Annotated in this window: 52 protein-coding genes (1 of these 52 running past the window's edge); 23 read left to right on the plus strand and 29 right to left on the minus strand. The window is 40.9% G+C overall.

Annotation, left to right across the window (positions count from 1 at the left end; all coding sequences use genetic code 11):
- Window positions 1-130 precede the first annotated feature (130 nt).
- From HWQ39_RS20445 to HWQ39_RS20465, 5 genes are all read left to right on the plus strand, one after another.
- Window positions 131-535 carry a type II toxin-antitoxin system RelE/ParE family toxin gene (locus HWQ39_RS20445; RefSeq protein ID WP_292849014.1) on the plus strand — a complete coding sequence of 135 codons (405 nt, stop codon included), beginning with the start codon at window positions 131-133 and terminating at the stop codon, window positions 533-535.
- On the plus strand, window positions 535-1,254 hold the full coding sequence (locus HWQ39_RS20450) for a helix-turn-helix domain-containing protein (RefSeq protein ID WP_292849016.1): 720 nt from the start codon (window positions 535-537) through the stop codon (window positions 1,252-1,254). Before HWQ39_RS20445 ends, HWQ39_RS20450 begins: the two co-directional genes overlap by 1 nt.
- Window positions 1,255-1,428: 174 nt before the next feature.
- The gene (locus HWQ39_RS20455) at window positions 1,429-2,778 is read left to right on the plus strand and encodes a tetratricopeptide repeat protein (protein ID WP_292849018.1); all 1,350 of its coding nucleotides are present in this window, start codon (window positions 1,429-1,431) and stop codon (window positions 2,776-2,778) included.
- Between the two features lie 81 nt (window positions 2,779-2,859).
- Window positions 2,860-3,387 carry a CHAT domain-containing protein gene (locus HWQ39_RS20460; RefSeq protein WP_292849020.1) on the plus strand — a complete coding sequence of 176 codons (528 nt, stop codon included), beginning with the start codon at window positions 2,860-2,862 and terminating at the stop codon, window positions 3,385-3,387.
- A 9-nt stretch (window positions 3,388-3,396) separates the two neighbouring features.
- Entirely contained in the window at window positions 3,397-4,080 is a 684-nt protein-coding gene (locus HWQ39_RS20465; RefSeq protein WP_292849022.1) for a CHAT domain-containing protein, read from the plus strand.
- A gap of 199 nt (window positions 4,081-4,279) precedes the next feature.
- Here HWQ39_RS20465 and HWQ39_RS20470 read toward each other — a convergent pair whose 3' ends face one another.
- The gene (locus HWQ39_RS20470; protein WP_292849024.1) at window positions 4,280-4,876 is read right to left on the minus strand and encodes a glyoxalase-like domain protein; all 597 of its coding nucleotides are present in this window, start codon (window positions 4,874-4,876) and stop codon (window positions 4,280-4,282) included.
- 196 nt (window positions 4,877-5,072) lie between these two features.
- Between HWQ39_RS20470 and HWQ39_RS20475 the strand changes: the two genes are divergently transcribed.
- Together HWQ39_RS20475 and HWQ39_RS20480 are read left to right on the plus strand one after the other, a co-directional pair.
- Window positions 5,073-5,702, plus strand: coding sequence for a sigma-70 family RNA polymerase sigma factor (locus HWQ39_RS20475; protein ID WP_292849026.1), 630 nt, complete (start codon window positions 5,073-5,075; stop codon window positions 5,700-5,702).
- Window positions 5,703-5,800: 98 nt separating this feature from the next.
- Window positions 5,801-6,883, plus strand: coding sequence for a tetratricopeptide repeat protein (locus tag HWQ39_RS20480; RefSeq protein ID WP_292849028.1), 1,083 nt, complete (start codon window positions 5,801-5,803; stop codon window positions 6,881-6,883).
- A 658-nt stretch (window positions 6,884-7,541) separates the two neighbouring features.
- Here HWQ39_RS20480 and HWQ39_RS20485 read toward each other — a convergent pair.
- From HWQ39_RS20485 to HWQ39_RS20495, 3 genes are all read right to left on the minus strand, one after another.
- Window positions 7,542-8,264 (minus strand): hypothetical protein, encoded by a 723-nt coding sequence (locus HWQ39_RS20485; protein ID WP_292849249.1) that lies wholly within the window; start codon window positions 8,262-8,264, stop codon window positions 7,542-7,544.
- A gap of 310 nt (window positions 8,265-8,574) precedes the next feature.
- On the minus strand, window positions 8,575-9,063 hold the full coding sequence (locus tag HWQ39_RS20490) for a DUF2267 domain-containing protein (protein WP_292849030.1): 489 nt from the start codon (window positions 9,061-9,063) through the stop codon (window positions 8,575-8,577).
- 206 nt (window positions 9,064-9,269) lie between these two features.
- Window positions 9,270-10,754 (minus strand): HAMP domain-containing sensor histidine kinase, encoded by a 1,485-nt coding sequence (locus HWQ39_RS20495; protein ID WP_292849032.1) that lies wholly within the window; start codon window positions 10,752-10,754, stop codon window positions 9,270-9,272.
- A gap of 388 nt (window positions 10,755-11,142) precedes the next feature.
- Between HWQ39_RS20495 and HWQ39_RS20500 the strand changes: the two genes are divergently transcribed.
- Entirely contained in the window at window positions 11,143-14,865 is a 3,723-nt protein-coding gene (locus HWQ39_RS20500) for a hypothetical protein (protein ID WP_292849034.1), read from the plus strand.
- Between the two features lie 123 nt (window positions 14,866-14,988).
- Here HWQ39_RS20500 and HWQ39_RS20505 read toward each other — a convergent pair whose 3' ends face one another.
- A complete protein-coding gene (locus tag HWQ39_RS20505; protein WP_292849036.1) occupies window positions 14,989-15,420 on the minus strand; it encodes a hypothetical protein in 432 nt (143 codons plus the stop codon).
- A 451-nt stretch (window positions 15,421-15,871) separates the two neighbouring features.
- The gene (gene hisG / locus HWQ39_RS20510) at window positions 15,872-16,516 is read right to left on the minus strand and encodes an ATP phosphoribosyltransferase (RefSeq protein WP_179067730.1); all 645 of its coding nucleotides are present in this window, start codon (window positions 16,514-16,516) and stop codon (window positions 15,872-15,874) included.
- Between the two features lie 76 nt (window positions 16,517-16,592).
- Here hisG and rppA point away from each other — a divergent pair, with 76 nt between their 5' ends.
- On the plus strand, window positions 16,593-17,288 hold the full coding sequence (gene rppA / locus HWQ39_RS20515) for a two-component system response regulator RppA (protein WP_292849251.1): 696 nt from the start codon (window positions 16,593-16,595) through the stop codon (window positions 17,286-17,288).
- A 109-nt stretch (window positions 17,289-17,397) separates the two neighbouring features.
- Window positions 17,398-18,030 carry a Uma2 family endonuclease gene (locus HWQ39_RS20520; protein WP_292849039.1) on the plus strand — a complete coding sequence of 211 codons (633 nt, stop codon included), beginning with the start codon at window positions 17,398-17,400 and terminating at the stop codon, window positions 18,028-18,030.
- Window positions 18,031-18,195: 165 nt separating this feature from the next.
- Here the strand turns inward: HWQ39_RS20520 and HWQ39_RS20525 are convergent, their stop codons facing one another.
- The 6 genes from HWQ39_RS20525 to HWQ39_RS20550 form a co-directional block, all read right to left on the minus strand.
- A complete protein-coding gene (locus tag HWQ39_RS20525; RefSeq protein ID WP_292849041.1) occupies window positions 18,196-18,513 on the minus strand; it encodes a hypothetical protein in 318 nt (105 codons plus the stop codon).
- 114 nt (window positions 18,514-18,627) lie between these two features.
- A complete protein-coding gene (locus tag HWQ39_RS20530; protein WP_292849043.1) occupies window positions 18,628-20,517 on the minus strand; it encodes a HEAT repeat domain-containing protein in 1,890 nt (629 codons plus the stop codon).
- A gap of 128 nt (window positions 20,518-20,645) precedes the next feature.
- A complete protein-coding gene (locus HWQ39_RS20535; RefSeq protein ID WP_292849045.1) occupies window positions 20,646-21,677 on the minus strand; it encodes a 1-acyl-sn-glycerol-3-phosphate acyltransferase in 1,032 nt (343 codons plus the stop codon).
- A gap of 591 nt (window positions 21,678-22,268) precedes the next feature.
- Window positions 22,269-23,093, minus strand: a complete 825-nt coding sequence (locus HWQ39_RS20540) for an SIMPL domain-containing protein (protein WP_292849047.1) — start codon at window positions 23,091-23,093, stop codon at window positions 22,269-22,271.
- 499 nt (window positions 23,094-23,592) lie between these two features.
- Complete coding sequence (locus tag HWQ39_RS20545; RefSeq protein WP_292849049.1) at window positions 23,593-23,970, minus strand: hypothetical protein; 378 nt, start codon at window positions 23,968-23,970, stop codon at window positions 23,593-23,595.
- Window positions 23,971-24,477: 507 nt separating this feature from the next.
- On the minus strand, window positions 24,478-25,566 hold the full coding sequence (locus tag HWQ39_RS20550) for an NAD(P)/FAD-dependent oxidoreductase (RefSeq protein ID WP_292849050.1): 1,089 nt from the start codon (window positions 25,564-25,566) through the stop codon (window positions 24,478-24,480).
- Window positions 25,567-25,710: 144 nt separating this feature from the next.
- On the opposite strand from HWQ39_RS20550, the gene HWQ39_RS20555 reads away from it, so the two are divergent.
- From HWQ39_RS20555 to HWQ39_RS20575, 5 genes are all read left to right on the plus strand, one after another.
- Complete coding sequence (locus HWQ39_RS20555; RefSeq protein WP_292849052.1) at window positions 25,711-26,553, plus strand: YaaW family protein; 843 nt, start codon at window positions 25,711-25,713, stop codon at window positions 26,551-26,553.
- The gene (locus HWQ39_RS20560) at window positions 26,535-27,926 is read left to right on the plus strand and encodes an O-antigen ligase family protein (protein ID WP_292849054.1); all 1,392 of its coding nucleotides are present in this window, start codon (window positions 26,535-26,537) and stop codon (window positions 27,924-27,926) included. Before HWQ39_RS20555 ends, HWQ39_RS20560 begins: the two co-directional genes overlap by 19 nt.
- A gap of 576 nt (window positions 27,927-28,502) precedes the next feature.
- On the plus strand, window positions 28,503-28,733 hold the full coding sequence (locus HWQ39_RS34445; RefSeq protein ID WP_366932288.1) for a hypothetical protein: 231 nt from the start codon (window positions 28,503-28,505) through the stop codon (window positions 28,731-28,733).
- 216 nt (window positions 28,734-28,949) lie between these two features.
- On the plus strand, window positions 28,950-29,195 hold the full coding sequence (locus HWQ39_RS20570) for a ChaB family protein (RefSeq protein ID WP_292849056.1): 246 nt from the start codon (window positions 28,950-28,952) through the stop codon (window positions 29,193-29,195).
- A 535-nt stretch (window positions 29,196-29,730) separates the two neighbouring features.
- A complete protein-coding gene (locus HWQ39_RS20575) occupies window positions 29,731-30,255 on the plus strand; it encodes a Ycf51 family protein (protein WP_292849058.1) in 525 nt (174 codons plus the stop codon).
- Window positions 30,256-30,418: 163 nt separating this feature from the next.
- Here the strand turns inward: HWQ39_RS20575 and HWQ39_RS20580 are convergent, their stop codons facing one another.
- The gene (locus tag HWQ39_RS20580; protein ID WP_292849060.1) at window positions 30,419-30,559 is read right to left on the minus strand and encodes a hypothetical protein; all 141 of its coding nucleotides are present in this window, start codon (window positions 30,557-30,559) and stop codon (window positions 30,419-30,421) included.
- Window positions 30,560-30,928: 369 nt separating this feature from the next.
- On the opposite strand from HWQ39_RS20580, the gene HWQ39_RS20585 reads away from it, so the two are divergent.
- Both HWQ39_RS20585 and HWQ39_RS20590 read left to right on the plus strand, forming a co-directional pair.
- Window positions 30,929-32,122, plus strand: a complete 1,194-nt coding sequence (locus HWQ39_RS20585) for an iron-containing alcohol dehydrogenase family protein (RefSeq protein ID WP_292849062.1) — start codon at window positions 30,929-30,931, stop codon at window positions 32,120-32,122.
- Window positions 32,119-33,330: an aspartate aminotransferase gene (locus tag HWQ39_RS20590; protein ID WP_292849064.1), complete on the plus strand. Its 1,212-nt coding sequence runs from the start codon at window positions 32,119-32,121 to the stop codon at window positions 33,328-33,330. The genes HWQ39_RS20585 and HWQ39_RS20590 overlap by 4 nt, the downstream gene beginning before the upstream one ends.
- Window positions 33,331-33,403: 73 nt before the next feature.
- Here the strand turns inward: HWQ39_RS20590 and HWQ39_RS20595 are convergent, their stop codons facing one another.
- Window positions 33,404-34,333: a hypothetical protein gene (locus HWQ39_RS20595; RefSeq protein ID WP_292849066.1), complete on the minus strand. Its 930-nt coding sequence runs from the start codon at window positions 34,331-34,333 to the stop codon at window positions 33,404-33,406.
- A gap of 61 nt (window positions 34,334-34,394) precedes the next feature.
- Window positions 34,395-35,879 carry a galactose oxidase-like domain-containing protein gene (locus tag HWQ39_RS20600; RefSeq protein ID WP_292849068.1) on the minus strand — a complete coding sequence of 495 codons (1,485 nt, stop codon included), beginning with the start codon at window positions 35,877-35,879 and terminating at the stop codon, window positions 34,395-34,397.
- A 509-nt stretch (window positions 35,880-36,388) separates the two neighbouring features.
- Between HWQ39_RS20600 and HWQ39_RS20605 the strand changes: the two genes are divergently transcribed.
- Window positions 36,389-36,760, plus strand: a complete 372-nt coding sequence (locus HWQ39_RS20605) for a DUF2237 domain-containing protein (RefSeq protein WP_179068665.1) — start codon at window positions 36,389-36,391, stop codon at window positions 36,758-36,760.
- Window positions 36,761-36,893: 133 nt separating this feature from the next.
- Here the strand turns inward: HWQ39_RS20605 and HWQ39_RS20610 are convergent, their stop codons facing one another.
- From HWQ39_RS20610 to HWQ39_RS20625, 4 genes are all read right to left on the minus strand, one after another.
- A complete protein-coding gene (locus HWQ39_RS20610; RefSeq protein ID WP_292849070.1) occupies window positions 36,894-39,014 on the minus strand; it encodes a response regulator in 2,121 nt (706 codons plus the stop codon).
- A 4-nt stretch (window positions 39,015-39,018) separates the two neighbouring features.
- Window positions 39,019-39,591 carry a chemotaxis protein CheB gene (locus HWQ39_RS20615; protein ID WP_292849072.1) on the minus strand — a complete coding sequence of 191 codons (573 nt, stop codon included), beginning with the start codon at window positions 39,589-39,591 and terminating at the stop codon, window positions 39,019-39,021.
- A 93-nt stretch (window positions 39,592-39,684) separates the two neighbouring features.
- The gene (locus HWQ39_RS20620) at window positions 39,685-39,843 is read right to left on the minus strand and encodes a metal ABC transporter permease (RefSeq protein WP_292849074.1); all 159 of its coding nucleotides are present in this window, start codon (window positions 39,841-39,843) and stop codon (window positions 39,685-39,687) included.
- A gap of 78 nt (window positions 39,844-39,921) precedes the next feature.
- Window positions 39,922-41,439 (minus strand): ABC transporter permease subunit, encoded by a 1,518-nt coding sequence (locus HWQ39_RS20625; RefSeq protein ID WP_292849076.1) that lies wholly within the window; start codon window positions 41,437-41,439, stop codon window positions 39,922-39,924.
- 79 nt (window positions 41,440-41,518) lie between these two features.
- Between HWQ39_RS20625 and HWQ39_RS20630 the strand changes: the two genes are divergently transcribed.
- Window positions 41,519-42,277, plus strand: coding sequence for an amino acid ABC transporter ATP-binding protein (locus HWQ39_RS20630; protein ID WP_292849078.1), 759 nt, complete (start codon window positions 41,519-41,521; stop codon window positions 42,275-42,277).
- Between the two features lie 80 nt (window positions 42,278-42,357).
- Here HWQ39_RS20630 and HWQ39_RS20635 read toward each other — a convergent pair whose 3' ends face one another.
- Both HWQ39_RS20635 and lipB read right to left on the minus strand, forming a co-directional pair.
- Window positions 42,358-42,558 carry a hypothetical protein gene (locus HWQ39_RS20635; protein ID WP_179068660.1) on the minus strand — a complete coding sequence of 67 codons (201 nt, stop codon included), beginning with the start codon at window positions 42,556-42,558 and terminating at the stop codon, window positions 42,358-42,360.
- 329 nt (window positions 42,559-42,887) lie between these two features.
- Window positions 42,888-43,568, minus strand: a complete 681-nt coding sequence (gene lipB / locus HWQ39_RS20640) for a lipoyl(octanoyl) transferase LipB (RefSeq protein WP_292849081.1) — start codon at window positions 43,566-43,568, stop codon at window positions 42,888-42,890.
- A gap of 640 nt (window positions 43,569-44,208) precedes the next feature.
- Between lipB and raiA the strand changes: the two genes are divergently transcribed.
- A complete protein-coding gene (raiA, locus tag HWQ39_RS20645) occupies window positions 44,209-44,853 on the plus strand; it encodes a ribosome-associated translation inhibitor RaiA (protein ID WP_292849083.1) in 645 nt (214 codons plus the stop codon).
- A gap of 85 nt (window positions 44,854-44,938) precedes the next feature.
- Here the strand turns inward: raiA and HWQ39_RS20650 are convergent, their stop codons facing one another.
- Window positions 44,939-45,397, minus strand: coding sequence for a peroxiredoxin (locus HWQ39_RS20650; protein ID WP_292849085.1), 459 nt, complete (start codon window positions 45,395-45,397; stop codon window positions 44,939-44,941).
- Between the two features lie 118 nt (window positions 45,398-45,515).
- On the opposite strand from HWQ39_RS20650, the gene HWQ39_RS20655 reads away from it, so the two are divergent.
- From HWQ39_RS20655 to HWQ39_RS20665, 3 genes are all read left to right on the plus strand, one after another.
- Window positions 45,516-46,643 carry an acyltransferase family protein gene (locus tag HWQ39_RS20655; protein WP_292849087.1) on the plus strand — a complete coding sequence of 376 codons (1,128 nt, stop codon included), beginning with the start codon at window positions 45,516-45,518 and terminating at the stop codon, window positions 46,641-46,643.
- A gap of 291 nt (window positions 46,644-46,934) precedes the next feature.
- On the plus strand, window positions 46,935-47,633 hold the full coding sequence (locus HWQ39_RS20660; protein WP_292849089.1) for a CAP domain-containing protein: 699 nt from the start codon (window positions 46,935-46,937) through the stop codon (window positions 47,631-47,633).
- Window positions 47,634-47,733: 100 nt separating this feature from the next.
- The gene (locus HWQ39_RS20665) at window positions 47,734-48,441 is read left to right on the plus strand and encodes a hypothetical protein (RefSeq protein WP_292849091.1); all 708 of its coding nucleotides are present in this window, start codon (window positions 47,734-47,736) and stop codon (window positions 48,439-48,441) included.
- A gap of 285 nt (window positions 48,442-48,726) precedes the next feature.
- On the opposite strand, the gene HWQ39_RS20670 is transcribed toward HWQ39_RS20665, so the two are convergent.
- The 7 genes from HWQ39_RS20670 to HWQ39_RS20700 all read right to left on the minus strand — a co-directional run.
- Complete coding sequence (locus HWQ39_RS20670; RefSeq protein WP_292849093.1) at window positions 48,727-48,984, minus strand: hypothetical protein; 258 nt, start codon at window positions 48,982-48,984, stop codon at window positions 48,727-48,729.
- A 99-nt stretch (window positions 48,985-49,083) separates the two neighbouring features.
- Entirely contained in the window at window positions 49,084-50,466 is a 1,383-nt protein-coding gene (locus HWQ39_RS20675) for a carotenoid oxygenase family protein (RefSeq protein ID WP_292849095.1), read from the minus strand.
- A 71-nt stretch (window positions 50,467-50,537) separates the two neighbouring features.
- Entirely contained in the window at window positions 50,538-50,987 is a 450-nt protein-coding gene (locus HWQ39_RS20680; RefSeq protein WP_179068652.1) for an RpiB/LacA/LacB family sugar-phosphate isomerase, read from the minus strand.
- A 297-nt stretch (window positions 50,988-51,284) separates the two neighbouring features.
- Window positions 51,285-52,871 (minus strand): efflux RND transporter periplasmic adaptor subunit, encoded by a 1,587-nt coding sequence (locus HWQ39_RS20685; protein ID WP_292849097.1) that lies wholly within the window; start codon window positions 52,869-52,871, stop codon window positions 51,285-51,287.
- Between the two features lie 795 nt (window positions 52,872-53,666).
- Complete coding sequence (locus tag HWQ39_RS20690; RefSeq protein WP_292849099.1) at window positions 53,667-53,870, minus strand: hypothetical protein; 204 nt, start codon at window positions 53,868-53,870, stop codon at window positions 53,667-53,669.
- Between the two features lie 451 nt (window positions 53,871-54,321).
- Window positions 54,322-55,611 carry a glycosyltransferase family 4 protein gene (locus HWQ39_RS20695; protein WP_292849101.1) on the minus strand — a complete coding sequence of 430 codons (1,290 nt, stop codon included), beginning with the start codon at window positions 55,609-55,611 and terminating at the stop codon, window positions 54,322-54,324.
- A gap of 854 nt (window positions 55,612-56,465) precedes the next feature.
- A protein-coding gene (locus tag HWQ39_RS20700; protein WP_292849103.1) for an EAL domain-containing protein crosses the window boundary here: on the minus strand, window positions 56,466-57,671 show its 3' portion. The gene runs 1,431 nt beyond the window's last position; only the last 1,206 of its 2,637 coding nucleotides appear in the window; the start codon falls outside the window, past its right edge — the gene reads right to left on this strand; the stop codon is at window positions 56,466-56,468.

Genomic DNA, 57,671 nt, shown 5'->3' on the forward strand with positions numbered 1-57,671 from the left:
TTGAAAAAACCTGTCTCTTGTTTTTCTTGGAATAATTTATTCTTTGGAAGTCCCTAATCTATGCGATATTCCTTATAAAGAATAATATATTGACATTCTTTATAAGGAATACTATAGTTTGAGGTAGGAAGTGAATTGGACTTGGGAACTTTATCAAGATGTCAATGGAGAAATCCCCAAAGATTTGCTTGCTTTTTTCATTAGGATGATTCCTGAACAGGAGCAACCAGAAAATCCACCAAAGCCATTACTGAGTCTTTCCGAAACTAGACGTTTACAAGTTAACCTTGGCTACCTGTGTAACAAAGGACTCGCATCACTCACCAGTGGCATCTTTGAGAAACTCGAAGATGACCTGTATGAGTTACGTATGACCAAGAGCGAACATAATCCAAGGTTTATTTTAACGGCTGCAACACCTCAGCGATTTGTTGTGCTGAACGCCTTTATGAAGAAATACGACAACGCTATTAAAGATAGAGACAAAGAGCCTGCAAGAGTAAGATTACGTGAATTGCAGCAGAGGGAAAATTGATGAAAAAACCTAATTTTCAAGCTTGGTTGCAGCAGAAGGTAAGCGATGAGCCAGAAGTGATTTTGGCGGGAAAGTTAGAGTATCTGCGTCTATATCTTACTGATGCCATGCGGAAAATACGTAATAAAGCAGGATTGACTCAGGCACAGTTAGCCCAAAAGCTGGGAGTAAAGCAGGCGGCTGTGTCCAAATTGGAGTCGGCGTTAAAGGAACATGAGTTGGAATCGGTGTTGCATTATTTACATACATTGGGTGCAGATTTGCTGGTAGCCGTCAAACAAGGTGATGACTTATATCAAGCTAGTGATAACGAAGGTGTGTTGCTGGTAGATGTACCAGATGTAGTTTTCCAAAAAGCATTGGCGGCAAACATGAGCGTCCGAGAATATGTGCGTGTCGCTGTTGAGAAGTTTTCTGGTGAGGATGATGGACTGAAAACAGCTTTGGTAAAACTACTTGAAAGTGACGATTTGGTGGCGGTGAAAGTAAGAGCGCGTTTAGGTTCAAGGACAATCGGAGAAATTTCTGTAGAGTTGGAAAAATGTTTGAGTCTATCTGAAGAAGATAAGATTTTTGCTGTAAAAAATGTTTTGGCTGCTAATATGGCGTGTGGAGAAAGTAATCGTGGAAGTAGTGATGAAGTTGATGAAATTGAGTTATTGGATTTAGCTGAAGAATTGCTAGAAAAGTTGGCAGAAGTTTTTGGGAAAAATAACTAGATATTAACTAAATCAATATGGTAAAAGGATTTGGATTTAAAACGCAAACCATAAGTATTAAAGAACGTGAAGTATACAGACATTTTTTAGATAAGATTTTGCAAATAACTGAACAGGGACTTCAGAAAGGCCAATTAGTTTACTCACTTTTAGAAACAAACCTGGAAAAGTTAAATGATGTATTTGCCGAAGTATTGCGCCCTTCTTGCTCAAGCTTTACAAGTCTATACTCAACAATCTTTTCCTAAAGAATGGGGTTTACTTCAAATATTTCTTGGGGAAATATACTTGAGTAAAATTAGAGGAGAAAAGGCTGAAAATTTGGAACAAGTGCTTACTTGTTGTCAAAATGCTTTACAAGTTTATACTCCCGAAGTATCTTGCGACCTTTGGGCTGCCATACAAAATTGTTTAGGAAGGGCTTACTTTCATCGGATACATGGAGATCACGAAGATAATCTAGAAAAATCCATCGTATTTTTTGAAAGAGCTTTGCAAATTTTTACCCATGAAGCTGCTCCAGAAAGCTGGGCAGAGACGCAAAATAATTTAGGAAATGTTTACTGTAAGCGTATCAGAGGAAAAGCATCTGAGAATCAGAAGCAATCGATTCTTTGTCTAGAAAATTCCCTTGAGGTATATAACCGCGAAACTTATCCTGAAACTTGGGCTATAATTCAGGGTAATCTCGCTGTTGCCTACCAAAAGCTGATTGAGGGAAAACCTAGTGAGAATATAGAACGAGCAATCGTTTACCATCAAAAAGCTTTGCTGATACATACCCAACAGGCATTTCCTGAAGAGTGGGCGAAGATTCAACACAATTTAGGAAATGCCTATAATGCTCGTGTTAAAGGAAAGGAAGAAAATAATCTTGAATTAGCTATAAATGCATATCAAGCTGCTTTACAGATTCGTAATTTTGAAAGCTTCCCACAAACATGGGCAAATACTCAAAATAGCTTAGGGACTACCTATTTTAAACGTATAAAAGGCGATAAATCAGAGAATTTGGTCTTAGGTATAGCAGCTTTAAAAGCAGCTTTAAAAATTAACTCTCCAGATGCTTTTCCCAATAGCTGCTGGGTAAACGCTTGTAATCTTGGTTATGCAGCATTTACTGCTAAACTTTGGTCTGAAGCTATTTATGGCTATGAACAAGCAATTAATGCTATTGAAAAAATCCGTACTTGGGTAACTTCTGAATTCCGTCGTCAAGAAATTTTAGAGGAATCTATCGGCATTTACGAAAGCATGGTGCAAGCCTGCATCAACGCTGGACAAATAGAAAAAGCTTTTGAATATTCAGAGCGATCGCGTTCCAAACGCCTGGTAGACTTAATGGCAAGTAACGATATCTACCAAAGCGGCGAAATTCCTCCAGCAGTTGAGAAGTTATTGCAGCAGTATGAAGAACTGCAACGACAAATTGACCAAGAACGCCAAAGCCAGAAATCTGAAAATAATCGCAGTGAAACACGCGCTGCATTCCAAGCTTATAATGAAGTGATCGCATCTTTATAAACCCAAAAACAACAAGTTTGGGAAAATCTCAGACGCGAAGATCCCGTATTAGCTGGCGAAATTCAAGTTAACCCTCTCAGCTTGTCAGAAATTCAAAAACTAATTGACCAATCCAATACAGCTATCCTCAGTTTCTACACTACCAACAGCGACACTCATATTTTTGCCGTGCAGCAAGACAAAATTACTCTCCACACCTGCACAGGACAAGGCTTAAATACGTTGCAAGGCTGGATTAGCCAGAATTGGTTATTGCCTTATATGAATGATTCCCAAAAATGGGAAACTCAAATTAATAGTATTCTCCGCGAATTAGCTGAACGCCTGCAAATATCTGAACTCATTTACCAACATCTTCAAGGAATAGAAGAGTTAATTTTAGTACCTCACATATTACTACATCAGATTCCGTTTGCCGCTTTGCCTACAGGAGAATATCAGGAATATTTAGGAGATAAATTTATCATTCGTTATACCCCAAGCTGCCAAATTTTGGAATTTTGTCAACAACGCGACAATGTAGGGAAATTTAATGAAATATCTCTACAATATGGAACTGTGGAAGATGCTGAAGATAACCTTCCCTGTGCCAGATTTGAAGGCGAATAACTCGCCAAAATGTACAACATCCCACTAGAAAACAGATTAATTGGCAGCAGTCAAGCCACTTCCAAGAACTATCGACAATTAGCACAACAAGTTCAAGTACTTCATTCCTGCCACCATGCCCTATCTCGCCTCGATAATCCGTTAGAATCACAGTTAAAATTAGCTGATGGTAGCATCACCTTGGGGCAATTGATGACACCAAGCTGGCGTTTACCTCAACTTGTAGAAGTATTTCTGTCTTGCTGCGAAACTAATTTGGGTACTCCTTCCTTAACTGACGATATTCTTACTCTCTCCACAGGCTTTTTGTGTGCTGGTGCTAAAAGCGTTGTTAGTACTTTGTGGTCAGTCAATGATTTAGCTACAGCATTATTTTCCATTTTTTATTATCAGCAGCGACAAGAAGGTAGAAACCGTCCTCAAGCATTACAGAAAGCGCAAATTCAGCTACGAAAATTTACAAGATTAGACCTAAATAAAATATTTCAGGAAGTAGAAGTAAGGGAAAAAGCACTGATAGTAAATAGAAAAAAATATCCTTCAGATTCTATCGAATATCAACAATGGAAGCTTGAATATAATATGTATACTAAATTGAACAGACGAATTAAAGAAATTGAAAACTCTACTCAGCAATTTCCTTTTTCAGAGCCTCATTACTGGGCTGCTTTTATTTGCCACAGTTTACGGTAATAAAAATGTTATAGGTGATCGTGAGAGTACTACTAGTTTTGCTCATCAACCTGATTTAGATTTGGTAAGAATTCAGAATTTAAGTCCAATCTAAAATCTAAAATTGATTGACCTATTATATAAAAAAAGATTGGGTGGTACGATGCCTACGACGACGAGCTACGCCAAACCCAATCTCAAATAATCTAAAATCTCAGAACTAATTCGCTACCTCAGCCACCTCAATAACTCGCCCTTCATAGTCCTTGACTAAAAAATTCAGGGGTTTTTGGTTACGAATCTTCAATTTCAAACCGCGTGTTTCGACTCGCATTAAAATCATTTCTAGGCAGTCGTGGTCAAAACAGACGTGGCGTTGCTGATTTTTGCTACCTAAGCTCGCGCCAGTAATAATGTGTAGCTGGGTGTTTTTCTTCAATTGATACCACAGCCCATCGTTGGCATTATTCATCATTTTACCAGACAAGCTTGGCCCAGTAGACATATATAACGGATCAATGCCAGTTGCGCCTATAGTTTGTTCGTAGTTGTAGTAGTAGTGCAATGGCACTTCAGCTGCCGGCAAATCTAGCAGCCCTTCATACAACTGTCGGGCAATTTCCAAATCTGACACCATTACAGTGTGTACTTTTGGCGCACTGGTGAGAAACATCCACATGGCACCAGCGTAAGCTGCTAGCAGCATTACCATAATGCCTTGGGTGGAAAATAGGCTATCCAAGGGCAGGGAAGGCAGAAAGGAGCCTAAAGTAAGGGGACTGACCAGGAATGATATCACACTAGCTGCTATAACCATGAACAAATAAGGATTCTATAAGGTAGTTGATTTTATGACTGTCGATTAAGACTAAAATTAAGTCCTTGTTTCTAGTTTATCAATACTCAAGTAGTCTGAGTCTCATCTACAAACTGAACAACACCAAGATATTATGCGATTAACTAGGGGAGTGCAATTCCCAAAACTATTTTAACAATTATCAATCGCAAGGCTCATGCAAATTCCTCATTTTACGGAAGCTAATCACCCGCTAGTGAAGTCGCTATTCCATCACAGTGACCATGAACTACTAACCTTGTTCCAGCGCTATCCAGATGCCGGAAAGTACTTTACGGTAATTTTTTGCCGCTATAGTCCCATAGTCTATACCTTAATTCGGCATTCGGCGCGATCGCCTGTACAGGCAGATTATCTGTTTGCCCTTACCTGGCGACATATCTATTACGAACTCGGTGGACTCAAATTAACTGACTCTGAATCTGGCGAGGAAGCCTTAACCATGCAAAATTGGTTAATTAATATGACAGCTTTCTGTATTAACGAGATTAAATTACCACCCACAGAAGCAATTCATTATTCTCTGCAAGCGACTTCGCCACCGCTATGGTGCTATGTGGAACAGGCGTTAGACCAACTACCACCAGTTTTACGATTGATCGTGTTAATGTCTCAAACTTTCCACTGGAGTGAAACTAGAATCGCTGCCTATCTCCAAGCCGAAGGAGAAGCGATCGCTCCAAGTGTTGTAGCCAATTTTCTTCAGGAAGGCTATCGTATGCTAGAGGACAAATTACCCGCAGATATCCGCGCTATCTACTTTGGGGAAGATTTAGCTCAATCATAGATTAAGTATAAATGCGTATACTAAATGTCTTCAATTTAAAAACTTAAAACTTCTTCTTAGACCTTTTACTTAAACCCGCAACTTTACGGGCAATTTTTATGAAACAACAGCTTGTATTTTCCTGGCAAAAGGTAGGCTTAATTTGTGTAGGTACAATTTCTCGTCCCCAGGTACTTTTACACAGCTTTTTACTGGTTACTTTTTTGCTGAGTCCTGTAGCTGCGAGTGTGGTTGATATTACGCAACAACTCCATCGACCTTTAAATAGTTCTGTTGGGCGACAATCAAGAGATGAAGCAGATAGTTTGCTGCGTATCGGTGAACAACAATACACTTCAGGATATGCCGACAAAACAGTTGCGTCTTGCTTGCGGGCACTAGAACTATATCACTCAATTGGCGACCTGAAAGCACAAGGTCTAGCGTACAATTTGCTTGCTAAGGCTTATATCCAGCTTGGTAGTTCAAAAGAGGCAGAAGATGCTTTAAGAAGAGGATTAGCGATCGCTCGTGATACTAAAGACTTCCAAGCTCAAATTTTTGCGCTGAATAATATCGGTACATTTCTGCTGCAACAAGGCGAATCTGCTATTGCTGGTAAAACAGTTGAAGATGCGCTCGCAATTGCTCATGGTGTGAACAATATTGAAGGTGAAGGACTATCTTTGAGTAATTTGGGTTTGGTAACTGCCAGGTTGGGAGATTACAACAAGGCGATTAAGCTTTACGAAAATGCTTTAACTTTCCGCCGTCAGACTGGTGATGCCATTGGTGAAGCAAATACCCTGAATAATTTAGGTGATGCCTATTTAGCATCTGGAAATTATCAAGATACTATTGCTACTTATGGTGAAGCAATGCGGATAGCTAAAACTAACCATGATCGCACTAATGAATTAAGAGCAATTGACGGTTTAGTTACGGCTCACACTGCTGTCGGACGTTACGAACGCGCCTTTGACTTACTAGAGCAACGTTTAGCACTTGCTAAAGAATTGCAAAATTTGCGAGAAGAATTAAAATCTTTTGAATCTTACGCTCAGTTGTATAAGCAACAAGGTAATTACTTAACTGCCCGTAATTTTTATGAAAGGGCGATTACACTAGCGCGGACATTGGAAGATAGCAAGCAAGAAGTGCAATTGCAGGATCAGCTAACTAAAATGCTTCAGCGGAAGTGAGCAGTCAATTTAATGTTAAAAGGGCAGTTAGAAACCGCGTCTCCACAGTCAAAACCCACTTGCGTGGGTTATAAAAATAGATTTTTTCTTAGGGAACTCCAAGAAATAAATTATCCAATATTGTGGGGTGGGCATCTTGCCATAGGTGTCAACTTAAGCTGGAAATATCTTATCTGTTGGCTTCCATGCCCGCCCGGAAATAAATTTTTTTTGGCTTTTAGCTTAAGTCTACTGAAGTAAACTGGAGATTTTTGGCGATATTTAGTCATCTTCAGATGACTTTAGCTATTAGACGGGAATTGAAATTCCCGGCGGACAAGCGGTTTCGCGTTAAGTTGACACCAATGGCATCTTGCCCGCCCCACAAGAGCTAATTGGATATTTTTTATTTTGTCAGTCCCTTAGCCCAGGTTGGTGTAGCTCTTATTTGTGTAGCCGCGAATGACTTGAGACTGTTGGTCAATTCACGGTTGGTTTGACCCCTCACCCCTAAAACATTGGTTTGGCGTTGCTTTCCCGCCCGGAAATAAATTTCGGGCTAATAGCTCAAGTCCGTTTCAACGGACTGAAAGCAGAGTAATGAGGAATGATGGTTAGACCTCAGACTCCCTATTAATTCGCCAACAGTCTCATGACTTTCGCCCTAGCTCTAAGTTGATTAATTCAAAAGTACTGAACCATTTCGTTCAATTCTCATCGCACTTCTACCCTGTGTGGCATTGGTGGCTTCCTTAAATGTCACTTGCAAGCTTCCTGGTTCAGAAGAGCCTTGTGGAGTCACTATTAACTGTCCGCCATCTTGTCGTTCAAATGTCACTGTTACTGGTGCTTTGAGATTTTGCAGTATTACATCTGACTTACCTTGTAGCGATCGTGGTGCAGTATCGCCAATCACTTGGAAAGTTACATTAGCCGCAGTCTCATTTACCAACCTGACATTAACCATACCATTCGTTAGTGCGATCGTCGCACTAGGAGTTTGTCGCGGTTCTAGTTGTGGTTGTTGATCAGTAGAAACCGCGCCTGGTGAAGGCTGTTGAGTTTGATTGCCAGGGTTTGGGCGTGGTAGCCTGACACCTGGTTCTGGGGCTTCCCCACCACCGACACCCAATCTTGTTTGCTCTTGTGACGGAGTAGCAGGTACAGGAAGAAGCCCTTGAGCGGCTAGTCTTTCTGTTAGCGCGTTGGGAGGACATCCCTGTGGTACTACAACCTGATTATTGTGTGGTTCTTCGTAAAAAATACGAGGACAAGGGTTAATTTTGGGGATAGATTCTTGGGCTAATACTTGAGGAATTGCAGACAGGCTAATCAGCAATCCTCCACAAATAGTGCCAAATAACTTAACGGACTTGCGAAATTTTTGAGACTTCATATTCATCATTGACTCCTAGAAAAACATCCAAGTTATCTTTTTTTAATATTTTTCAAACAGCCTACTTAAATTATTACTATTTAAGCTGTTAGTGTGTTTATGCTCAATAGAATCTTAATAAGTAGTTCTGTTTTTCGTATCTAACTGTAGACATGAAAATTATCTAAGCTTCGATATAAACTTTTGATTCATAAGAGTGAAAATTCTCAATCATTAGTGAGAAATTATGCAAAGTAATCAAAAAATTAATGAGTTATGAATTTAAAACAATTCATAACTCATACCTAAGAATTTTAGCTATAATAGTTTAATAGCTTTAAGCTTCTTCCCAAAGCTGGCGAACTTTATCAGGCAGCCAGCTAGCAACTTCCTGAATTCGTTCTGACGATAATTCGTCTTTAGTAGCAGAAAACACCGCCTTAACTACCTGCTCGCGTTCTACATTGGGTGGCATTCCCCCTTCATTTGCGACTCTAAATAAGAAGCGATCGCTATCAATTTTAAAGATGCCAGGGCCTTGCCAAGGTGGACGTACCCGACTTAAAAACCCCACAATTGGATTTGTATCGTGCCACAGGTCTGCAATATCAATTTGCAGCGATTTATCATCGGTTATTTCGGCCGGTTTTTGCAGTTCCCCTTCAACTCGATCAGCTGCTTCTGTAGTCATCAGATCGCGCATCACCCGAAATACTACTTCGGTGATGTCCCTAGCATCGTAAATGTCTGGCAAACCACTTTCAGCCTTGACTTTTTCCAAAAATGGTATATCTTTTTCTTTTATATCGCTGGAAGAAGTTGCCATTTAAACCCCCAAAGTATTATTCATAGATGCATATCTGCCAAAATAAAATAGCAGTATGTATAACTACGCCAGCAAATAAAGAGGAGCAGAAATATCAAACTGTAGCAATTAAATAAATGGCTAAATCTTGCAACTGTTGTTATGTACAGTAGTAAATTTATTTACTACTGTACATCTATCACAGGAAACAGAAATTTCTGATCAAATTAAGACTCAAGAGTTATTGGTAAAGTGATAGTAAAGGTAGTGCCAATGCCTTGGGTACTTTCAACTTGAATATGACCCTGGTGATGTTCGACAATAGCTTGAGCGATCGCTAATCCCAATCCTGAACCAGTAGCGCTAGCTGTAGCTGTATTCCCAGTCCGATGAGTACGTGCCGGATCTACTCGATAAAAACGGTCAAACAAGTGTGGTAGTGATTCTGCTGGAATTCCAACTCCGGTATCACTCACCTTAACTTGCAACTGGGCACTAGTGTTACGTAATCCAGAAACGCGATTTATTCCCTCAATCCGCGCCAATTCCACTTTCACCTGTCCACCTGCTGGAGTATAATGCAAGGCGTTAGCAATTAAATTTGTGAACAGCCGCACCAATTGATCCCAATTGCCCACAAAGGTAAACCAATTTTCCAGTAATTCTGGGCTAGTTTCAGAGGCAGGAGGATCAACTAAGTCCAGAGAAAGGGCGATTTCTTTTTCAGGGACTAACAATTGTTGTTCTTCAACCACCTCCATCAGCAAAGCATCCAGTGGACAAGGTGAAAAAGTATCTTTGCTAATACCACTATCCTGCCGTGCAAGGAAAAGTAAGTCATTGACTAGCTTACCTAAACGCTGCGTTAACCGTTCCACCACCTTTAACTGTTGCCGATACTGCAAAGAAGTAGTTGTTTCTGTCTCTGCTAAATCCAAGTCAGCAAGAGCAACTTGCACATTAGTTTGAATCAAAGTAATAGGACTTCTAAGTTCGTGAGAAGCATCAGCAGTAAATTGTTTGAGGCGTTGATAAGACTCGCCGACAGGTTCCATTGCTTTACCCGAAAGAAACCAACCACTTGCACCTACCGAAAGCACCATTAACCCTATACCTAGCGCCAAATCAAAAATTAACTGGCGACTGGGTTTAGTGACTTCAAACCAGGGATGACTAACACGCAGATATCCTAATACTTGCCGTCTCACTTCCACCCGTTGTGTGACTTGTCGTAATAAGAGTGGGGAAGGTGGTGCCCCCTCTGGGGATAAGGGGTAATGGGAAGTTAGCAATTTGGAATTTTCATTCCCTCCCTTGACTACACGCACAGTTTCACCAGTACGGTTAGCACGAATGGGAATATTTAGAGGTTCCGATAGCGTTGACCAAAGTAATTTTCCAGTCGGACTAAACCATTCTAGGTCGATGTGGTCATCTTCTACAGTATCGGTATTGTCACGAAGACTGGCTTCTACATTAATGCGAAATTTATCTGCATCAGCATCAATTGGCTCAAATATCAGCGTAGACGCACAGCGGCTAGTTGTAAGACAACGCTCCACTATTTCTACTACATGATTAAGGGTGTCATCAATCCGCTCAATCAATGTACTGCGGACGTATAAATAAACGCCACTGGCAAATAGTAATAGTAATACAGCAGTAACAGCAGTGTACCAAATTGCAAGACGGCGGCGAGTAGCCTGAAACATATTTGTTACCTAAATTTTTGACTGAATATCTACATTACGTGTTTGTACGGCTAAAAAGTAGCTCAATTTTCTTGCTCTGGTAATTTTGCTGAGGTTTAATTTTTACTGAAGAATTACACTCTTGTTGCAGTAAATCTGCTTAATCCTCTTTTATTCTTTACAGACAAGATAAAAAATCGGTTTTCTTAGGCTATTTATAGCGAATTAACCAAAACGATTGTTGAATAAATTTAAATAAATCAACAAAAACCTAAGTTTTAAAAATTAAATTGTTGCAAGTTTCTGATAATTACAAATTTATTTTTGTTGCCAAGGTAACGAGGGTCAATGTCCAGCAATTTAAATTCATTCTAATTTTTATTATTGATCTACCAAGCAGTATACTTATATGGTGGAAACTCGTAAAATTTTAAGCTCAAGAATTTTAAGAATCTCGTTAAAGAGATTAAATAAACATCTAAGAATAATTACAACTTACTTTTTATCTTCAACACTTCTGTTCAAAATAATATTAGTACAATTTTCTGCAATCGCCTTAGAGTTTGATGGCAAAGATAAGATTACTTTAACTACAAAAAATAATCCAAACACTATTGATGGTAATTCGCTAAAATTTGAAAGTTTAGATAAATCCCCAAGTCAAGCTCTATTAAGACAAACTTTAAAAACTGCTAATCCTAACTTATATATAACTAAAAAGTTATCCAAATTTAACAAAATTAATTTAATTAGAGAAAATAATGTAAATGCTACTAATAAGAGTTTCCTTAAATCGGTTGAAGGAGGCATGAGGAGCAAATCATCTGGGGATTCAAACCCGGATGATTTGGCAGCCCTAAAAGAGATTCCAGTGGAGGTCTTAAACCCTTGCCCTCTCTGGTCGGAGCAGAAGAAAGATAGCACAGAATTAGCGAGTTACACTACCTCCTGCACAACGATCGCGGACTCAGACTTATTAAAGCAAACTTTAAAAGATCCCAATTCTAACTTAGATAAAACTAAACAATTATCCAAGCTTATTGAAATCGATTTAATTGAAGAAAATCATCCAAGTCATAGTAATAAGAGTTTGCTCAACTCGGATAAATTAGATAGTTTGCAAAGTCAAACTCCATTAAAACAAACTTTAAAAGATCCCAATTCTAACTTAGATAAAACTAAACAATTATCCAGACTTACTGAAATCGATTTAATTGGACAAAATCATCCAAGTCATAGTAATAAGAGTTTGCTCAACTCGGATAAACTAGATAGTTTGCAAAGTCAAACTCCATTAAAACAAACTTTAAAATATCCCAATTCTAACTTAGACAAAACCAAACAATTATCCAAACTTGCTGAAATCGATTTAATTGGACAAAATCATCCAACCCATAGTAGTAAAAGTTTGCTCAACCCGGATAAATTAGATAGTTTGCAAAGTCAAATTTCATTAAAACAAACTTTAAAAACTCCTAACTCTAACTTAGATGAAACTAAAGAGTCATCCCAATTTACCATAGCCGATGTTATTCCAATTGAACAATATAAAGTAGAGCCTCCTAAACCATCTGATGAAGGTGAAGAAGAAACTAAACCAAATACAACTAAACCATACACACCAACACAAGAAATCCTAATAGAAAAACTACGTAGTTCAAAAAAGCAACAACAAGTAAAACAAAAACAAATAATTATTGATGCTCTCACATTTAGTGCGAATAAATATCCTTGGATTGTTAACCCAACAGATAACCTTACCTTCTCCACAGAATTATTTAAGCCAAATGAAGATGAAAATTATATAGATACGGATATAAGTGTAAGATTTTCTGGGGATAATCAGATTATTAATAAATTTACTTATGCTAAATTCCCTAAAGCTGACCAATTTTATTGGGTTCTCGATAATAATAGAATTGTAGTTGAAACTAAAGGCTCCCAAGTAGGCATTCTCTCTCAAGGAAGACAAACCAATACTTATATCACCCAAAATGTGACCTCCCAGCAGGCATTTTGGGGATTGCAAACCCTGTTCGCTATACCTACAGATTTTCAAAATTTAGGTGGAGATGTTGGTACTGATAATTTTTCTATAATTTCAATAGCAGGAGAATTGGTAAATCCTGAAGGTATACCTGCTGGCAGAGTTATTATTAATAGTGGGATTGACACAAACAACCCTAATGTCACGGTTCTCAAAAATCCTATTCCAAATATTGGTAGTGCCTCTACTTTAAGTGTGAGTGGTGGGCAAGCTTTATTTCAAGCTTTAGATGCTATTAATGCTCCCAAAATTCTCCAAGGCTTTCCAACAACGAATATACAACCTTTACTGGATAATGGAAATGTCCAACTTCAAGTAGGTGAAGTTATTCCTAATAGCGCCCTCGAAGCTGCTGGTATCTTCTGGGGAAATATCCTGACGGGAGAAGGTTTTGGTTTTACTGCTCCTGTGTCTTCTTTTCCAGGTATTAAGATTGCCCAACTTGGAAAATTTGATAACTTTGATTTGTTAAATGTAGCAGTCAATCCTTTTCTCTCTCAATCCGAGAAAGACTTTCATTATCTTAACTCTTTACAATGGCTATCTTTAGGAAGAAGACAACCTGTATTTGAGACACTATCTCAAACTCAAGAAATTTCTGATTGGCACAGACTTTATGTTAGCCATCCTCATAATCGTAGCTTAATTCAATATGATCCAGTTGCAATTAAAGCTACTTATACAAATATTTTTTCTGCTCCAGGATTATCTCTAACAGCTAAATTCAGCGATACTAGTATTGATGCTATTCAATCAGTGAATTCTACATTAGGCTTGCTATTAGGTGGAGTTTTTGAAGCTATTAAAATCGATAATATTCAACATGGTCTAGAAGAAGCTAGACAAAAATTTAAGAATGGAGAAGGTTTTACTCCTCTAAATACACCTGCTACAGCTGACCAAAGAAGACAAATTAATAATAGGCTGAATCGTACTTTATCTTATGCCAATGCATCCAGTGGACTAGAGCAAGTATCTGGAACTTATACACTTCCCAGTCAAGTTACTCCTAATAACTCCAGCATTTTGCAAATAAGAACGGGAAACTACAAACGAGCCGTTCAGTTTCTTGAAAGAAATATCACTATTTTAAATGAAGGTGATACGTTTTTTTCCGATCTCAGGCTTTCTAATAAAACATTCGGCCCTCTAACTTACATTGGTATCCCAATTCCTTTAAATGATACTTCCATTAATCCTATTAACGAATCTTCTGCCGCAGAAGTAATTTTGACAAACCCCCAAGGGCAACAATTTGTACAAAAATTTAATTCAGCAGATACAACATTAGTACCGCTCCAGGTGCGAGCAGCTGATTTAGCATTTGATTATATGGAACTCACTAGAGTTGACAAAATAGGTGTTAGTTTTAATAACTTTAATGGTTATCTATCTTTACCCACAGTTGAATTATTAGCAGCAGGTTCTTCTGGAAATTTTAACTATAGTGCCAATTTAGGAACGTGGTTTAATGTAGATGCCAACTCAGCACCAGGCATTTCCAATAATAATTTGGGAATAGAAGAACCAACTTTTGGTATTTATACTAATATACTCCTCAACTATATTAAAACTGATGTCCGGTTAAATTCAGCTAAAAAGCCTGTAGCTATTAATACTCACGTACCATATTTGAGATTTAATTGGAATAGTGCCTCTAATAAAAATAATCCTTTCTCTACTTTTTTAAGTTATCTATATCAGCATCAAGAAAGAAATTTCGGTTTCTCTTTAGCTCCTGGTGTAGCTTTTATTGAGAATAATAGCAATGGGGAATTTTTAGGTCTTTTTAATGGTGAATTTAGTACTAGTTATGGTTTAAATCTAAAGACAGACCTAGAGATGGGCAAAGAATATTTCTTTGAATTTCAAGGGTTACAAAGAGTTAGCAAAAATATTTCAGCTGGTGCTTATCTAAAAAATTATAGTGTTAACAATATTGGTTTGAACAGTCGAGTTTCTGGCTTCAACTATGGAATTATTTTGAGGCACAGTTTCCCAGATAATAGTGTATTTATAGAAACTCAAATTGGTACAGGTGAAAATGGTTTTGACCTTAAGCTTCAAGGTGGTTATCGATTTTAATAGTATTAATGTAACGCACCAAAATAGAGACGTTGCAATCCAACGTCTCTAAAACATTAAATAAAAATATTACTGACTTATTTAATCAGTAAGGAATCTAAGCCTTTTAATTGTAAATCCTGTCTAATCTAAAGCACCCAAAGGATTATTACCAGCGCCGGCTCGGATTATAGTTGTCATATCTTCAATCGAAGCACCATTATTTAATAAATTAGCCGTCGTATCAATAAACGAGTTTGGGCTAGAGACTGTGGTAGTTTTTACTACTCCTGGAGTTATAGTTAGACTAGTTATGGTTTCGTCATTTCCGCCTATTATCCCTCCGTAAGTAGGTGTAATTTTTACACCTCCGTCAAAGTAAGAGCCAGAAGGTAAAGTTACCTCGCCACTGACACTGAGAAATGCACCAGAAGGTTTAATAATACTAACAGCACCACGAGCAGTAGCTTGTTGTGCATTTACTGGCGCTGCTAAAAAATTTCCTACACTCACTAACCCGAATAGGCAGATACTTCCCCTAAGTATTATGGATAAATTGTTAGAGAAACTATTCATGTTTTATAAACCCCTCATGCTTTTCGCTTTAAGCTCGTTCCCAGATTTTGCTTGGGAATGCAGATTCCACCTGAACTAGCAAAAGTAGAGGCGTAATCTTTTTTTAATTTCTTTTTACAGATAAAAATATATGACCCTGGCTGTGAGCATTTTGTTAAGAATGGACATTTTTCGGGTGCGTATTCTTACGCAACGGCTCTAACTATTCTTCGGTGAGTGTTTCAGGGTTTATATGGATATCACAAAGCTGTGTGAAGGGATGATGAGGAGTTGCGGTAATTCACCAACGCTTTGATTCCATTTGCTAAGGGGTTAAAGAAAAAATTGTAGGTTGGGTGGAGGCTTTGCGTAACCCAACCTACGTATAATGCACTATTTTAAGCTTGCCACGCTAGTAGTGTTAGCGATCGCAAAGGTTTGTAGAAGCTTCATTACGAATTACAAATTGGTGTTAAACCTCCACCAAAACTACTTCCCGTAGTTTGGCAATCACATCATTTAGATTACCCGTGTTCAGGCGATAACTCAAAGGATGGGCGATCAATCGCGCTGTGCTTTCATACAGAGTAGCGATTTCAATTAAACCATTTTCGCGCAAAGTTCGCCCTGTCGAAACTAAATCCACGATCGCTTCTGACATACCAGTAATTGGGCCTAGTTCTACTGAACCATACAATGGCACTATTTCCACAGGCAAATCGAGACTGTGGAAATATTCACGAGCGCAATTCACATATTTTGAAGCAACTCTACCATGTGGTGGTAAATCTAAAGGCGATGTATAAGAACTGGATGCTTTTACCGCCACTGACATCCGACAATGACCAAACTGCAAATCTACCAAGTGGGCAACTTGCGGCTGTTTCTCTCGCAGCACATCGTAACCGACAATCCCCAGTTGTGCCTGACCATATTCCACATAGACAGGTACATCCTGCGCGCGCACCAGTAAAGCTTTGGCAATTCCTTTTGTGTCAGGAATTTGAAGTTGGCGAGTTCCTGAATCTAAAAAAGCACTAAAATCTAATCCCACACCTTGTAGCAGGCGGATGCTATTTTTAAGTAGTTCCCCTTTTGGCAATGCAACAGTCAGCATTCTTTTTCTTAGTATCCTTGGCGTTCCGGCAATTGAATAATATTGAGAATATCTCTATATGCTTACCACAAGCAGCATGATAATTTTATTAGTTGATGATGAAATTGAATTAACTCAACCCTTGAGTCGCTTGTTAACTCGTGAGGGTTACGCTGTAGATGCCGCTTATGATGGGACATCTGGCAGCGAACTGGCACAAGCAGGCAGTTATGACCTACTGATTTTAGATTGGATGCTGCCAGGAAAAACGGGGTTAGAGATTTGTCAGGAATTGCGACGCCAAAGCAAAACCACTCCCGTGCTGTTTCTCACAGCTAAAGATACTCTCGATGACCGCGTTGAAGGTTTAGATGCTGGTGCGGACGATTACTTAGTTAAACCTTTTGAACTGCGAGAGTTACTAGCCAGAGTCCGCGCTTTATTGCGTCGTTCCGGTTCTCAAATCTATGAAACTACCACCGGACGACTTACTGTCGCTGATTTAGAACTCGATTGTGACAATCAAGTTGCCTATCGTCAGGGACGGATAATTGAACTATCGCAAAAAGAAAGCCAGTTATTGCAATACTTTATGGAACACACTGGACAGTTGTTAACTCATGCCCAGATTATGCAAAATTTGTGGCAAGAGGAAGAACCCAGTAGCAATGTGATTGCGGCATTAATTCGTTTGCTGCGGCGTAAGATTGAGGTGGGTAAGGAAACTACGCTGATTCACACAGTTTATGGTAAAGGCTATCGTTTTGGTGCTTCATCAGTAGAGTCAATTTAGCGAAGAAATTTTTGTGGGCACTGCTTAGTATTTGCTTAAACCCTAATTTTTATGTTGTGGGCATTATCCACCCTACGGTAATTTGATTTTTACTAGGAGAGAAAAAATAATGGTCATCAGCCTGAAAGAACTTTTAGACGACCCAAAGCTTGCAGATATTGATGATCCAGAGGAAAAGTTTATCACTAGTGGGGTAAGCTGGCAAATGTATGAAGCTTTACTAGCCAAACTAGAAGATAATTCTCATTACCGTGTCACCTATTTGGATGAAATCTTAGAAATTGTGTCGCCGTCTATAAGACATGAAAATATCAAAAAACGTTTGGCTATTTTGATAGAACGCTATCTCTACTTAAAGCGAATTCGATTCAACCCAATGGGAAGTTCCACAATTAAAAAACAACTCAAGCAAGCCGGGGTTGAACCAGATGAATGTTACTCGCTTTACGAGCCGAAAAATATCCCAGATTTAGCTATTGAGGTGAACATCACTAGTGGAAGCATTGATAAATTAGAAATTTATCGCCGTTTAGGAGTTGCGGAAGTTTGGATTTGGCAATTCAATCGGCTCAGACTTTACCACTTACGGGAAGAAACACCGTCTGAGTTTTTAGAGACTTACGGCTACGAACAAATTACGTCAAGTGAATTATTGCTAGAACTGAATATTGATTTATTAGAACAATGTATTCAGATTTCAGACGAGATTCAAGCCATTGACGAATTTGAACGAGGTGCGTAAGTTTAGTAAAATTGCGCGTAGGCGTAGCACATCGCTATTTGCGATCGCTTTACAATAGCCTCATTATTTCATTTTTGAAGGGAAAGGCATAACTCTCGAAGTTCGCGCACAAGTAGGCATCAAAACGAGAATGGCTATATTTTGCTGTTGATTGATAAGTTTTGTTTAAGCGTTGTGAACGAAGACATAAGTTTTGTCACAAAAACACAAGCATTCTGGACGAAACAAGTTGTGTTGTGGACGAACGGACAAGTTTTCTGTAACAACGGACAAGCATTCTGGACGAAACAAGTTGTGTTGTGGACGAACGGACAAGTTTTCTGAACCAAACAAGTTGTGTTGTGGACGAACGGACAAGTTTTCTGAACCAAACAAGTTGTGTTGTGGACGAACGGACAAGTTTTCTGAACCAAACAAGTTGTGTTGTGGACGAACGGACAAGTTTTCTGAACCAAACAAGTTGTGTTGTGAACGAACAGACAAGCTGTGGTAACGAAAACAACTTTATTTTTAACGTCCACTTCTGTTTTGGTAATAAATTGACAAGCTGTTGCGATCACGGCAACTTTATTGGTAACGTAGCTACTGCAAAAATACTCAAATTATTCGTGTGAGGAGGATTTTCTTTAAGCTTCGCATTGCACGAGTAACAACATTAGACTGATGCCAAGCTTGGTAGAAATCGGGGTAAGGCATATTCTGGGCGCATTTCCACAAGACACTGTAGCAGTCATCATCAAATAGTTGATAACCACTTAAAGTTTTAACTACCGCAAACTGATGGTTATTATCTAGAATTTGCTCTAAGCTTTGTTCTGCCAGGATACGAATGAGGTCATCCACATCTGTTGATTCAAGCAGTTGTACCAAGGCGGTGATCGCTTGTGGATTACCTCTACCGATTTTCCCTAAATTTTTTGCTGCCAGCCTACGGATGTAGTCATCGACTTTTGTTGATTCCAGCAGTTGCACCAAAGTAGCAATCGCCAAGTCGTTGCCAGGATTGATTTGCCCTAAGTTTTCTGCCGCGTATATACGAGTGTATTCATCTATATCTGTTAATTCCAGCAGTTGCACCAAGGCAGCTATCACTTGTGGATTATCAGAGTCGATTTGCACTAAATTTTTTAGTACCAGAGTACGGCTGTTCTGATCCGTATCTTTTAATTCTAGTAGTTGTACCAAAGCAGCGATCTGATTTTCATTGCTAGTACTGATTTTTGCTAGGCTATATGCCGCCATCCAACGGGTTTCCTCATCCAAATCTGTTGATTGCAGCAGATGGGTCAAGGCGACGATTACATTTTCATTGCCAGTACCGATTTTTTGTAAGCTATATGCCACCAGCCAACGCGTGTCCTTATTTAAATCTGTTGATTGCAGTAGATGGGTCAAGGCGGCAATTACATTTTCATTACCAGTACCGATTTCTTGTAAGCTATATGCTGCCCGCATACGTGTGTCCTTATCCAAATCTGTTGATTGCAGCAGATGGGTCAAGGCGACGATTACATTTTTATTGCCAGTGCTGATTTCTTGTAAGCTATGCGCTGCCTCCATACGTGTGTCTTTGTGCAGATTTTTTGATTGCAGGAGTTCTACCAAAACTGCAATTGCATTTTTATTGCCAGGATCTATTTGCCCTAAACTTTTTGCCGCCTGTATACGTATATCCTGATGGACATCTATTGATTGCAGCAGTTTTACCAAAGCGGCAATTGCCTTTTCGTTGCCAGTGCCGATTTTGCCTAAGCTTTTTGCTGCTTGCCAACGGGTAATTTCATAATACTTATCAGTTGAATGAAGCTGTTGCACCAAAGTGGCGATCGCATTTTTATTGCCGGGGTCGATTTCTCCTAAGGTTTCTGCCACTTGGCAACGGGTAATCTCAAACACATCTGTTGAATGTAATAGTTGCATCAAGGCATCAATTACTTTTGTGTGGTCTGTTTGTTGCAGTGCTGATCTAGCTTGCTCTTTAATTGAACATAGACCATCAATTGTCCACTTGACAATTTGGGCTACTATTTCATCCGCTCTGGAATAATCCCTAAACTCGGCAATTCCTACTGCGGCTAGAAAATACGCTCGATACTCATAAAAACCTTTGTCTACTTGATCTTGAAAAAACCATACTCCACATTCATCCCTAAAATTGATTAAAGCCGTAATAAACGCTTGCTTGTGTTTTTTGGCTAGATCCTCACGCCCAAGCCAGAGTAAAAACGGTTGCTTCCATTGCGGCTTAAAGATGCGATAAGTTCCTTGACTGGGATTTTTGGGAACATGGTTAAGAAAGAAATGCCAGTCATCAATTGCCTTAGCAGCAAAGTACTCTTGAAATGAGGCATGAAAGAAAGCGTAAACAGGTTTTCTATTTGTATCTATCCCTACACAGTTCACCCAGCCGCGATTTAGTGCCAATTTCAGCAGTGAATTTTCATCATCAACATCTCCCAAAAACTGACTAACAAAATCCTGCCGCAAGCGAAAACGGGTTGCTTCTTTATCTATGGCTTCTCTAGCTAATTCCCCTAATTTGACATTGAGTTGCTGACGCTGCTCAGGTGTTGTAGTAAATTCCTCTTATAATCAACAAATTTCAGCTTGTAGTATTAAGATTTACCCAAAAACTGATTAATTTGAAGTTGCAGTTTTTCTCGTAATTGTTGCGCCTGTTGATAGGCTACTGCACGCCCTTTGTTTGACTGGGTGTCTAATCCTGCTGGTTCTAAAGGCTGAATAACGCAACGCAAACGAGTTCTCATCGCCCAAACTCCCATTGAGGGAAACAGAAGTAAGACAAACATCAAAGGCGACAAAGGCAAGAATGGTAATTTGACCAACCGTTGCAATTTGGTGAAATTAACAGCCCAAGGATGCAGAAATTCACTGCCGATGCAAACCACTGGGAGAATGGGAATATGATAGCGATCGCTCAACTGAATAAAGCTGACATCAAACTTTTGTAGTTGATAGCGTCTTCTCCAACCTTTTGCAAGTCCGCGTGTACCTTCGGGTGCATATAAGAGAATTTTACCTTCAGCCATTGCCGCCTCAAAATCATCTAATTCGGCTCGCACACCACCTAAAACCTGTGACCATTTAGGCGGTAGCCACCAAATCACCCAAGGATGCTCAAATAATACTGTACTTGCTATAGGTTGTAATACCCATCCTTTGGCTTCACTTAATAAATAACCCAAGGTCAAAAAGTCCCAAGGAAAAGACATCCCGGCATGATTCATTGCTACAATCAAAGGCCCTGTTGGCGGTAAGTTTTCGACTTGTTGTAATTCTCCCCGAAAATAGTATTTAACGATGGGGGCAAGAATTTCTGAGCGAAAAGCTTGTTGATATTTGGGATCGAATTCACCAACTTCTTTTCGGGGTGAACGAAAACCCAGACGCAACCAACGACTTAAAATCGCCAGATAAAATCCGCCAGGAATTAAAAATAATCCATATTCTAGCCAATTCCAACCATCTGGATCGGTGTGATAGTGCTGCCAATGGCGGTTGAATAAAATTAACCAGCCTGGAGGATACCAAAGACAAAACCAATCAAACCAGCGAAATAGATAGCCTTTACCTGGTGCATTTTCTAGTTGACTGTTTAGGAGACTTTCGGAGTGTTGATTAATCAAAACAGTTTAATATGATTCAGTAAAAATATTTTGGTTTTTCAGTAATTATTATGCCAAATTCTTGAAGAAGAAGTCAGAATTCAGAATTCAGGAGTCAGAATAAAGATGCGAGGCTCTCTACGTTTGCCTAGTGTGTTGCAGACAGATGCTAAGAGGCTGTTTGAAAAGTATTAGGCGAATATAATGAGACTGTTGGCGAATTAATAAGGGGTCTAACCCATCATTCCTCATTACTCTGATTTCAGTCCGTTTCAACGGACTTGAGTTAATAGCCCGAAATTTATTTCAGGGCGGGAAAGCAATGCCAAACCAATGTTTTAGGATTAAGGGGTCAAACCCACCGTGAATTGACCAACAGTCTCATATAATTCGCTACTACACAAACCAAGTATACCCCCGTGGGTTTTGTCTCGTGTAGCCGCGATTTCTAATCGCCAAGGCTAGTAACAAATTAGACTTTTAAAACAACCTCTAAAAGCGTAAGCTTACTTCTCTGTAAGGGTACGAATACTTGCATCGCGGAGTCGCTAATGCTGTGCTATGTGCCACTCGTACAGAATTCAGGTGCATCTACACACTGAAAATAAATACTTATTTTGTTGTATATGTCACAAAAATATCCTTTTTCATCTCTACTTCTGCTGGGGCATCTGGATTGTAAGCTGGTGATAATAAAAAACTAGCAAATGACGGCAAAGTAACTCCAGTTTTAGAGCTACATGAGGGATAAAATAATGTGTAAAATGGCTCGGCTACAGAAGGAGTTCCAAGTTTAACTTCCATAGCTGTTGCTAAAGCCTGAGCGCGACTTTGAGCGTCTTTCATCGCTGATTGATAAACTGAACTCTGCAAAGCCTGACAATCATTGACTGCGTACTCTACACCTACACTCTTAATAGATATATTTTCAAGTTTGCTCGTGGATTTGTTTGCTGTAGCAACAATTTCCTGGATGCGATCGCGCGTTGGTTTTTCCAGTTTCACTAATATCTTGGCATTGTTTTCACTAGAATTTGTGTTAATTTGTACCTGAATTTTATCAGCACTAATCCCTTTGGCAATTAAGCTTTCTACCACAGGCTGGAGAGTTGCTTTAGTTAGAGATTTTTTGTTTGGTAAAGGTTCTGTCGGTGTTTTTTCATTTAAGAGTAAAGTCAATGAAGATAGCCGGCGAGTTTCTGGGAAGGCTGATGGTTGCGTTTGTAACTCATCATTGCTACCTCCACTACTGAATACCAGTTCAATATCCGCTGTATCTGCTGGCACTCTCACTGCCCCTTGACCGATTACCATTAATGAATGGCGATCGCTCGCTGGTGGGTAGAATAATTGGGCATTAGTGACCTTGGGTGTTAATGCTCCTACCCCGAAAGTCACGGTCATACTTACCAGCATTAAAGCAGTTATTTTTCTCATGTCCTGGGAATTTCCTTTGAACTTAGTAATTGTCAAAGTTTACACCTCAAGAGGAATATACTGAATCCTTTATCCAAAATAATTGACGGGAGCATCCCAAATGTGTAAAAACATAATTTGTCATTGCGTACTCCTTCGGGTTCTCCGAAGGAGTACGCAATGACAAGTAACGATTTTGGTAAATTTAGAAAATTGGGATGTTCCCATAATTGACTAAAAAAGGTACTAAGGACTAGGGACTAGGAAGAGTTTTCTTCTCGTGCGAACGCTGCGCGAACAAAACTTGGGTAGTAGCCTTTCAAGTTTTCCCAGTCCCCAGTCCCTAATCCCCAGTCCCTTTTTCAAATCCTACGTATAGTGTCGGTTGCGCTTTGAGAAAAAAATATTGAGCTAATCCCACGTCTTTTTCACTGACTTTAGTTGTGGATTAGCTCAATATTCAAAAATTAACTGCGGACATGATTATATTTCAGCAGAGAGCCAAATCTTGTTAAAACTATTAACCAAACCAGTGAGAAGGTTCACAAGCTGGTTCAACTGTTTCACAAAGATGATTGCCAATCCAATCTGACTTTTCTTGAACGATTAAACAAATGCCTTGGTGAATCAAATTCTGTAAATGTAGTTGCTGTTCTAAGAGTTTACGAGGCAATTTGTAATAAGCCAAGGTTCCTTGTTCAGCCTCCGCTAGCGGAATCTGTCTGTCAGACATCGCGCTGTAAAAAGAAGGAATTCGGTTGAGGACGAAAGTAATTAGCTCTTGGCGTAAGTCAGGAATCGCAAAGGCTTGTTGATATGGATGAGATGGATATGTCTCCAAAACGCTTTCAATCTCTTCTACTACTGATTGCTGTGTTAAATTGACTACCGTTTTCATGATTTTTAAACTCCCTTTTTAATCAAGTCAATGCTTGGTGGAGAAAATAAATTTTTTAGATGGCAACGTTGTTATGACAATCAGTTAAAAGTAATTCAACTGATAGATGCAATAGACCCTGAAACTAGCCTTTTATCTTGGTAAAATGTCAGACATTTGGCTTTGCTTATTTTAGGTATTTTTATATTGTGAAACAATATAACTTTATTAAAACAGCATCCAATAAACTGGCAAGCTACCGACGTTTTATATTTATGATCCTAATTATTTCAAATTTCTGCCAAAAAGGCAGAAATCTACATAAAACGCAGCATCAATGCTAGGGGATCAAGGTTAATGGCAATGAAAAACCTGAATGATAAACAAGTTTTTCATGAAATTAAGCTTTTTTGGTAATTTACATCACTTTTTAGGTTTGCGGCAAAGTGTGCTGTTTCATCTAAAAAACTTATTGGTTGCACTTTGATTTAGTAAGTCAGAAAAGTAGCGACTCGCTATAGTGCAAAATCAGTCTAGCGATAGATTAAAAGATCGGGCAAAAATGTTTAAAAAGTTCACATTGTCTAAAGGTAGATGACGCAACTGATTATTAGTTTTATTAGCCGCAGCTAATCCAGAAAGCATTGCACCTTCTACAAGATTGCCGTCACACCAATCACCACAGCAAACTAAAGGTAAAGGAGTTCCGGCTGACAAAAAAGCTTCGTGCCAAGGACGGCTAGGAAAAGCATAACGCCAACGATGTACCTGCATCCATTCGGGAGTATTCAGCCAAGGAAGAGACAGAGATTCAGCTGCTCTTTGCAACATCAGCTGTCCAGCAGGTTGTAAATCTTGTGATTCTAAATGACATTGGGCAAAATCAGCACTACTTTGCACCACAAAATGTGGTTGTTGAGGATTAGGACGCTTGCTACTGTCCAAACCAATCCATGCTAAATCAGCATCATCTACAAAAGTTAAAGCTTTCCACTGAGGGAAGGGTTGCGATGTAGAAGGATATCCAGCGATCGCACTAATCGAAGGATAAAATTCTACAGAACGCAAGTTATCAAGAAAGACTGTATCCAATATACTTTCACCCAACGGTTCTAACAGCATTACGGCTTGGGGTGCAGGAATAGCAAGAACTATCGCTTTTACAGTTAATTCTTCGTTACTAGATTCCAGAGTCAGACACCAGCTATTTTCGGGAGTTTGAGTAATAGCAATGACACGCTGATTCAGTAATATTTCTAAACCGGGAGCGAGGGATTTTGCGATCGCACTCATTCCCCCAGGTGCAACATAACGCGGACTGCGGTTTTTAGGTTCAGATAAAGGAACACCTGTTGTAAGTTCGTAAACCTCATCTGTCCAAACTTCCAGGATATGGCGCGATCGCAATATTTTCACAAAACGTCCAAACAATTCACCCTTTGGTTTCAGGTAACAAGCCCCATGATCTGCCCAAGTTCCATGCAAACGGCGTGTAGCTAGTCTTCCCCCCAAACCACGCGACTTTTCCACCACTACCACCGAATATCCAGCTTGACTTAACTGCTGGGCGCAGACTAAACCGGCGATTCCGGCACCAATCACTGCAATATCAGTCATGAGTCAATAGTCCCTAGTCATTGGTTATTAGTTATTGGTCATTAGTTATTCGTTATCATCAAAGGACAAAATTATTACTAATGACTGCTGAAAGCTAATAGTAGAATAAGGTACAGAAAGCTGCACGGAAGGGAGGATGGGAAATTGGATGAAATGAGGGCGGCGCTAGAGTTAGCGACCGAAGAAGAATTGCAAGACTTAACGGCAATTCTATTTAGTCGTAAGTTCAATCCCCTAGACTATGTACACACACCCGAACCGATCGAAATTCAAAGCCAAGACCGCAAAGCTTGGTTAGATTCACTAGAGGGCCGCTTCCGGTTTTTGGCGGCAGATGGGGTGACGGTATTACGGGGACGCACAGGCCAGGTAACTTACCGACAAGCCTTAATTCAAGTATGTAAGTATCTAAAAATTCCCTATTCTAATCAGCTGGCAACTATTGATTTAGAAGCAGAAGTATTTTTACATCTACTAGGACAGGTGTGGAAAAAATTACCTGAACAGGAAAAACAGAAATTGACTCTCCAGGTGCAGCGTCACCTGATCACATCAGAACTAAAAGAACCGCTACCACTTTTATTGCAGCCTGACCCCTTGGGGTTGCTTTTCAAAGGCGGTAGTGCGATCGCCGTTACTGCTGTTCTCCAGCCATTTGTACTTAAACAAATTGCCCGTCAATTTGCCATCCACTTTGCTACTTATGAAGTAGCCAAACAAGCCGCAATTACAGGCTCAGAAGCAGCTGCAACGCAATTCCAAAGCTATGTAGCAATGCAAATGGCGCAACGGGGTATGACAGTGAGTGCAGCTCGTTATGGGGCAGCCCGCACGATGTTTGCTGTAATTGGGCCGATCATGTGGACTTGGTTTTTTGCGGATTTAGGTTGGAGAGCGATCGCTACTAACTATGGTCGAATCATCCCTACTATCTTTGCCTTAGCTCAAATTCGCCTCACTCGCGAGGAATGTTGGGAGCCAGCTTGAACAAGGTTTTTGACTATTTCAAATCTCGTTGGCAATCTTCTTGGAACTACTCTCTATGGGCACTGTTAATCTTCCCATTGAGTCCTTTAGTCGGGGCTGTGACTGTAGGTTTTGTGTCATTAATCACTTGGCTGAAACAATCCTGCAAAATTAATCGCCGCCCCCTCAACTGGGGATTTGCCCTTTTGAGTGTGTTGCTGATCGTGAGTGCTGGCTTTGCCCAAGATAAGACAGCGGCTTTTCTGGGCTTATTTAATTTCTTACCATTCTTTTTACTTTTCGCTGCCCATAGCGCTCTAATTCAAACATTTGCCCAATTGCGGCAAATGGCTTGGGCTTTGGTAATTGGTTCCGTGCCAGTGGTAATTCTCGGCTTCGGACAGTTATTTTTAGGCTGGAGTTTTAAGTTCCAGATTTTTTGGGTTGTGTTGAGTTGGACGGTCAGACCAGGAGGAAACCCCCCAGGTCGTATCGCCTCATTTTTCCTGCACGCTAATACCTTCGCAGCTTATCTAACAATAGTTTTCATCCTTGGTCTAGGGTTGTGGCTTGAACAATGGGCATGGGGCATAAAAGGAGGAGGGGCAGGGAGCGGGGGGCGGAGGGGAAAATTCTTCTCCCTGCTCCCTGCTCCCTGCTCCCCTGCCTCTTATACCCCAGCCCCCTTTCTCTTCCTCACTGTAGCGGTAATTGCGGATTTCGTTGCCTTGATTTTTACCAACTCACGCAATGGGTGGGCGATCGCTATTTTTGCCTGTTTAGCTTATGCACTTTACCAAGGTTGGCGCATTCTTGTTGGTGGTGTTGCTGCGATCGTTTCTAGTGTGCTTTTGGCAGCTTTTGCTCCCTTACCAGTCGCTCACATTTTTCGCGGGGTAGTGCCTGCATTCTTTTGGGCCAGGTTAAATGACGATATGTATCCCAATAGACCAGTCGCTTTAATGCGAAAAACTCAGTGGGAGTTTGCCTGGTCTTTAGCTCAACAACATCCTTTGACTGGCTGGGGATTACGCAGTTTTAGTACACTTTACAACGCAAAGATGCAGATTCCCTTGGGTCATCCCCATAACTTGTTTTTGATGTTATCTGCTGAAACTGGTTTTCTCAATGCGTTGTTATTTTGTGGCTTACTAGCTTGGATTTTGATTACAGGTGTCCAATTACTGCAAAAGTCAAAATATATAAATACAGGGGACAGATTGATATTTTTCAGTTATCTTCTGGCCTTTGTTGGGTGGATTTTATTAAATACAGTAGATGTCACCCTCTTCGATTTTCGTTTGAATGCGCTTTCATGGTTAATTGTGGCTGCCATTTGTGGAGTAATAGATCGCTATAGCCAAAAAGACAGGCTGCGATCTCATCAAAATTAGCTATGAGTTTTTTCAGTGTATGCACTGGGGACATCTAGCGTTTTAAGTTACTAGTATTACTATATTCACGTCTGTGACTGTGAGTGTGACTAATACCTAATTAGTCACTGTTGCTGATTGTTGGGAAGGTGTAGGGATATCCCTTTGGGGTTTTCCTGCATGACGGGCATCTCTTGTAGGTGCCCTTTTGTATATTTATTATTTTTCTTCAGTTAAACATAATTTAAAAAACTATTGAATTTTACAGAATCTCTGAAAAATTTTATCTTTAATCAAGGAATGTAAAACATGGTTACTGAAGTTAAGCTAGGTCTTTGTAACCCGCCATAACCTATCTATTTGTATGTGAAAAAAGGAGAATTAAGTGGGGAGTCATATCTTTGGTATAACTATGATATCAATAATAAAATGACTATTCCTGTGTAACAAAAAGGATTAACTGGCTATATATCTGAACTTAAATTAACGACAAAATAATTTAAAGATAAGGACAACATTAAATTAGATATCGTTGTTAGAGCGGATGAAATTTATATTGTTAGGACTGGAATAGAAACGAACTTTGCCAAAAGTTTTTTGTTAGCTGTATCGCTAGTCCAAGACTTTTCTAAGCCCCTGATTATCGCTGCAACTGCTGGAGAAGAGAATGTGGTTTTTTGTAACCTCTACGACGCGGCGACTAAAACCCGGATTGACTCAAAATGGAACAGAGATGCTGATTGGGTGGCAATCATTGATAGTGTTCAAACTAAGTTGCAGATATCTCAAAATTCCCATATCGTTTCTGGTGAGCCAATACTTTTCTAGAAAAGTTAACTTAAGCCTTGGCGAATGGAATTGCCTACGGCACACTGCGTGAACGCGGCTACATAGGCAAAGTCCGCCTCCTCGGACTAAGATAAAATCAAAGTTTGTTTAACTCAGCCAAAAGGATGATTATTTGGTTCTCTACTTAGAGAAAGAGGAAATTAGATCGCCAATTTTTTAGTATGAACTTATAGTTGAGATAATCGGAGTGAGTTCATGCCTTATAACAAAATAGATGAATTATCTGAAGAAATCAAAAAACAACTGCCTAAACACGCACAACAGATTTTCGTTGCGGCATTTAATGCTGCTCAAAGTGATGGTTTGAGTGAAGAAGGTGCGCGTGATATTGCTTGGAATAGTGTAAAAAATGAATACGAACCAGGCAATGATGGCAAATGGCAGAGAAAGCCTGAAGATACTGCAATACATCATAAAGCTGTCGTATCTGGTGGTAACTAAGTAAATCTCGCCTGTGGCTAACTATCTGAACTCAAGGGTCTTATAAGGGTTTAAGGGGAATTTCATTCTTAGAAAGCAGAGATAAAATTTCCCTTTTTTACAACTTCTGTCAGATATCGTAAATAATAATTTTTAGTCTTTGCCTCGTGTTTATTATAAATGCAATATAGCGATCGCTAGTTTTTTCAGAATTCTCTGCTTGTCAATCCCTAAGTTCTAATTCATAAGGCTTTTGGGTATAAGGAGAATCAAGATAAAGATTCCTTTGGGGAAAGCAGCACAGGCGACACAAACTGTTTCCTATGGCATAGGACTGATGGGTTGCGGTTTCAGTGATATATCCCTAACTCTCCTGGCTATATTATGCAGACTGTCAATTTTAGATGACACTCTACGGGATTCTTGTCTACTTTTGAATTCGCCAACAGCATCAGTTTTTCTTGGATAACTATGCAATCTCACAAATAATCGGTGTAAGCTCTCGGTAAAATGGGTGTGTCGGTAACGCAGAAAAAACACCTCACTAACCAATCTTATGCTCACAACAGCTAACTTTCTTCAATACACCCAATGGATGGGTATAGCTACCCTAGTATTTGCGGCCTTAACATTTTTGGCTTTTATTTTCAAATGGGGTATTCGCTTTCGGCTGGTGGGTTCGACTGGCTTTATGGTGGTGCTGACTAGTGGTTTATTTGCACTCTCAATAGTGCCTTTGAGTCGGACTGTGATTCCAGGGTCAGTACGCTACACTCTAGTTTATGACAATGGGTCAACACAAGCAGTTATTGCCACATCACCCCAAATTACACCCACAGAATTAGAAGCAACTTTACGTCAAGCAGCTAGTAATCTTTTTTCTTATGGTCGTTCTGGTACACGAGAAGACGAAAATTTGACAGTTCGCGCCCGTACCATTATCCACCGAGAAAAAGGAATTTCTGTACCAGTTTACTTGGGAGAAGTTAAGCGATCGCTCGTTTCTCATCAAAATTCCCCAGTAACAGTCAAAATTTACACAGAAAGTTTCGCCCAATTACCAAAACCTACTGCTTCTTAAGCAGGGGGGCAGGGGGCAGGGGGCAAGAGGGGGAGAAATTCTTCCTAATTCCCAGTCCCCAATCTCCAAAGAAAAAATTAATTTACCTGTTATCAGGATGACAAAATTTATTTTGTATTTACTGATACAATAATGGTTATTTTTAGATTAAGATATTCACACTTTAGTGCTTATACTGTGGTAAAAGGTTAATCAGCGTGCAGGTAATGGGTACTGACAGTTGTGATTTGTTAGTTGTTGTCCTAATTACCACTGTTGCCATTTTCACAAGTATTTGCGGTAAATCAATCAGTTGTCGCGGCATATAGTCGCACACCCCTAATTATGTATCTGTAGCTCAGGATTTCATGAAATAGCATGACCGCTTACACATTATAAATTCTCAATTGCTTTTCTTGAGAATCTGACAATGGTAATGTTAATTAGTTATACGGTTATTCAAAACTTTGATAGTTCGGAATTTCAGGTTAATGGACATTTATAGATTCAAGCAACGTCGTCAAACTACTCAATTCAGTCGTCGGCAATGGGCTTTGTCTATTTCATTACTTGGCTCAAATGTAGATGAGTCAATGTAAGGTTGGAGCCATCCAAAAGCCAGCTTGGCAACAAGTATGCCTGATTACCAGTCTATTTTATTAAGAAATATCAAGGTTTTGGCAAACTAGATTATATGTCCAATAGAATTTCTACTCAACCTTCTTTGTCTACTCAAACCTCTAGTTCATTATTGACGCTGACAGTTTCCCCAGCAAAAGTAATCCGTGGTTCTGGGGTGTTGCAAGCAGCCGCAGCAGAGATTGCCTGTTTGGGAAGTCGTCCTTTAATTGTGGCAGGTAAGTCTACTCTCGCCATCAGCCAAGAAAACTTACAACCTGTTTTAGAAGCGCAACAATTACATACTGTTCAAGCTTCTTATGGCGCAGATTGCTGCGAAGCTAGTCTGAAATCTTTACAGAAAACGGCGAAAGAACATAAAGCGGATGTAATTATCGGTGTTGGTGGCGGCAAAGCCCTAGATACAGCAAAATTAGTCGCGCAGCAGTTAAAGTTGCCAGTGGTGACAATTCCGACTTCCGGGGCTACTTGTGCAGCTTGGAGTGCCTTATCGAATGTTTATTCGCAAGATGGGGCATTTCTGTATGATGTCGGGTTATCTCGTTGTCCTGATTTACTGATTCTCGATTATGACTTAATTAAAACTGCACCCCAACGTACCTTAATCGCTGGAATTGGTGATGCGATCGCTAAGTGGTATGAAGCCTCGGTTAGCAGTGGACATTTGCAAGACACTTTAATTATTGCCGCAGTGCAACAAGCGCGAGTTTTGCGAGATATCCTCTTGCAAAAGTCAGCCGCCGCCCTAAAAGAACCAGGTAGTGAAGTTTGGCGAGAAGTTGTAGACGCAACTGTGTTACTGGCTGGGGTAGTTGGGGGACTTGGAGGGGCACAGTGTCGTACAGTTGCTGCCCATGCCGTGCATAACGGTTTAACTCATATTTCAGGGCATGGTAGTATTCATGGCGAAAAGGTTGCTTTTGGGATTTTAGTGCAACTGCGTTTGGAAGAAATGCTCCAAGGCAATCAATTAGCAGCATCAGCACGACAACAGTTGTTAAAGTTCTACACAGAAATTGGACTACCCCAAAAATTAAGTGATTTGGGATTGGGCAATATTACATTAGGCGAGTTGCAAACAGCCGCCGAAATTGCGCTAATTCCTAATTCTGACATCCATCGACTACCGTTTAAAGTCGCGTTGGAACAGCTGATGGCAGCAATGGTTTCTACCACTGCACCTATAGATAGTAGAGATACGACAAATCGAGTTTCGCCCAAGGGAATGAGTGACGAGGTTGAAGAATGAGTTTAAATTGGATTGTCCCAGCAGAACGCATACAAAAACTACCACCTTATGTATTTGCCCGTTTAGATGAACTCAAAGCTAAAGCACGGGAACAAGGGTTAGATTTAATTGATTTGGGTATGGGAAACCCCGATGGTGCAACACCAGCACCAGTTGTAGAAGCGGCGATCACCGCTTTGAAAGATCCTGCCAATCACGGTTATCCGCCTTTTGAAGGCACAGCTAGTTTCCGCCGTGCCATCACCAACTGGTATCATCGCCGTTATGGTGTGGTTCTCGATCCCGATAGCGAAGCTTTGCCACTGCTGGGTTCTAAAGAAGGATTAACCCATTTAGCACTCGCCTACGTTAACCCTGGTGATTTAGTTCTGGTTCCTTCCCCCGCTTATCCCGCACATTTCCGGGGCCCGGCGATCGCAGGCGGCAAAATCCACAGTTTGATTCTTAAACCAGAGAATGACTGGTTAATAGATTTAGCTGCCATTCCTGACGAAGTTGCAAGACAAGCTAAGATACTCTATTTCAACTATCCCAGCAATCCCACTGCTGCCACTGCACCCCGCGAATTTTTTGAAGAAATCGTCGCCTTTGCCCGTAAATATGAAATTTTGCTGGTGCATGATTTGTGTTACGCCGAATTAGCTTTTGATGGTTATCAACCCACCAGCTTGTTAGAAATTCCTGGTGCGAAAGATATTGGTGTGGAATTTCACACGTTATCTAAAACCTACAATATGGCTGGTTGGCGCGTCGGGTTTGTGGTGGGCAATCGCCATGTCATTCAGGGTTTGCGGACACTAAAAACTAACTTGGATTACGGTATTTTTGCCGCCTTACAAACAGCAGCCGAAACAGCTTTACAACTCCCAGACGTGTATTTACACGAGGTACAACAACGTTATCGCACCCGCCGCGATTTCCTGATTCATGGGTTAGGGGAGTTGGGTTGGGATATCCCCAAAACCAAGGCGACAATGTATCTTTGGGTAAAATGTCCCGTTGGCGTTGGTTCCACAGATTTTGCCCTGGATGTGTTGCAGCAAACAGGCGTTGTTTTGACTCCAGGTAATGCCTTTGGGGTTGCAGGTGAGGGTTACGTCAGGATCAGTTTGATCGCCGACTGCGATCGCTTGGGTGAAGTTTTACATCGCTTTAAGCAAGCAGGCATCCGCTATCAACCGGAAGCTGTAGTCTCGATTTCACAATAGAGATCGCAATGAAAAGCCCTCGTTTTGCTTTGAGGGCTTGGCACTTTTTTGCTCGCTATCGGCTTAATTCCTTTTAACCACGAGCAAGCGCAATCTGGCTAACATCAAAGTCTTCTAGCCGAGTCATGTTTCCACTGTTTTTATCGATGCTATATACAGCATTAGGTGTCTGATACCTCATAGCTCCAAAGGCGAGGAGTTGCCCTGTTCCAGAGCAAACTAAGTTTTGTAAGCCATTATTCCATGCTTTACCATCAACTTTCAATTGTGCCAGTACAATCGGCCTTTTTTGATTTGAGTCTAGCTGCACCAAAGTTGTACTACCATCAAATCCAAGTAAAGACGTATAGAGTTTTCCATCTGGGCACTCAGCTAGATTGGTGACTCGCTCATCGTTCGGGAATTTAACCTGACTAATAGAACTTATCTCTCCTGTTTGAAGGTTAATATCTACCAATCTGATCGGTGGTGTGCCGTTCTTGTTACCTACTAAACCGATGAGTCGCCCATCCTTAGTGCCTAGCAAGCTCCCAAGCTGTTGATTCTGTTTAAGTCCTGAGACTGTCAAAGTTTTTACAGGCGTACCCAAAAATGTAATGCGAGTAGCTGTCGCTTGTCTCCTACTAGTCGTAACAGGAGTAATGGCTAGAACAAGTGTGCCATCGCTTAAAGAAGTAAAACCACTCAGTATTTCATTAGGCTCTAATAAAGGTGTACTTTTATCAGTAATTAACTGAGCCTTTCCTGTAATTAAGGATTGCAAAACAAGTCCCACAGGCTGAATATCTGTGGATACACTGTTTTGGTCAGTGCGCTCGAATTCAGTAGTGTTTACCTCTGGAATAGCTGTTTGGTCAGTGGTGATGATAGAGGTAGAGCCTATACCAACAATATTTAAAGGCGTTTGCGCCAAGGCTTTGTTAGTTAAATAACTAAACCCAGATACTACAGTTCCACCAAGTACCAACTGGCCAAACCGCCGACGTGATAGCTTGTAACCCATATTTATCCTCCTAGAATTAATGACTTTTATTAGGTTGCAGTGTGAATATAAACAGGTAACGCTAAGATAGTTGCGTCCAGGTTGCTACTGATGGTGTGTCATTGTTGTCACTAATAAAAAGCATGTACCAGCCTGGTGGTGCGATGTTTCGATTGTCTGTTACCGTGACATTGAGAGAAGTCGCATTTCTAAAATTAATGGGTAAATCCACTAACCTTTGTTCTGTATCGCTGGAATGAGTGGTTGCCATTGGTCTAATCAGACTAACCCATTTAATATTCGTAGCCTGGGGTGTCTGAATTGTAAATCGCAGCCCGTAGCTCAATGCTTGAGGGGCACTCTGAATAATTGGTCGCGATCGCGATATGTAGGCAGGACTGTAGATTTCTAATCGCAGTTCATTGACTCTGCGTTGAGGGTTGCCTCCAGCTGCGGCTACCCTACCATCTGGCAGCAATAAGGCCACCGAATGATATACGCGAGGGACATTTTGTCTAGCGACTGCTGTCCAGCTATTTGTAACTGGATTGTAGATTTCTGCTGGCAGCATTGATTGTGTTGTGTCCTCATCCATTTTGCTACCATTGCAGACAAACACTGTGCGATCGGGCAACAAAACTGCGCTGTGATGCTTCCGACCATATTTTAGATTCCTCGATCCTACGTAAGTTGGGTTAGTAGCTTTTAGATTTACAATATTCACCCTGTTTGTTGACGTAGTACCACTACCCCCACCCATAATCATCACCCTTTGGTCTTGTGCAGGTGGTAAAAGTACACTGGTAGCTTGATCGCCAAAAGCTGGGTCTTGCAGCCCTGGCACCACTTTTTCTACAATAGATTGTGTAAATGTGCCTGGAAGAGTTAATATCCTTGGTGTCACTGCACTGCCGCCCATCCGAGCGCCTGAATAAAAGATATTTCCATTACTTAGTAGAAACAGATGTGGGTATTGCGGTAAGGCACTAGTTGTTGGAAAAGCGTTCCAACCATTTGCAAATGTAGAAGAATAAACTTCTGGTTGTCTGTTGAGGCTGCCATCTATACCAAGCCCAGACACTGCTAATATCCGACCACTGCCTAGTGTTAACACGCTAGGATACCAGCGACCACTATGCATTGATGGCTTCTTGATCCATCTCTCGGTAATGGGATCAAACATCAAAACAAAGGGTGAACCATAGAATGGATCGTAGCGCAGAGTTCCACCCGCAACCATTAACATACCATCGGGGGTGAAGGAGTGACCAGCGCAAAAAATGTCAATAGGTTGATTATTACTATTCAATAGAGGCGCTTGACGGGTAAAGGTTCCCCTGTTTACATCCCATAACACACTGTCATAGGGAGTATTTAAACGATTGGGATCGTTACCTGAGCCACAGAAAAATAATACTTTACCAGTACGAAGTAGGGCGGCATGTATAGGTAGGATTGGTGCCTGGTAGGACAATGTTTGCCATCTGTCTGTGGTAGTAGCCTGAGCGATGAAAGTCCCTAAATCTGTTTCCTCTTGAAGGGTAGTCTTATTATTAGGTTGAGTCATTTTATTTACAATTATTCCTCCGTAAGTTTTATTTTTGTTTTTTCAGTAATCTATTCATAAATTTATATCTACTTCTTATTTAGGCTCGTTGAGTGTTAAGATATGATGTTTTTTATAACAAGCTAAAGTAAAATCCGTTGTGTCAATAGTAATTAAGCTTTGAATATAGTGCTTAGTTTATGCTGTCAAATATCTAATTAAACTATAGACATCTGGTGAAAATGAGGGGCAATACCCTGCGAGAATCCGAGCCGCATCTACATGAATTGTCCCTACCAAGGATGTCAAGCAACGCAGAATTAATTTTCACTCCTATGTCTTATGCTTATTTGGCAGGTTCAAATGAACCCGTTATTTATCTTGATGATTGGGAAATAAATCAAAATTTTGAAGTTAATAATTTGCGGTCTTTCTTAATACTCAAATTTCACCGTTCAGTGGATACTAATAAAGTGTGATAACTATCTACTGCTGCCCCCTGCCTCATAATTGTCTAGAGTGAATTAACGATGACAGACGCTAAAAATGTAATCGATGGAAACCTAGAGGTTTGCTGTACTTCTCCCGTGACAGGATTTTACCGCGACGGTTTTTGTCGTACAGGTGGTCAAGATTTCGGGTCGCATGTTGTATGTGCCCAAGTAACACCAGAATTCCTGGAGTTTACCAAATCGCGGGGAAACGACCTCAGCACAGCTGTTCCTGATTTTAATTTTCCTGGATTGAAGCCTGGCGATCGCTGGTGTTTGTGTGCTTCTCGCTGGCAAGAAGCTCTCGAAGCTGGCGTTGCCCCACCTGTAATACTTTCAGCAACCCATGCCAGAGCTTTGGAAGTGGTTTCTCTAGACGAACTGAAAAAACACGCTCTAACTTTGTCTTGATTGGGCATGGGGCATTGAAAAGAGGCAGAGGGGCGGGGGGCAGGGGGCAGAGGGGAAAACTTTTCTCCCTGCTCCCTGCTCCCTGCTCCCTGCTCCCTGCTCCCTTGCTTCTTCCCCAACCCCCAATTCCAAATCAACTCACTGGAACTTCCAAAGGCAGTTCTAATGCATTGGCGATCGCAGCAATCAATTTATTAGGGTCAATTGGCTTAGATAAATGCTGCTGAAACCCTGCTGAAAGTACTTTCAAGCGGTCTTCTTCTCGCGTGTATGCTGTTAAAGCGATCGCTGGGATGCGTCCGCCTTTTTCTGGTTCTAAAGAGCGTAGTTTCCGAATTAGTGTATAACCATCTTGCTCTGACATGCCGATGTCGCTAATTAGAATATCTGGTTTTGTCTGTTCAAGTACTGCTAGGGCTTCATCAACCGATCCTACCGCAGTGGCAAAAGCCCCATATTCCTCAAACATAAAACTGAGAAAGTTACGGGTATCTATCTCATCATCTACAACTAAAACTCTTAATCCAGCCAGGGGCGTAGATGCTACAGGTGAGGAAATTTTCCCTGTTGCTTCTCTATTTCCCTTATTGTCTTGTAGCAATGGTAGTCTCACCGTAAAAGTTGCTCCTTGTCCACTACCTGAACTTTGGGCAAGGATTGTGCCCTTATGCAGTTCTACTAGATGACGAACGATCGCGAGTCCTAGTCCTAAGCCATTGTGCGATCGCGTTGTGGTACTGTCTGCTTGGCGAAAACGCTCAAATACTTTGGGTAAAAACTCAGAACTGATACCAATGCCTGTATCTATAACTTGGATTTGAGCATACCGGGATTTGGAATTTGGAATTTTGGATCTTAGATTACTGTTTTCATCAGTGTTTGAAGAGTCTAAATTTTCACTATCAGATCCCAATCCAAAATCTGAAATCGAAAATCCAAAATAAGTTGACAGCTTAACTTCTACTCTGCCACCTTTAGGGGTAAATTTGATGGCATTAGTTAGTAGATTCCAAACTATTTGCTGTAAACGGGTTGGATCGCCATAAACTGACCCGACCGTTGTATCCAGGATAGTATTTAATTGAATATCTTTTGGCTCTGCTAGGGGACGCACTGCCTCTAAGGCTGCCTCCATCACCGAAATTAGATTCACCGCAGATACGTTTAACCGCAACTGACCGCGGATGATTCGGGATACATCCAAGATATCCTCAATTAGCTGCATCTGAGATATGGCGTTGCGTTCGATCGCTTCTAAGGCGCGGGAAGTGGCTTTTTCATCAAGTTTCTTGGCGCGGAGGATTTTTGACCAGCCCAGCATCGAGGTAAGGGGTGTGCGGAGTTCGTGGGAGAGAACAGCCAGAAACTCATCTTTCATCCGATTTGCGGCTTCTGCTTCTTGTCTAGCGGTCTGTTCTCGAATTACTTGAGCGCGGACTTCTTCTGCTTGTTTGCGTTCAGTAATATCTTCAAGAGTGCCTACATATCCCAGCAATTCTCCTTGACTGGAAAGCATCGGTGATGAGCGGACTTGAACCCAACGGATGCTAGCTTGAGTAGTTTGAAAGCGAAATTCTTCTGAGTAGTCCCGACCTTCACAAATGTAAGCAGACCAACTGGCGATCGCTCGTTCTCTATCTTCTGGATGAACAGATTCCAACCATCTTTTTTCTAAACTCTCTGCCGCTTTCAAGCCACAAATTGCCTGATAGCGGGGATTAGTATATTTACAGTTGCCTTCAGTATCAGTTTCAAAAATCCCGACTGGTGAGCAGGTACTTAGCGATCGGAATCGTTCTTCACTTTGTCTGAGTTCAGTATTCACAGCTACCAGCTGCGCTGCTTGTTGCTTGACGGCTTCTGTTTTCTTAAAAAGTTCTACAAATACTATGACTTTAGAAGTCAAGATATTGGGGTCTAATGGTTTGAGCAAATAATCAACTGCACCCAAGGCATAGCCTTTAAACAGCATTTGGTCGCTGGTGCTAAAAGCGGTGAGAAAGATAATTGGAGTGTGACGCGATCGCCCCCGATTGCGAATTAGGGTAGCAGTTTCAAAGCCATCCATCCCAGGCATTTGCACATCCAGCAAAATCACTGCAAAGTCTTGATGCAGCAGACACCTCAAAGCTTCTTCCCCAGAAGTAGCTCTCACAAGATTTTCCCCTAGTTTTTCTAGGATTGCCTCTAGTGCCAACAAATTTTCTAGTTTATCATCCACTATGAGGATGTTGACTTTGGGTTCCATCTGCATCGGTTTATTTCTGTGATGAATGACAAAGTTTAACCATCTGAGAAGCAATGTTTGAGAGTGTCAAAATCCAGTCTACTGTAACAGCAGAAATTGCTGCTTCTGGCATAATGTCGCTCTCCGCTGTGGTAGGTTCTTGTACAATAGTAATTCCTCCCCGCGCTTTTATTTTCTTAAGACCCTGCATACCATCTTGGTTTGCTCCTGTCAATATTACACCAATAACTTCCTCTGTGTAGACATCGGCTGCCGACTCAAACAGCACATCAATAGACGGTCGCGCATAAGAAACAGGCTCATCAGTCGAAAGGGCAAAGTGACCTGGTTCAACCAGTAAGTGATAATCTGCTGGAGCTATGTAGATATGTCCTGTTAATATTTCGTCCTTGTCTTCCACTTCGCGAATTTTCAACAAAGTGGATTCTTGTAATAACTCCTGGAGGGTGTTACTAGACTCTTTGTGACGGTGTTGCACGATCGCGATCGGCACAGGAAAATCTACTGGTAAATTCCCCAGAATAATTTTCAATGCTGATAATCCGCCTAAAGAAGTACCAATTACTACAATTTTAAACGACACTTATTTCGCCCTAACACCTGCGGAATGTAGTTTACTTAAATGGCAAAGGCTCTTTCATCCTGAATCAGTCAGTGTTTTATTGCTTCTTTGCTCTTACCAGTCACTCATGTTTAGGTGCAAAATCATTGCTATGAGAAACAACAAGATTTGCAACACCACAATGCAACCCCCAGTTGCACCATTGATATGATAGCTGATGTAAGTAGCCATAACACGAGAAAATACTTTAGGTGCTATTACAATTAGTATCATATTTCCGAAACAGTCTGTTAATAAATAAGCTGTTTTATCTCATCTTTTATGGTGCTAGCACATCTTAATGAAAAATTATTATGTGCCATATTTTTTCTGGCTTTTAACTGGATTCATCCACACTTCTAAGCGACTAAATGCCTGTGAAGAAAGTAACGTCAAACATAAATAAACCACCGCTACACCTGCATAAATCTCAAAGGCACGATAATTGTCAGCAACAATTAACTGTCCTTTACGTAGTAATTCCTCAAACCCAATCACAGAAACTAAGCTAGTATCTTTCAATAAACTGATAAACTCATTACCTAAAGGTGGAATCATCCGCCGAAAAGCTTGGGGAAAGATGACATAAATCATGGTTTGTATAGAACTCAAACCTAATGATTGTGCTGCTTCTGCTTGTCCTGTTTCAATCGATTGAATCCCAGCACGGACAACTTCGGCAATGTATGCAGCACTATTCAAACTTAAGGCAATTACTCCAGCAGTGAGACGATCGAAAGTAAATGTTAAACCAAGTTCTTGCAAAATTGCAGGTAATCCAAAATAAATCATAAAAATTTGCACTAACAAAGGCGTTCCCCGGAAAAAATCTACATACGCCCTCGCCACCCAACGCACAGACGCAATATGAGAAAGTCGAACAATGCCAATCAGGGAACCGCCAATTAAACCAAATACTACAGAAAGTATGGTCAATTGTAATGTTACCAATGCACCCTGTAATAGACTTGGTAAAGCCTGCAAAATCACGCCAATTGAAGTTAATATTTTAGGCGCACCAGTGTTATTTTGATTTTCAAATGGCGATTTAGTTGGTAATAGAGGTGGTTCAACTTTAAACCATTTTTGATAAATTTGGGAATAAGTACCATTTTTCAAAACCCTATCTAAACCATTATTTATTAATGCTAAATTCGGTGAATTTTTAGCTGTAGCAATCCCATAAAACTCCTCCGTCAGCAATTGCTGTACTACTTTAATTCCCTGGAGATTGCCCGTATTAATTGCATATAAAGTAACAGGTGCATCATTAATTACCGCATCTACATTACGATTAAGCAATTCTTGTAAAGCTAAAGGCGCAGAATCAAAACTGCGAATTTGTACCCCAGGAATACTCTTAGCCTTTGCAGCCCCAGTTGTACCAATTTGTACCGCAATTTTTTTATTTTTGAGACTGTCAAAACCAGTAATATCTTGATTATCTGTGCGAATTGCGATCGCTAACCCAGCCTTAAAATAGGGGCGGGAAAAAGAAACAGTTTTCGCCCTCTCCTCGGTAATCGTGATCGAACTAATGGCTGCATCTACCGTTTTGGCTGCTAAAGCTGGAATAATGCCATCAAAAGGCAGACTTTGAAAATTTACTTTAAAGTTAGCAGCAGTAGCGATTGCATTCATCAAATCAATCGAAAAACCCTGCAACTCACCACCTTGTCCTTTAAACTCAAAAGGTGGAAAAGCAGGTTCCGTAGCAACCCGCAGAGTTTTCCCCGCGCTAGAGTTTATAGCACAGCTAACCAGTAACAAACAGCTAAAACTTATAACTAGAAATAAGTGCAGCCAACGGATAAAACTAAATTTAGCCATATTATTTTCTCTCTCCCTCTGCGCCTCTGCGGTAGCCTGAAAACCTTACAATCAACTCTAGAGCAGCTTAATACAAGTAATGAACAATACCATCCCTGCGATTATTTTTGACAATATCGAAAAAAACTTTGGTTCCCTGAAAGTTCTCAAAGGAATCACCGGCGAAATCAACCGAGGAGAAGTCGTTGCAGTTATCGGTTCTTCTGGCTGTGGTAAAAGTACCCTACTACGTTGCTTCAACCGTCTAGAAACCATTGACAAGGGGCGTTTAATCATCAACGGAATCAACTTATCTAGGCCCACTGTCAACTATAGCCAACTGCGGGAACTACGAACACAAGTAGGTATGGTTTTCCAACAGTTCAACCTGTTTCCCCATCTCAGCGTCCTAGAGAATATGACACTCGCACCTCGGAAAGTATTGGGTAAAACACCGAAAGAAAGCGCCCAACTAGCGAGATTATATTTAGAAAAAGTTGGCTTATCTGAAAAAGCCTCTGCTTATCCCGAACAACTTTCTGGCGGACAAAAACAACGAGTAGCGATCGCCCGCAGTTTATGCATGAATCCCCAAGTTATGCTATTTGACGAACCCACCAGCGCCCTAGATCCTGAACTCGTCGGCGAAGTTTTGCAAGTGATGCAGCAATTAGCCGCAGAGGGGATGACAATGGTGGTTGTCACTCACGAAATGCAGTTTGCAAAAGAAGTAGCCCATCAGGTGATATTTTTAGATAAAGGTATTGTGACAGAACAAGGCCCAGCTTACGAAGTACTGACTAATCCTCAAAGTGATCGCCTACGTATTTTCCTCAGTCGCCTCAACGTTAGGAGTTAGGAGTTAGAGTTTGGAGTTTGGAGTTAAAGGCTTCTTTTGCACTCATAACTCATTACTCATTACTCATTACTCACCACTCATTATAGGTACTCGCGTAAGAATTCAAAGGGATCATCTTCCCAACAAGGTTCAGGTATCAGCCAAAATAGACTACCACTGATGTCGGCCTCAATTTCATCACCGTCGTCTCTATCAAATAGTTCTATCAAAGCTGTCCAATCACGTTCTCTCAGAGACGTTAATGATGGGGCATATACCTGGAGATTATTTGAGTAATTCACGCGCAAAATTGTGCTTTACAGCCCTAAAAAGTTAGTATAGAAATTTGTAAATAATCAAATTTTAACTTCGACAATCGCAGTTAAATAGTAGTTTTAGGTTTTATGCCCAGTTTAAAAATAAAAATTGTATCGAGACGCATAGAGCCAAATACAAAGCCTTCATAGCCTAAATCCCGCGCTTATAAATATGGGTTATTTCTGCCTCCTGCTACCTACCTCTTACCTCTAACCTCCTGATTTTGATACTATTAAACATTGACTACTCTCACAAGTGTCTCACAATTTAAATCGGACTACTATAGTATTTCTTACATAATTACAAGCTGAATTTACTCAAACCGAAAAAATTCTTGAGGCTGAGATTCGACTAATTCCACACCAAAGACTTCCGCAAAGGATTGTGCTACATAAAAACGTACTTCTTGGCAGGTGATACCTGGAATCCATTCGGCTAAACTGCCTACAGGTTTATCAGAAATACCGCAGGGTACAATGCGCTCAAAGCCTGTCATGTCTGGACAAACATTTAATGCAAAGCCGTGCATAGTAATCCAACGGCTGACTTTAATCCCAATCGCTGCAACTTTTCGCCCTTGTAGCCAAACGCCAGTAAAAGCCGGAATTCTTTCCCCTTGCAAACCATAAACTGCCAATACGCGAATTATTACTTCTTCGAGTTGCCGTAAATACCAATGAAGGTCTTTACGATAACTTTGCAGATTTAAAATTGGATAGCCTACCAATTGACCGGGACAATGGTAAGTAACCTCTCCGCCTCGTTCAATTCGATGCACATCATATTGACTTTTGTCAATATCAAATTTGAGAAAATCTGAGTTGCTTCCTTGCCCTAAAGTGTACACAGGTGGATGCTCTAGCAGAATTAACACGTCATCTAGGCTAGGGTCATGGATGCGCTCAGTCAGGAGCGATCGCTGCCATCCATGAGCTTTTAAGTAAGGCATTAATCCTTGGCTATACAGCAAACAACGGTTTTTGTGTGGTTTCATACTATGGATTCTGCCGAAAATCAACTGTAATAAGGACGAAATATATTTCAAGTTACAGGATTAGAATCAACAAATATTAAGCTTTGCAAAGGATTTTAAAGGAAAGTCAAGGGAACCTGCATTAGAAAATACAAAGTGCTAGGTTGAATATTAACCTCAATAGGTTTTTAGGAGGAATTCTCTGCAATAAGCATCATGCCAAGATGATAAAGACGAATGCACTGGCTGATGATTCTCATAAAATTGTTTGTATTTCAAACAGGATCAAACTTCCACAAAGACTTGTATTATTTAAGAACAGCAAGCAAACTTAAACCGAACACAGAAGGAGCAACTATCAACAGTTCTGTAAGCGTTGCTTTAAAAAAGAGGGTACTCATGGGAGCTACCATTCAGATTGCCTCACCTAAGAATTCTAAGTGGATATCGAATTGGATATCAGCGCAGAGATAAGGAGGTTAATCAAGGGTATACTTGACAACAACTCAAATGCAGGAAGCTGAGAGACAGCTTACCAGCACTATATACAATATAGTTCAATAGTTCACAATTTGTTTTGGCGGGAATAATAAACATTACCGCAACTTCTTTTCATACAAAGCAAATTCACACATCCAAATATTCAGCGGGAGAGTATTACATGAAGCTTGTCATCCACAGCAAAAATATTGAAATCACTGATGCGATTCGTGAGTATGTACATCAAAAGATTGAAAAAGCAGTTAGTCACTTTCAGAGCATTACAAATGAAGTGGATGTGCATCTTAGCGTCGCCCGGAATCCCCGAATTAATACAAGACAAGCAGCTGAAGTAACTATTTATGCTAACGGTAGCGTTATTCGTGCCGAGGAAAGTAGCGAAAACCTATACGCCAGCATAGACTTAGTTGCAGATAAAATTGCCCGTCAACTGCGGAAATACAAAGAACGACGCCAAGACCAGAAAACTCAAGCACTACCAACAGAAGTAGTTGTTGCAGATACGGTAGTCACAGATTTAATTGGCGATCGCACCCCCGAATTACCCAACGAAGTCGTCCGCACCAAATATTTTTCTATGCCACCGATGACCCTTGCAGAAGCCTTGGAACAACTGCAACTTGTGGGACACGATTTTTATATGTTCCACAATTCTGAAACTGGAGAGATTAATGTAATTTACGAACGCAACCACGGCGGTTATGGCGTAATTCATCCCCGCAATGGTAACGGTCATACTAACGGCAAGAATGGCAAGGCAAGCCACGCTAATATTGTCATGCCGGAAAAGTCGCATTCTAAATAGGAATGGGGAAGGGGAGTAGGGAGTAGGGAGTTAGGAGTTATCAAGAATTCTTCCCCGATTCCCCATTCCCCATTCCCCATTTCCCTTATTTTGCAATCTGTTGCAAAGTTTTCAGCGCTTCTTCAACATGACCTTTAAAGTTAAACATTGAATCAAACACGTATTGCACAACTCCTTGTTGGTCAATGACGTAAGTAACGCGACCAGGGAATAAGCCAAAGGCTGCTGTTGCACCATATAGCTTTCGTACTTGGTCGCCTTTGTCAGTTAATAGAGTAAAAGGTAGATTGTACTTTGCAGCAAATCGCTGGTGAGATTCGCTGGAATCAGCACTGACGCCCACAACTTCAGCGCCAGCGGTTTTAAATACTTCATACTGATCGCGAAAGGCGCAAGATTCCGCCGTACATCCAGGTGTGTCGTCTTTGGGATAAAAATATAAGACAACAGCTTTGTTGCCGCGAAAGTCTTGGAGGCTTACTGTTGAGCCGTTTTGGGCAGGTAGAGTGAAATTAAGAGCGGTATCTCCAACTTTGATTGGCATAGCAAATAGTGGTAATTACTTAATAAAATTTTACCTTGTATCCAAGTTTATAAATTTTGCTTGATTACCTGCATCAAGGGGAGTAGCTTAGATACTCATCTAACACAAAATTCCGCTTATGCGCCTGACTTCATTAGATGTTTTTCGCGGCATTACCATCGCGGCGATGATTCTCGTTAATATGGCGGGTGTCGCAGATGATGTATATCCTCCCTTAGCCCACGCCGATTGGCACGGTTGCACACCAACTGATTTGGTATTTCCCTTCTTTCTGTTTATTGTTGGTGTAGCGATGACTTTTTCACTGTCAAAGTACACCGAAGGTAATAAACCAACCTCAACTATTTACTGGCGGATATTGCGCCGCGCAGCCATTCTCTTTGCCTTGGGATTGCTACTAAATGGCTTTTGGAATCAGGGTATTTGGACTTTTGATTTGAGTAGCATCCGCATTATGGGAGTGTTGCAGCGCATTAGCCTTACCTATCTGCTGGCTTCTATAGCTGTTCTCAACCTTCCGCGTAAAGGTCAATGGATACTTGCAGTAGTTCTACTTATCGGCTACTGGTTAGCGATGACGTATTTACCAGTGCCCGAATACGGTGCGGGAGTTTTGACGCGGGAAGGTAATTTTGGTGCTTATGTTGACCGCCTGATTATTCCCAAAGCACATTTATACAAGGGTGATGGTTTCAAATTCATGGGAGATCCAGAGGGACTCTTCAGTACTATTCCTGCTATAGTAAGTGTCCTCGCTGGCTATTTCACTGCTCAATGGATACGCAGTCAACCTGTACAGTCACGTACAAGCATAGGTTTAGCATTATTTGGAATTAGTTGCTTAATTATCGGTTGGATTTGGGGGTGGACATTCCCCATTAACAAAAAGCTGTGGACAAGTTCTTATGTAGTTTTTACAACAGGTTGGGCGTTACTGTTGCTAGCAGCTTGTTATGAATTCATCGAAGTCCGGTTGATGCGTCGTTGGAGTAAGCCTTTTGAAATTATGGGCTTAAATGCGATCGCTCTTTTCGTTGCGTCAGTTTTGTTGATTAAAATCTTAGTCAAAACCACTATTGGCACTGGCAAAGACGCTCCCACTACCTACAATTGGATTTACCAGAATTTTTTCGCATCTTGGGCGGGGGCATTGAATGGTTCCCTGTTATTTGCTCTAGTCACTGTGTTGTTGTGGTGGGCTGTTGGTGTTCTAATGTATCGGCAACGCTGGTTTCTGAAAGTGTAAATTTGCAAGCAGGCATCAGAAATTAAAAAGATTTTGGTTGTTATTTACGTTTTATTGTTGTTAATGTTACAACAGGTATTAAGTGATAGATTTTTAACACTTTAGGAACAAAGGCAAGCATAACTTTATCTATAATTACTGGCGCGTTAATCAGCGCTTTCTTTGGCAACTCATTTAAGTTCTTGATATCGTTTCTAACGTTGGAAGCTTCCACAGATTTATCTGTGCGTTGAAAATTCTTATTTCTTCTAATTCACTAAATTAATCCATAGAAAAATTGTGAGGTAATGTATGCGTCGCATGAAATTTTGGGTATTTTTGCCAATTGCCTTGATATTGGGTTGCTCAGATCAACTGTTGCAATCTAACCCCTCTGTAGCAAAGCCCAATCCAGCAGTGCAAACTAGTCCAACTTTGTTAGCAAAGGCGAGTTATCTTTCACCACTAGAACAGCAGGTAATTGGTGAGACAAATAAGGTAAGAACAAATCCCAAGTCATATCTCCCGATTCTGGAAAACTATAGAAAGCGTTTTGAGGGGAACCGAGTCAAAATTTCTAATAATACTTATTTGCGAACTCAAGAAGGAGTTAAGGCAGTTAATGAAGCGATCGCATTTCTCAAATCAGCACGTCCTATAGGAGGCTTGAGTGCATCAAAGGGTATGTCTTTAGGAGCAAAAGACCACGTTAAAGACCAAGGCCCAAAAGGTGTTACAGGTCATGATGGTAGCGATGGTAGCAGTCCTTTTACTCGCATCAATCGCTATGGTAAATGGCAAACAACCGCAGGTGAAAATATCAGTTATGGCCCAAACACCGCTCAAGATATCGTTATGCAATTAATTATTGATGATGGTGTGCGCGATCGCGGTCATCGAAAAAATATTTTTAACGGCGCTTTCAAAGTCTCTGGTGTTGCTTATGGAACTCACAAAGCATACAGAACAATCTGCGTGATTGATTACGCTGGTGGGTATCAGGAAAAATAACTTGAAGTAGGGAATGGGGAAATCGGGGAGAAAAAACGAATGTCTATTGTACCATTCCCAATTAAAAATCTAAAATCTAAAACCAAAAATAGTATCGTCTATGTCTAAATATTTTCTTGCTATTATAATATTTTTAAATTTTTTAGTTATTGTTATAAACATTTTGTATTTTCAATGCGAAAACAAAAAAGAACAGCAAAGAACTGAAAAAATTAAACTTATTGCTGCTCAGTTAAAAATAAATTTTTTAGCAGAATACAGTAACAATATTATGCAGCATTTACATAATTTTAGACTATTCAAACAAGGAGGGAGAAATTTAGTTACAAATATATTGTCTAAAGAACTTAAGAACTTTAAAATATACATTTTTGAATATAGATACTCAATATATAGTACTAAAACCAAACACGAACATTGGCAAACAATAGCTTTTTTGTATGATAATAATATGCATCCTCCTAAGTTTTTATTAAAACCAAAAAATATTTTAGATCAACTCAGTCATTTTTTAGGATATCAGGATATCAACTTTGATAAATATCCGAGATTTTCTGAACAATATCTGTTGCGGGGTAGTGATGAGAAAGGGATTCGTCAGATATTTACTGACAATGTACTTTCTTTTTTTGAAGCCAAAATAGGATTTTACCCAGCTATACAAACAACACCATGTCTAGAGGCCGCAAACACCTGTTTGATTTATTACCGTGAAAATGTACGTCTTGAACCAGAACAGATTGAATTATTTTTACAAGAGGGGATGGAAGTTTTTGATTTATTGAGAACAAAAATATCCAACAACTAAAGGATACTGTGGAGATTATCCCAAACTGAATAGCTTGGCGATCGCAGGTAAACTAAAAAATATCCCTTTCAACATGGTGATTGCGGTTTTTGCAGTCTTTTGCTTCGTAGATTCTTGGGGATTTTTACCCGCTTCAGCTAAAGTTCGGTATAGCTAAAGTTTGCACCCGCAAGGTCTTGTCTACCTTTGAAGTTCCGTCCTCGAAGATTTTGACAGGAACAGTCTAAAGCCATGTTCCACTTTACAGAGATGAGCAAATTTTAATACACGCTCACTGCTGTAAATTCAAGAATCGTTAGATATAAGGCTAAAAGGTGCAACGTTGAGGTTTAAAGGTGCAACGCCGAGGTTCAAAGGCGCAACTTCGAGGTTCAAAGGTGCAACGCCGAGGTTCAAAGGCTCAACGTTGAGGTTCAGAGGCGCAACGTTGACGTTCAAAGGCGCAACGTTGAGGTTTAAAGGTGCAACTTCGAGGTTTAAAGGTGCAACTTCGAGGTTCAAAGGTGCAACGTTGAGGTTCAGAGGCTCAACATTGAGGTTCAAAGACGCGATAAATCGCCGTCTCTACAATAATTAGTCCTTTGTAGAGATGGCGATTCATCGCGTTTATTGTTTTAACCGAACAGTATTGTCTACCCTAACTTATTCCCCTACAACCCAGGTACCATGAAACCCATAAGGCACTCGTTGAGGAATTATCACCCGCGCTACAGGTTCAGCAGTTATATCTTGGGCATTCACAACTACTAATTCTGAAGTATCTTCACCCTCATCATGGACAAAAGTTATAAGCCAACCATCATCTTCAGCCGTTGCACCAGGACGCGGCGCAAATACAGCTTCACCGCCATAGCGCCCTTCTCCGAAGTTATGGGTTTGGGATTTTCCACTGCTGAAGTCGTACTTAATAATACCTTCAAATAAAGGTAGGGGATTGTTCGTCATTTTATTACTGTAGCCATATCGGGTTTGTCGTCCCAATCGGTTTTCGTTAACGCGAGGGAATTCAGAAGCGACATCATCCAACATTTCTTCGCGCACTGTTCCTGTGCTGAGGTTGAATCGCCAGCGATACAAACGGGGGATATTTCCTTGTGGATCAAGTTGCGACTCATCAGAACTCAAAACAGTAGTAGAACTCATGCGACAAGCAATCAGCACTACTTCGTCTCCGTCTTCGTAGGCGTTGAGGGTATGGAAGACGTAGCAAGCGGGACTCTCAAACCAGCGGATATTACTGTTGTCACCGTGACGTGGTAAAATACCGAAGCGACTGGAGCGATCGCGCTCAAACATCATTATAGGTTCTCCCCGTTGCGCCCTTTCAAGATTAAAAGTCAAGGGCAAATCCATGAAAATAGTGTAGTTTTCAGTGATGGCAAAATCGTGCATCATCACCCCTATTGGCAACTCAATTGGCACTGTCCGCAAGAGTTCGCCTTGTGCTGAAACCACACTATATTGTAAGTACGGTGGCACAAACAAAGAATAGCCAAAGAAGATCATTTCCCCTGTCACTGGGTCTACTTTGGGATGGGCTGTGAAGGCAGAAACCAGTTTGCCATTGTAGGTGTACTCGCCAATGGTATCTAATTCAGGAAGCTTGATGGCATGAGGTTTACCCCCCTCGTTCAGCGCCAACATCTGACCAGCGTGCCACACTAAGGCAGTGTTGGCGGTATTTTTGCGGGGGCCGTGGGGGTTATCGATTTGCGGTGGTTCTAACAATCCACTCCAAATAGCCTTACCCGCTTCTCGTTCTTTTTTCCAGCCGACTGTCTGGATGTAGCGGTTACGATAAGTAGCTACGCCTTTGCTAATTTGCACACCATGCAACATCCCATCTCCATCAAACCAGTGATATTCACCGATGGGTTTCCATTGAGGGTTAGGGCCATTCCGTACAAACATCCCCGATAATTCCAGGGGTAATTCACCGATGACTGACAATTTGTCGGTAGTGATTTCTTCATGGATTGGAGCGAAGTTGCGATCGAGATAGGGATTGACTGCTATTGTTACCATTGTGCTGATTTAAATCTAAATTTTGGTTTGCCATTATGCTTATTGTGGAATTTTTGCAATCGGTCTACAAATTAAACCTTTTCTTCTAGCTGTTTAATTCGTTTGATTTGCAGGAGGTTCCACTCATCTTCAGAAAAAGGTGTGCTAAACCAGGTATCTAATATTTCTTTAGCGATCGCTTCTGTAGTTGCACGTAAACTTAATACAAGAACGTTCGCATGATTCCAGATGCGGGCCCCGCGTGCCGTCTCAGCATCATGGCACAATGCTGCACGTATCCCAGAGACTTTGTTGGCGGCTATAGATGCACCCGTACCAGTCCAACAAAAGACAATTCCCTCATCTGCTTTCTGGGTTGCTACCGCCGAAGCAACTTTACTACAGCTAACAGGCCAATCGATTTCAGGGTCATTTTCGGCTAGGGAACCAAAGAGTATAACTTCATGCCCACGCTGCTTAAGTTCTTCCAGTACCCTATCAGTAAGGTTGGTGCGTTCATCACTGCCAATAGCAATTTTCATGCATTCCCCTTTGAAGTTAGTCTTCCCCATCTCTTCATACTACGATGTTTATCGGAGACAGGGAAATTGGGCTTTGGGTATTTGGTAAGCTAATCGTCATTTAAATTGCACCATATTCATGGTAATAAAAGCTGCAAACCCTCTCCCTTGCTCCCTGCCCCCTGCGGCCTCAATGTGTAAATTAAATGCTTAAGAGCTTATTGAGAATGGGGCATGGGGCATTGAGCATAGTTTCCTTCTCCCCTTGCTCCTTTGCCCCCTGCCCCCGTGCTTAACTCCCTCATCTCCCCACTTCAGCTAAGGCTTCTGACTACCCGCTTCTTCTGGTGCAGGCTTGACGGGAGCGCCATTGGTTATGTTGAGAATACCGGAAACAACAATTTTGTCCCCAGCCTTTAATCCGTCAAGAACTTGATAATTATTTCCCTCAATAACTCCCAATTTCACAGCTTTTTGTTGAGCGACTAAAGATGGTGCTGGCGCTCCAGATTGAGGCTTTTCCTGTGGTGGTTGAGCCACAAACACAAAAGTCTCCCCACCCAAACGAGATACTGCTGTAACTGGAATTAATATTCCCGGACGCTCATCCCAGATCACTTTAGTTTGCACTGACTGAAGATTCAGCAGTCGATTTCTCAAATTGCCAAAGTTAGCTTTCACCAAAACTGTCTGCGAATCTGAACTAGCATTTGGGGAGATAAAACTGATCTTACCGGTTGATGTCGGTTTACCTTGGGCATCCAACATTTGCACGGGTAAACCTAAGCGCAACTTTCTGGCTTGATTTAGGGGAATGGATATATTCAGTTCTAAAGAGTCGTTTTTGGTCAATGTGGTTAGCTGATCCCCTTGTCCCACATACTGCCCTACCTTGACTGGGATATCACCAACAATACCTGTGAAAGGAGCTAGGACTTTTGCATATTGTAGTTGGACTTGAGCCGACTGGACTTGAGCTGCTGCCTGGCTAACTTGCGATCGCCCTTGGGCAATATCTTCTGGGCGGTTGCCGTTCACCTGCTGCCTATAGAATTGTCTCTGTTGTTCTAAGGCAGCACCCAGCTGTTGGATATTAGCAGTTCTGCTTTTGCGGAGTTGCTCTAAGTTTTTCTGGGCTGCAACCACCGCCGCTTCTGCACTAGCTTTGTTTTTGAGGTATTCATCTAGGCTATCTTGAGAAGTTGCCCCTTCTTTTGTTAATTGTGCGTATCGCGTTGCTCGTGCTTGTGCTAGTACTAAATCTGATTTGGCGGAATTAACTTGAGCTTCAGCTTGCTGAATTTGCTGTGGTAACGATCCAGATACGGCATCTTGATATTTTGCTTCGGCTTGATCTAGCTGGGCTTTGGCTTGGGAAACTACTTCTGTTCGAGTCCCCGCTTTGAGTTCAGCCAGACTTGCCTGTGCTTGTTCTAGTGCTGCTTGTCTTTGTCGTAGCTGGGCTTCGGCATCATCACTTTGTAGGCTAATAATGACTTGCCCTTGTTGAACACGGTTGCCTTCTTTGATGAAAACCTGAGTAATTCGTCCTTCAACCTGTGGCTTAATTGGTACAGATAGTGGTGCCTCTAAGGAGCCAATAAACTCCGAACTTTCCTGAACAGTTTCAGTTTCTACAGTTGCTAACTTGACAGGTATTGCTGGTTGCCCAGCACCGGCTCCAGCCGCAGGTGCATTGCTAGCGTTACTAGTTTGCCACCAGCGCCAACCAAAACCAACACCTGCAACTAAGAGTATAATTCCCAATATTAGGGGCCAACGCCTTTTTTGAGGTGGCTTTGGCGATCGCTGTGGCAATGGTTGCAATTCTTGATTAGGCTCGGTAACAGCAGGCTGTTCTACTTCAATCGGAAGGGGAGAGTCAGGGAACTGAGGATTGGACATCTTCGTTTTCTCGTCTTGTGGATTTAGACTTGGGCAATCTACTCTTCGCTAAAAAAGCATTATTTTGAATAGTTTTTTAGCCCTTTTTCTCGATGTTGGTGACAAAATTTTTGGGTATTTGGGCGATCGCTCACGATGTCTAGCACCTAAAACAAACCAATATCATCTAGCACATTATGGTCATTTTGTACATTACTTAACTCCAATCATTTTTTAAATTGTAATTTATAAAACTTCCTTCACTAGTAAAAACCCTGTGCCTTGTCTCAGATAAAAAGCACAATTCATCTTGTTGCAGGCAACCAAATGAAACCCCTGTCTCCTTCAATGGTGAAGTGCTAATATCACACACAAATAGACTCACAAAAATTTGCATGTAATATTTATAACTTTAGTCTAGTGTGGTAGATATATCGCTAAAACGCAAGGTACGGTGAAGCAATATACTCGCGGAACTATTTACAGATGCTTTTATATCTATAATCTGAAGATACTGTGTTTAGTTCTTGACTTTTTCGCAAGTACACAATCATCTGTGCGCGCAGCGATTTTTCAGTTTCGTATAAGATTCAGAAAGGTGGACTGGGGATGTCGCTTCGCTTCTGCAATAAATGTCCAAATCAGGTTTTCATGCTCCTCCATCATCTTGGTTGCAAAGCCTTGGATAATTCTTGAAGTCAATGTATAGGTTTTGAGTCTACTCGTCGTAATAGGCTGGCTACAGCTTGAGACTGTAAAGCGATCGCTTAGGTAATCACAAGTTAGTGGTTGCTTTTTGTTCTGAAAATGACGAAATCAAGTGACTTTAGCGAACATAGCAACACAAGCAATTTCTTGCGTTTTAGCTTCGATTAAACCTACCGTTGCAGACACCTCAGTTGTCGTCTTAATCAAGGTTGCAGGAATTTTTGCCATCCTTGATGTTAAGTTTTCTGTGAGTGTTTGCAAGCGCTTGCTTGCATTATAACCACATAGTAGAGCAGATATTACATAAGTCACAGATAAATTTATCCTTCTTAAGTCGTAGTTAATACTAATCTTAAGGAAGAAAAAAGTACGGAGCCATGCCTTCTCTATGAGACGTTCCCCCTCGCTTGCTTGCCCTGGGGGTTAGGCGGGCTATGGCTACACTGATTAATTCAGCTTTATTCATCAAGTCATCCTCACTAAGAACGATGTGCAATCAATTAGTGTTCTCTAGAGTCCTATTTTTGAGCAATCTTAACTTCCTACAGTTAGTTCACCCGATCGGTTGATTCACAATTCACCCGAATGGGTGATTTAATTTATCCTAATTAGGGTACTAGCTGTGTAGACAGTCCCCTTCAAAGTGCTGAGGGCCCAGTGCAGAGTTAAAAAGTGAGATTCTTAACTCTGCACTCCGAAATGGCTCAACGCCCCGCGACTGCTAACGGAATTGTTTTGCCCAATCCCCAATCCTCGATCCCCTTCAACCATCCACAACTGATTTATTGGAATCCAATTTCGGAAAGACCCCCATAGTTGATTTGCGGTTAGTAACAATGTGAGAAAGAAGCAACTCATACCGATCAAGTGCTTGTTCCAAGGAATAGTTTTCTTCGGCAAACTGTCTTCCTTTGTTGCCTAGCCTTGCTCCTAGAGCAGGATTAGTATATAAATCATGCACCGCAGCTGCCATTGCATGGGGTGATTCTGGCTCAACAATTACCCCACCACCACTGAGTTCGAGCGCTCTAGCAGCAGTACCAGTGACGGGAACTGAACCCACAATTGGGCGACCACTCGCCAATAGCAACGGTATTTTTGAAGGCATATTAAACGAAATCACATTGCACTTTTGCACAATTAATCCTACATCAGATGCCGCTAGCATTTCGGGTAGTTTTTCTCGTGGCTGCAAAGGTAGCAGCAAAACATTATCTGCTCCATTTAATAAACAATATTCTTGCAACCTTTGTAATGCTCTTGATTCGCCAACGATTACAAAGACAATATCCTTAATATGACGCAAGCAAACTGCTGCTTCTATTACTGTTTCAAGACCTTGTGTTAGAGCAATATTGCCCGAATAAAGGACTACAAATTTATCATCCAGTTGATGGTTAGATATCCAAGAGTTGTTCGCTTTGGGTAAAGGGCGGATGAAATTTAAATTCACCCAATTGGGAATACAAACAATTTTATTAACAGGTACTCCCTTATTCACTAAGTTATCGCCAAATCCATCGGCAATGACACTAATAGTATGTGCAGTCTGGTATGCGAATTTTTCTAGGGCTGTAAGAGTTTGGATCATCCACTTGTTTTTCAATAGCCCGATACGTATAGCGGCTTCTGGTAGAATGTCTTGCACATTCAGAACTACTGGACAGTTGTATAACCAGCCAAATATTGTTGCTGGCAACGTGCCTAATAGAGGTGGAATTGTTAAGAGAATCACATCGGGGCGTCCACCTTTAAAGGCTTGGGGTAAACTGGTGAAAACAAAGCTCAACTCTAGTAACAGCCGATCTAAGAGGTTAGGTTTGGATTTAATTCGGAGGTAACTTCGCGCAATTGTGACGCCATTTTTTTGTTCAGTAAGGTACCACTTACCCCGATACCCATCATAAATTTCGCGCTGAGGATAGTTGGGCATTCCCGTAATTACTCGCACTTCATGACCTCGCTTGACTAATCCTTCTGCCAATTCAGTCATTAACGGAGCAATTCCAATCGGCTCTGGATGGTAGTTGTAGGAATAAATCAGAATGTGCATGAGCTATTTTTCAATTGCGTGAAGTCAGTCTGAAATGATCGGATTTATTCCTTCATAGCCAGTACAAGCTGGTACTTTTATTAATTATTTTAAGTTGTAAGATTGCTTGATTAAAATTGCGTTAAGTAAATGGTAAAAATTAAATCGAACTATGTATTTTGCAATGCAAACTTAATTAAATTGGATTGTAGTAAGCGGCTCCAGTCCTATTTTAAAAGCTAGAGCCGATTACTACAGACCTTTAATTAGTCATACTGACTTACTAAAACATTGTTTATGAATTCTATTAGTGGTTTTAAAAGAAAGTTTTTGTACTGAATAATAAAATTAAAAATCAAAACATCATTTTGTGTAAGCAGGTTAGGTTCCTATAGACATAGGCTTTAACAATAGTCGATCTAGTTGTTTCTGAATTAATGTCTAAACTTACACTTGGGGGATTGTAGCATCATATTCACGGTTGTGCATATAACCCTCATTCCGCCTTTTAAACTGGCACACGAAGTATTTTTAACTAAGTCACAAGTATTGTGTTCATCACACTCAGTCCTGAGTGCTAAGTAACAAGCCGTACTCAGTACTTTCGCACTATGGTAAAAGCCCTACCCGAAGTCAAGCGGAATCTTTTAATGTGGGAGAAGGTTGATAAGCTGTTGCGCCTGCAAATTGCATCACAAGCATGATTAGGCAAAACCTACCTGTAAATCCTCTTCCTTGCACCCTGCTCCCGTGCCACCTCAATGTGCAAACTATAATCACAACAGCTTACCCTGCCCTTGTGGGCGGTCTTTCACCTCTAAGCCGAGGCACGGGCTAAACCTGAGCTATCCGCTAACGGAACTCAGCACTCCTCATTAAAGGTTTGGTCGTTTACTTTCGAGGATTTCTGTTGCTTTTTGAGCAGAAAGCGGTCGGTAGAATAAAAAGCCTTGTACATCTTCACAGTTGATAGATTTCAAAAACTCCAATTCTTCTTCATTCTCTACCCCTTCAGCTGTCAACTTCAATCCTAAGCTTTGTCCCAAGCCAACTATGGCTTTGATGATATGAGCTACTTTAACATCACGCGTCAAATCTTGAATAAAAGACTTATCTATTTTCAGATTGTGCAGTGGCAAAAGTTGTAGGCGGGAAAGCGAGGAATGACCTGTACCAAAGTCATCAATGGAGATGTAAATACCCATCTGCTGGATATTCTCTAAGACCGTTGTGGTAAAATCCAAATCCTCAATAGCTGTGGTTTCGGTAATTTCTAATTCTAAAAAGCGCGGCTCCAGACTCGTTTCTGCTAAGATTTCGGCTATAGTCTCCACCAATTTAGGTTGACGGAACTGCTTGAGAGAAAGATTAACAGCGATCGTCATTGGTGGTAATCCTGCATCTTGCCATGCTTTATTTTGGCTACAGGCTGTCCGTATCACCCATTCACCAATGGAGACAATTAATCCACTTTCTTCGATTAAGGGAATAAAGACACTGGGCGCGACCAATCCCATCTCTGGGTGCTGCCAACGCAACAGAGCTTCCATGCCAGTAATTTCTCCTGTGGAAATGTTCACGCGAGGCTGATAGTACAGCGTAAATTCATTGCGTTCTAGGGCATAGCGCAAGCTCTTTTCTAAAGTCAGGAGTTCAGGATTTTTAGCACTCAGGGAAACACTATAAAATTGGTAGTTGTTCCGCCCTTTGTCTTTGGCGTAGTACAAAGCGGCATCTGCGTGCTGGATTAGTGTTTCGGTGTCAGGGCTATTGTTATCAAGTAACGCAATACCAAGGCTGGCAGTCACATAAAGTTCATGCCCTTGGAGATGAAAAGCATCCTCTAAGGCTTGTAATATTCTGCACGCCACCAAAGTTACCTCTTCAATATCATTAACTCGCGGGAGTAAGATCGTGAACTCATCACCTCCCCAACGGGCTACAGTGTCTCCGCCTCTGAGTGAGTCTTTTAATCTTTGAGAGACGCTTTGTAGCAATTGATCTCCCAGAGTGTGCCCCAAAGTATCATTAATCACCTTGAAACGATCCAGGTCGAGGAAGATCACAGCTAAACTTTCGCC

The organism is Nostoc sp. NMS8 (genome assembly GCF_017115045.1).
In the GTDB taxonomy this organism is placed as follows: Bacteria; Cyanobacteriota; Cyanobacteriia; order Cyanobacteriales; family Nostocaceae; genus Nostoc.

Bases quoted from the DNA above. Each gene is read 5' to 3' on its own strand.
- HWQ39_RS20680 (WP_179068652.1), bottom strand. From the start codon at position 50,987: ATGAAAATTGCTATTGGCAGTGATGAACGCACCAACCTTACTGATAGG.
- HWQ39_RS20580 (WP_292849060.1), bottom strand. From the start codon at position 30,559: ATGCCGCGACAACTGATTGATTTACCGCAAATACTTGTGAAAATGGCA.
- HWQ39_RS20685 (WP_292849097.1), bottom strand. From the start codon at position 52,871: ATGTCCAATCCTCAGTTCCCTGACTCTCCCCTTCCGATTGAAGTAGAA.
- HWQ39_RS20570 (WP_292849056.1), top strand. From the start codon at position 28,950: ATGCCTTATAACAAAATAGATGAATTATCTGAAGAAATCAAAAAACAA.
- HWQ39_RS20695 (WP_292849101.1), bottom strand. From the start codon at position 55,611: ATGCACATTCTGATTTATTCCTACAACTACCATCCAGAGCCGATTGGA.
- HWQ39_RS20600 (WP_292849068.1), bottom strand. From the start codon at position 35,879: ATGACTCAACCTAATAATAAGACTACCCTTCAAGAGGAAACAGATTTA.
- HWQ39_RS20675 (WP_292849095.1), bottom strand. From the start codon at position 50,466: ATGGTAACAATAGCAGTCAATCCCTATCTCGATCGCAACTTCGCTCCA.
- HWQ39_RS20590 (WP_292849064.1), top strand. From the start codon at position 32,119: ATGAGTTTAAATTGGATTGTCCCAGCAGAACGCATACAAAAACTACCA.
- HWQ39_RS20495 (WP_292849032.1), bottom strand. From the start codon at position 10,754: ATGTTTCAGGCTACTCGCCGCCGTCTTGCAATTTGGTACACTGCTGTT.
- HWQ39_RS20595 (WP_292849066.1), bottom strand. From the start codon at position 34,333: ATGGGTTACAAGCTATCACGTCGGCGGTTTGGCCAGTTGGTACTTGGT.
- HWQ39_RS20520 (WP_292849039.1), top strand. From the start codon at position 17,398: ATGGTCATCAGCCTGAAAGAACTTTTAGACGACCCAAAGCTTGCAGAT.
- hisG (WP_179067730.1), bottom strand. From the start codon at position 16,516: ATGCTGACTGTTGCATTGCCAAAAGGGGAACTACTTAAAAATAGCATC.
- HWQ39_RS20655 (WP_292849087.1), top strand. From the start codon at position 45,516: ATGCGCCTGACTTCATTAGATGTTTTTCGCGGCATTACCATCGCGGCG.
- HWQ39_RS20500 (WP_292849034.1), top strand. From the start codon at position 11,143: ATGGTGGAAACTCGTAAAATTTTAAGCTCAAGAATTTTAAGAATCTCG.
- HWQ39_RS20650 (WP_292849085.1), bottom strand. From the start codon at position 45,397: ATGCCAATCAAAGTTGGAGATACCGCTCTTAATTTCACTCTACCTGCC.
- HWQ39_RS20605 (WP_179068665.1), top strand. From the start codon at position 36,389: ATGACAGACGCTAAAAATGTAATCGATGGAAACCTAGAGGTTTGCTGT.
- HWQ39_RS20660 (WP_292849089.1), top strand. From the start codon at position 46,935: ATGCGTCGCATGAAATTTTGGGTATTTTTGCCAATTGCCTTGATATTG.
- HWQ39_RS20625 (WP_292849076.1), bottom strand. From the start codon at position 41,439: ATGGCTAAATTTAGTTTTATCCGTTGGCTGCACTTATTTCTAGTTATA.
- HWQ39_RS20505 (WP_292849036.1), bottom strand. From the start codon at position 15,420: ATGAATAGTTTCTCTAACAATTTATCCATAATACTTAGGGGAAGTATC.
- HWQ39_RS20575 (WP_292849058.1), top strand. From the start codon at position 29,731: ATGCTCACAACAGCTAACTTTCTTCAATACACCCAATGGATGGGTATA.
- raiA (WP_292849083.1), top strand. From the start codon at position 44,209: ATGAAGCTTGTCATCCACAGCAAAAATATTGAAATCACTGATGCGATT.
- HWQ39_RS20450 (WP_292849016.1), top strand. From the start codon at position 535: ATGAAAAAACCTAATTTTCAAGCTTGGTTGCAGCAGAAGGTAAGCGAT.
- HWQ39_RS20560 (WP_292849054.1), top strand. From the start codon at position 26,535: ATGTTGGGAGCCAGCTTGAACAAGGTTTTTGACTATTTCAAATCTCGT.
- HWQ39_RS20610 (WP_292849070.1), bottom strand. From the start codon at position 39,014: ATGCAGATGGAACCCAAAGTCAACATCCTCATAGTGGATGATAAACTA.
- HWQ39_RS20490 (WP_292849030.1), bottom strand. From the start codon at position 9,063: ATGGCAACTTCTTCCAGCGATATAAAAGAAAAAGATATACCATTTTTG.
- HWQ39_RS20465 (WP_292849022.1), top strand. From the start codon at position 3,397: ATGTACAACATCCCACTAGAAAACAGATTAATTGGCAGCAGTCAAGCC.
- HWQ39_RS20545 (WP_292849049.1), bottom strand. From the start codon at position 23,970: ATGAAAACGGTAGTCAATTTAACACAGCAATCAGTAGTAGAAGAGATT.
- HWQ39_RS20620 (WP_292849074.1), bottom strand. From the start codon at position 39,843: ATGATACTAATTGTAATAGCACCTAAAGTATTTTCTCGTGTTATGGCT.
- HWQ39_RS20475 (WP_292849026.1), top strand. From the start codon at position 5,073: ATGCAAATTCCTCATTTTACGGAAGCTAATCACCCGCTAGTGAAGTCG.
- HWQ39_RS20540 (WP_292849047.1), bottom strand. From the start codon at position 23,093: ATGAGAAAAATAACTGCTTTAATGCTGGTAAGTATGACCGTGACTTTC.
- HWQ39_RS20550 (WP_292849050.1), bottom strand. From the start codon at position 25,566: ATGACTGATATTGCAGTGATTGGTGCCGGAATCGCCGGTTTAGTCTGC.
- HWQ39_RS20480 (WP_292849028.1), top strand. From the start codon at position 5,801: ATGAAACAACAGCTTGTATTTTCCTGGCAAAAGGTAGGCTTAATTTGT.
- HWQ39_RS20455 (WP_292849018.1), top strand. From the start codon at position 1,429: ATGATGTATTTGCCGAAGTATTGCGCCCTTCTTGCTCAAGCTTTACAA.
- HWQ39_RS20470 (WP_292849024.1), bottom strand. From the start codon at position 4,876: ATGGTTATAGCAGCTAGTGTGATATCATTCCTGGTCAGTCCCCTTACT.
- rppA (WP_292849251.1), top strand. From the start codon at position 16,593: ATGATAATTTTATTAGTTGATGATGAAATTGAATTAACTCAACCCTTG.
- HWQ39_RS20585 (WP_292849062.1), top strand. From the start codon at position 30,929: ATGTCCAATAGAATTTCTACTCAACCTTCTTTGTCTACTCAAACCTCT.
- HWQ39_RS20665 (WP_292849091.1), top strand. From the start codon at position 47,734: ATGTCTAAATATTTTCTTGCTATTATAATATTTTTAAATTTTTTAGTT.
- HWQ39_RS20485 (WP_292849249.1), bottom strand. From the start codon at position 8,264: ATGAATATGAAGTCTCAAAAATTTCGCAAGTCCGTTAAGTTATTTGGC.
- lipB (WP_292849081.1), bottom strand. From the start codon at position 43,568: ATGAAACCACACAAAAACCGTTGTTTGCTGTATAGCCAAGGATTAATG.
- HWQ39_RS20630 (WP_292849078.1), top strand. From the start codon at position 41,519: ATGAACAATACCATCCCTGCGATTATTTTTGACAATATCGAAAAAAAC.